The sequence below is a fragment of the Cupriavidus sp. 05T41 genome, assembly GCF_056396525.1.
This window is the reverse complement of the sequence record NZ_JBFTLQ010000064.1, coordinates 1-46026: the sequence shown is the minus strand read 5'-3', so window position 1 is coordinate 46026 and position 46026 is coordinate 1. Positions and strand designations below refer to the sequence as shown.

General features: G+C 67.5%; 43 protein-coding genes and 1 pseudogene. 33 read left to right on the top strand and 11 right to left on the bottom strand.

The genetic code is table 11. The annotated features are described in order from the left end of the window. From AC1DKV_RS29515 to AC1DKV_RS29505, 3 genes are all read left to right on the top strand, one after another. Positions 1 to 374, top strand: a 374-nt coding sequence (locus AC1DKV_RS29515) for an MFS transporter (RefSeq protein WP_477138642.1), incomplete at its 5' end; no start/stop codon positions are given. Positions 375 to 572: 198 nt separating this feature from the next. Then, positions 573 to 2147, top strand: coding sequence for a DUF1800 domain-containing protein (locus tag AC1DKV_RS29510; RefSeq protein WP_477138641.1), 1575 nt, complete (start codon positions 573 to 575; stop codon positions 2145 to 2147). A gap of 31 nt (positions 2148 to 2178) precedes the next feature. Then, positions 2179 to 3528 (top strand): DUF1501 domain-containing protein, encoded by a 1350-nt coding sequence (locus AC1DKV_RS29505; protein WP_477138640.1) that lies wholly within the window; start codon positions 2179 to 2181, stop codon positions 3526 to 3528. 103 nt (positions 3529 to 3631) lie between these two features. On the opposite strand, the gene AC1DKV_RS29500 is transcribed toward AC1DKV_RS29505, so the two are convergent. Continuing rightward, entirely contained in the window at positions 3632 to 4216 is a 585-nt protein-coding gene (locus AC1DKV_RS29500; RefSeq protein WP_441612092.1) for a gamma carbonic anhydrase family protein, read from the bottom strand. Between the two features lie 131 nt (positions 4217 to 4347). On the opposite strand from AC1DKV_RS29500, the gene AC1DKV_RS29495 reads away from it, so the two are divergent. The 12 genes from AC1DKV_RS29495 (at position 4348) to AC1DKV_RS29440 (ending at position 15572) form a co-directional block, all read left to right on the top strand. Continuing rightward, the gene (locus AC1DKV_RS29495) at positions 4348 to 4896 is read left to right on the top strand and encodes a BON domain-containing protein (protein WP_441612093.1); all 549 of its coding nucleotides are present in this window, start codon (positions 4348 to 4350) and stop codon (positions 4894 to 4896) included. Positions 4897 to 4981: 85 nt separating this feature from the next. After that, positions 4982 to 5905, top strand: coding sequence for a hypothetical protein (locus tag AC1DKV_RS29490; RefSeq protein ID WP_477138639.1), 924 nt, complete (start codon positions 4982 to 4984; stop codon positions 5903 to 5905). 84 nt (positions 5906 to 5989) lie between these two features. Beyond that, a complete protein-coding gene (locus AC1DKV_RS29485; protein WP_477138638.1) occupies positions 5990 to 6484 on the top strand; it encodes a MarR family winged helix-turn-helix transcriptional regulator in 495 nt (164 codons plus the stop codon). 281 nt (positions 6485 to 6765) lie between these two features. Then, positions 6766 to 7191, top strand: a complete 426-nt coding sequence (locus AC1DKV_RS29480; RefSeq protein ID WP_441612096.1) for an organic hydroperoxide resistance protein — start codon at positions 6766 to 6768, stop codon at positions 7189 to 7191. Positions 7192 to 7273: 82 nt separating this feature from the next. Beyond that, positions 7274 to 8188, top strand: coding sequence for a LysR substrate-binding domain-containing protein (locus AC1DKV_RS29475; RefSeq protein ID WP_441612097.1), 915 nt, complete (start codon positions 7274 to 7276; stop codon positions 8186 to 8188). A gap of 151 nt (positions 8189 to 8339) precedes the next feature. Continuing rightward, positions 8340 to 8726, top strand: a complete 387-nt coding sequence (locus tag AC1DKV_RS29470; RefSeq protein ID WP_477138637.1) for a CzcE family metal-binding protein — start codon at positions 8340 to 8342, stop codon at positions 8724 to 8726. 363 nt (positions 8727 to 9089) lie between these two features. Then, positions 9090 to 10094, top strand: coding sequence for a tripartite tricarboxylate transporter substrate binding protein (locus AC1DKV_RS29465; protein ID WP_477138636.1), 1005 nt, complete (start codon positions 9090 to 9092; stop codon positions 10092 to 10094). Continuing rightward, complete coding sequence (locus AC1DKV_RS29460) at positions 10091 to 10537, top strand: Zn-ribbon domain-containing OB-fold protein (RefSeq protein WP_441612100.1); 447 nt, start codon at positions 10091 to 10093, stop codon at positions 10535 to 10537. The genes AC1DKV_RS29465 and AC1DKV_RS29460 overlap by 4 nt, the downstream gene beginning before the upstream one ends. Beyond that, positions 10534 to 11706 carry a thiolase gene (locus AC1DKV_RS29455; protein WP_477138635.1) on the top strand — a complete coding sequence of 391 codons (1173 nt, stop codon included), beginning with the start codon at positions 10534 to 10536 and terminating at the stop codon, positions 11704 to 11706. The genes AC1DKV_RS29460 and AC1DKV_RS29455 overlap by 4 nt, the downstream gene beginning before the upstream one ends. A gap of 28 nt (positions 11707 to 11734) precedes the next feature. Further along, the gene (locus AC1DKV_RS29450; RefSeq protein ID WP_477138634.1) at positions 11735 to 13894 is read left to right on the top strand and encodes a 3-hydroxyacyl-CoA dehydrogenase NAD-binding domain-containing protein; all 2160 of its coding nucleotides are present in this window, start codon (positions 11735 to 11737) and stop codon (positions 13892 to 13894) included. A gap of 190 nt (positions 13895 to 14084) precedes the next feature. Next, a complete protein-coding gene (locus tag AC1DKV_RS29445) occupies positions 14085 to 14465 on the top strand; it encodes a DUF1090 domain-containing protein (RefSeq protein ID WP_477138633.1) in 381 nt (126 codons plus the stop codon). A gap of 33 nt (positions 14466 to 14498) precedes the next feature. Beyond that, a complete protein-coding gene (locus AC1DKV_RS29440) occupies positions 14499 to 15572 on the top strand; it encodes an FUSC family protein (RefSeq protein ID WP_441612104.1) in 1074 nt (357 codons plus the stop codon). Between the two features lie 13 nt (positions 15573 to 15585). Here AC1DKV_RS29440 and AC1DKV_RS29435 read toward each other — a convergent pair whose 3' ends face one another. Then, positions 15586 to 16488, bottom strand: a complete 903-nt coding sequence (locus AC1DKV_RS29435) for a LysR family transcriptional regulator (RefSeq protein ID WP_477138632.1) — start codon at positions 16486 to 16488, stop codon at positions 15586 to 15588. 133 nt (positions 16489 to 16621) lie between these two features. Between AC1DKV_RS29435 and AC1DKV_RS29430 the strand changes: the two genes are divergently transcribed. From AC1DKV_RS29430 to AC1DKV_RS29410, 5 genes are all read left to right on the top strand, one after another. Continuing rightward, the gene (locus tag AC1DKV_RS29430) at positions 16622 to 17617 is read left to right on the top strand and encodes a hydroxyacid dehydrogenase (RefSeq protein WP_477138631.1); all 996 of its coding nucleotides are present in this window, start codon (positions 16622 to 16624) and stop codon (positions 17615 to 17617) included. A gap of 49 nt (positions 17618 to 17666) precedes the next feature. Beyond that, the gene (locus AC1DKV_RS29425; protein WP_477138630.1) at positions 17667 to 18371 is read left to right on the top strand and encodes an RraA family protein; all 705 of its coding nucleotides are present in this window, start codon (positions 17667 to 17669) and stop codon (positions 18369 to 18371) included. A gap of 50 nt (positions 18372 to 18421) precedes the next feature. Continuing rightward, the gene (locus AC1DKV_RS29420) at positions 18422 to 19396 is read left to right on the top strand and encodes a Bug family tripartite tricarboxylate transporter substrate binding protein (protein ID WP_477138629.1); all 975 of its coding nucleotides are present in this window, start codon (positions 18422 to 18424) and stop codon (positions 19394 to 19396) included. A gap of 60 nt (positions 19397 to 19456) precedes the next feature. Beyond that, positions 19457 to 20671, top strand: a complete 1215-nt coding sequence (locus AC1DKV_RS29415) for an SMP-30/gluconolactonase/LRE family protein (RefSeq protein WP_477138628.1) — start codon at positions 19457 to 19459, stop codon at positions 20669 to 20671. Positions 20672 to 20802: 131 nt separating this feature from the next. Then, complete coding sequence (locus tag AC1DKV_RS29410) at positions 20803 to 21918, top strand: NAD(P)/FAD-dependent oxidoreductase (protein ID WP_441612110.1); 1116 nt, start codon at positions 20803 to 20805, stop codon at positions 21916 to 21918. Between the two features lie 62 nt (positions 21919 to 21980). On the opposite strand, the pseudogene AC1DKV_RS29405 reads toward AC1DKV_RS29410, so the two are convergent. From AC1DKV_RS29405 to AC1DKV_RS29395, 3 genes and pseudogenes are all read right to left on the bottom strand, one after another. After that, positions 21981 to 22772, bottom strand: a pseudogene (locus tag AC1DKV_RS29405) (enoyl-CoA hydratase); the annotation flags it as partial. Positions 22773 to 22781: 9 nt separating this feature from the next. Then, positions 22782 to 23753, bottom strand: a complete 972-nt coding sequence (locus AC1DKV_RS29400) for a Bug family tripartite tricarboxylate transporter substrate binding protein (RefSeq protein ID WP_477138627.1) — start codon at positions 23751 to 23753, stop codon at positions 22782 to 22784. Positions 23754 to 23833: 80 nt separating this feature from the next. Next, the gene (locus tag AC1DKV_RS29395) at positions 23834 to 24997 is read right to left on the bottom strand and encodes a CaiB/BaiF CoA transferase family protein (protein WP_477138626.1); all 1164 of its coding nucleotides are present in this window, start codon (positions 24995 to 24997) and stop codon (positions 23834 to 23836) included. Between the two features lie 273 nt (positions 24998 to 25270). On the opposite strand from AC1DKV_RS29395, the gene AC1DKV_RS29390 reads away from it, so the two are divergent. Beyond that, positions 25271 to 25690 (top strand): phasin family protein, encoded by a 420-nt coding sequence (locus tag AC1DKV_RS29390; RefSeq protein WP_441612114.1) that lies wholly within the window; start codon positions 25271 to 25273, stop codon positions 25688 to 25690. 291 nt (positions 25691 to 25981) lie between these two features. On the opposite strand, the gene AC1DKV_RS29385 is transcribed toward AC1DKV_RS29390, so the two are convergent. Together AC1DKV_RS29385 and AC1DKV_RS29380 are read right to left on the bottom strand one after the other, a co-directional pair. Continuing rightward, the gene (locus AC1DKV_RS29385; protein ID WP_441612115.1) at positions 25982 to 26416 is read right to left on the bottom strand and encodes an ester cyclase; all 435 of its coding nucleotides are present in this window, start codon (positions 26414 to 26416) and stop codon (positions 25982 to 25984) included. 130 nt (positions 26417 to 26546) lie between these two features. Beyond that, on the bottom strand, positions 26547 to 27326 hold the full coding sequence (locus AC1DKV_RS29380; RefSeq protein ID WP_441612116.1) for an SDR family NAD(P)-dependent oxidoreductase: 780 nt from the start codon (positions 27324 to 27326) through the stop codon (positions 26547 to 26549). Between the two features lie 224 nt (positions 27327 to 27550). Between AC1DKV_RS29380 and AC1DKV_RS29375 the strand changes: the two genes are divergently transcribed. The 7 genes from AC1DKV_RS29375 to AC1DKV_RS29345 all read left to right on the top strand — a co-directional run bounded on the left by AC1DKV_RS29375 (position 27551) and on the right by AC1DKV_RS29345 (position 34718). After that, on the top strand, positions 27551 to 28093 hold the full coding sequence (locus AC1DKV_RS29375) for a VOC family protein (RefSeq protein ID WP_477138625.1): 543 nt from the start codon (positions 27551 to 27553) through the stop codon (positions 28091 to 28093). Positions 28094 to 28400: 307 nt separating this feature from the next. Continuing rightward, positions 28401 to 29435 (top strand): LacI family DNA-binding transcriptional regulator, encoded by a 1035-nt coding sequence (locus tag AC1DKV_RS29370; protein WP_441612118.1) that lies wholly within the window; start codon positions 28401 to 28403, stop codon positions 29433 to 29435. A gap of 170 nt (positions 29436 to 29605) precedes the next feature. Continuing rightward, a complete protein-coding gene (locus AC1DKV_RS29365) occupies positions 29606 to 30583 on the top strand; it encodes a quinone oxidoreductase family protein (RefSeq protein WP_477138624.1) in 978 nt (325 codons plus the stop codon). Between the two features lie 284 nt (positions 30584 to 30867). Further along, positions 30868 to 31836 (top strand): Bug family tripartite tricarboxylate transporter substrate binding protein, encoded by a 969-nt coding sequence (locus tag AC1DKV_RS29360; protein WP_477138623.1) that lies wholly within the window; start codon positions 30868 to 30870, stop codon positions 31834 to 31836. A gap of 89 nt (positions 31837 to 31925) precedes the next feature. Further along, the gene (locus AC1DKV_RS29355; RefSeq protein WP_477138622.1) at positions 31926 to 32432 is read left to right on the top strand and encodes a 2,4'-dihydroxyacetophenone dioxygenase family protein; all 507 of its coding nucleotides are present in this window, start codon (positions 31926 to 31928) and stop codon (positions 32430 to 32432) included. Positions 32433 to 32557: 125 nt separating this feature from the next. Then, the gene (locus tag AC1DKV_RS29350) at positions 32558 to 33529 is read left to right on the top strand and encodes a Bug family tripartite tricarboxylate transporter substrate binding protein (RefSeq protein ID WP_477138621.1); all 972 of its coding nucleotides are present in this window, start codon (positions 32558 to 32560) and stop codon (positions 33527 to 33529) included. Positions 33530 to 33692: 163 nt separating this feature from the next. Further along, complete coding sequence (locus tag AC1DKV_RS29345; RefSeq protein ID WP_477138620.1) at positions 33693 to 34718, top strand: LacI family DNA-binding transcriptional regulator; 1026 nt, start codon at positions 33693 to 33695, stop codon at positions 34716 to 34718. Here the strand turns inward: AC1DKV_RS29345 and AC1DKV_RS29340 are convergent. Both AC1DKV_RS29340 and AC1DKV_RS29335 read right to left on the bottom strand, forming a co-directional pair. Beyond that, positions 34706 to 35506, bottom strand: a complete 801-nt coding sequence (locus AC1DKV_RS29340; RefSeq protein ID WP_477138619.1) for an SDR family NAD(P)-dependent oxidoreductase — start codon at positions 35504 to 35506, stop codon at positions 34706 to 34708. The genes AC1DKV_RS29345 and AC1DKV_RS29340 overlap by 13 nt on opposite strands. Positions 35507 to 35530: 24 nt before the next feature. Continuing rightward, positions 35531 to 36787 carry an MFS transporter gene (locus AC1DKV_RS29335; RefSeq protein WP_477138618.1) on the bottom strand — a complete coding sequence of 419 codons (1257 nt, stop codon included), beginning with the start codon at positions 36785 to 36787 and terminating at the stop codon, positions 35531 to 35533. A 463-nt stretch (positions 36788 to 37250) separates the two neighbouring features. On the opposite strand from AC1DKV_RS29335, the gene AC1DKV_RS29330 reads away from it, so the two are divergent. The 4 genes from AC1DKV_RS29330 to AC1DKV_RS29315 all read left to right on the top strand — a co-directional run bounded on the left by AC1DKV_RS29330 (position 37251) and on the right by AC1DKV_RS29315 (position 41769). Continuing rightward, positions 37251 to 37814 (top strand): VOC family protein, encoded by a 564-nt coding sequence (locus tag AC1DKV_RS29330; RefSeq protein ID WP_477138617.1) that lies wholly within the window; start codon positions 37251 to 37253, stop codon positions 37812 to 37814. A 4-nt stretch (positions 37815 to 37818) separates the two neighbouring features. After that, a complete protein-coding gene (locus tag AC1DKV_RS29325) occupies positions 37819 to 39420 on the top strand; it encodes an AMP-binding protein (protein WP_441612127.1) in 1602 nt (533 codons plus the stop codon). A 98-nt stretch (positions 39421 to 39518) separates the two neighbouring features. Next, complete coding sequence (locus tag AC1DKV_RS29320; RefSeq protein ID WP_477138616.1) at positions 39519 to 40649, top strand: quinone oxidoreductase family protein; 1131 nt, start codon at positions 39519 to 39521, stop codon at positions 40647 to 40649. Then, positions 40531 to 41769 carry a thiolase family protein gene (locus AC1DKV_RS29315; protein WP_441612129.1) on the top strand — a complete coding sequence of 413 codons (1239 nt, stop codon included), beginning with the start codon at positions 40531 to 40533 and terminating at the stop codon, positions 41767 to 41769. The genes AC1DKV_RS29320 and AC1DKV_RS29315 overlap by 119 nt, the downstream gene beginning before the upstream one ends. 172 nt (positions 41770 to 41941) lie before the next feature. Here the strand turns inward: AC1DKV_RS29315 and phaP are convergent, their stop codons facing one another. After that, positions 41942 to 42502, bottom strand: a complete 561-nt coding sequence (gene phaP / locus AC1DKV_RS29310; RefSeq protein ID WP_441612130.1) for a TIGR01841 family phasin — start codon at positions 42500 to 42502, stop codon at positions 41942 to 41944. A gap of 320 nt (positions 42503 to 42822) precedes the next feature. Between phaP and AC1DKV_RS29305 the strand changes: the two genes are divergently transcribed. Continuing rightward, entirely contained in the window at positions 42823 to 44031 is a 1209-nt protein-coding gene (locus AC1DKV_RS29305; RefSeq protein WP_477138615.1) for a GNAT family N-acetyltransferase, read from the top strand. Between the two features lie 37 nt (positions 44032 to 44068). Here AC1DKV_RS29305 and AC1DKV_RS29300 read toward each other — a convergent pair whose 3' ends face one another. Further along, positions 44069 to 45724 carry an AMP-binding protein gene (locus AC1DKV_RS29300; protein ID WP_441612133.1) on the bottom strand — a complete coding sequence of 552 codons (1656 nt, stop codon included), beginning with the start codon at positions 45722 to 45724 and terminating at the stop codon, positions 44069 to 44071. Between the last annotated feature and the right edge of the window lie 302 nt (positions 45725 to 46026).

Sequence of the window (46026 nt, the reverse complement as noted above, 5' to 3'; positions counted from 1 at the left end):
GGCTGGGCCAGCGCACCACCGGCGTGGCGCTGGTGCTGCTGCTGGCATGCTGGCTGCCGCTGGCCTTCGCGCCGCGGTCGCTGTGGCTGCTGGTGGCCGGCGTGATCGTGCTCGACCTGGCCGGGCAGGCCATCCATGTCACCAACCAGAGCCTGGTGTTCCGCGCGCGGCCCGAGGCCCATGGCCGCCTGGTGGGCTGCTATATGCTCTTCTATGCGCTGGGCAGCGGCGCTGGCGCGATCGCCTCGACCCACGCCTACGCACACGCCGGGTGGAGCGGCGTGTGCATGCTGGGCGCGGGCATCAGCGCGGCGGCGCTGGCGTTCTGGCTGCTGACGCTGGCGGCCATGCMGCMCGAAGCCGGCAGGCCCTGACGCAAGCCGGGTGGCGCGCGGGTTGGCGCGGCAATTGGCGGCCGGTGCTTTCGTTTTCCTTGCGGATGCCGGCGCGTTGCCGGCGCGTTGCCGGCATGACTTCGGGTAAATCGCGTATCGGCTGCGTCAACCAAAGTACGCCTCCTTGCGTAAGAGCGGTGTCACCCATGCCCTCGTGCGAGACGAGACAGGACCGCCATGCCCTTTCGCTTTCCACGCCTGACGACAGCCTGGTTCCTGGGCGCGGCCGCCGCGCTGCTGGGCGCCTGCGCGCAAGTCGGCATGCCTGACGGCGGCACCCCCGGCGCCGCGCTCGGGCCCGCCGACCTGCACTGGCTCAACAGCGTCACTTTCGGCGCCGACCAGGCCGGCATCGACCGCTTGCGCAAGCTCGGCCGCGAGCGCTATCTCGACGAACAGCTCAAGGCGCCCGCCGCCGACAGCGGCGAACTCGCCGCCACCATCGGCGCGCTGGGCATTTCCCAGCAAAGCGGCGAGCAGCGCCTGCGCAGCGTGCGTGCCKAGCAGCAGCGCATCAACACGCTCACCKACGAAGACGACAAGCAAAAGGCGCGCGACGCGCTCAACCGCACCGGCAACGAGGTGGTGCTCGACACCGGGCGCCGCCACCTGCTGCGCGCGCTGTACTCGCCGGCGCAATTGCGCGAGCAGATGACGTGGTTCTGGATGAATCACTTCAGCGTGTACTCGGGCAAGGGCGCGGTGCGCTGGGTGCTGGCAGACTACGAGGACAAGGCCATCCKAGCGCGTGCGCTCGGCAGGTTCCGCGACCTGCTGATGGCCACCGTGACCGCGCCGGCCATGCTGGAGTACCTGGACAACGCGCAGAGCGCCGCCGGCCGCATCAACGAGAACTACGCGCGCGAACTGATGGAGCTGCATACGCTGGGCGTGTCCGGCGGGGCCAGCGGTTCGCGCTACACGCAGCAGGACGTGCAGGAACTGGCGCGCGTGCTGACCGGGCTCGGCATCAATGCCACCGGCCAGCCGCCCGGGCTGGCGCCGCAGAGGCAGGCGCAATACCTTGCCGACGGCGTGTTCGAGTTCAATCCCGGCCGGCATGACTTCGGCGCCAAGACCCTGCTCGGCCATCGCATCGAGCCCTCCGGCTTCCACGAGGTGGAGCAGGCCGTGGATATCCTCAGCCGCGAGCCGGCCACGGCGCGCTTCGTCTGCGCCAAGATCGCCGCGCATTTCGTCGGCGACACGCCGGCGCCGGCGCTGGTCGAGCGCATGGCGGCCACCTTCGCGCAACGCGACGGCGATATCGCCGCCGTGCTGCGCACGCTGTTCCTGTCGCCCGAGTTCAACGCCGCGCTGGCGTCCGGCCCGCGCAAGTTCAAGGACCCGATGCAGTTCGTGGCGTCGTCGCTGCGGCTGGCCTACGATGGCCGCATGGTGGCGAACCTGCGCCCGGCCGTCGGCTGGCTCAACCAGCTTGGCGAGCCGCTCTACGGCCGCGTCACGCCGGACGGTTTTCCCGCCGCGCAGGGCGCCTGGGCCAGCTCGGGGCAGATGATCAAGCGCTTCGAGATCGCGCGCGCGATCGGATCCGGCCAGGCCGGCCTGTTCTCGAAGGACGACGGCAAGCCCGCCGGGCGCACCGGTTTCCCCCAACTGGGCAACCGCATCTACTACGACAGCATCGAAGCCACGCTCGGCTCCGCCACGCGCACGGCCATGACGCAGGCGGCGTCGCAGGCGGAATGGAACACCATCCTGCTGTCATCGCCCGAATGGATGCAGCCGTGATATCCGCGAGTGCCTGAACAAGGAGCGTCCCATGCAACGACGTGAATGGCTCAAGCGTGCCGGCATGGCCGGCCTCGCCACGCTGGCCCCCGGCATCGCCTCGCGCGCCTACGCGCTGCCGCAGCAGGCCGAGGCGCGCTTCCTGCTGGTGTTCCTGCGCGGCGGCTACGATGCCACCAATGTGCTGGTGCCGGCCGGCAGCGATTTCTACTATGCCGCGCGGCCCGGCATCGCCATCGCCCGCCCGCCCGGGCAAGGCATGCCGGCCGATCCGCGTGCGGCCTTGTCGCTGGCGGCGGCCTTCGACGGCGGCGGCAGGGGCATCGACACCTGGGCGCTGCATCCCGCGCTCAGGGACAGCATGCTGCCGCTGTGGCAGAGCCAGCAGCTTGCCTTCGTGCCGTTCGCCGGCACCGATGATCTCTCGCGCAGCCACTTCGAAACGCAGGATGGCATGGAGGCGGGCCTGCCGCAGCCCGGCGGCAAGGGCGTGCGTATCGACGCATCGCTGCGCGGCACGGGCTTCCTCAACCGGCTGGCCGTGGCCATGGGCGGGCGCGCCGCGCCGGTGGCTTTCACCGATGGCTTGCCGGTGGTGCTCGGCGGCTCGCTCGGCGTGCCCAATGTCTCGCTCAAAGGCACCGGACGCACGCCCTTCGATGAACGCCAGGCGCGCGTGCTGGCGCAGATGTACCGCGGCACGCGTTTCGAGTCGCTGATCGACGAGGGTTTCGAGCTGCGCCAGACCGTGGCGCAGGAGGCCGAGGCCATGCAGCACCGCGACAGCATGCAGAGCGCCGGCATGGCGGCGCAGGGCGACGCCGACCCAGCCACGGCCGGGCGCATGCAGGAKATGCAGGCCGCCAGCCGCCGCGCGCTCAGCGCCAGGGGCTTCGAGCTGGAAGCGCGCCGCATGGCAGGCCTGATGCGCGAGCGCTTCAACCTGGGCTTCATCGATGTGGGCGGCTGGGATACGCACGTCAACCAGGGCGGCGCGCAAGGGCAGATGGCCAGCCTGCTCGACAACCTCGGACGCGGCATTGCCGGTTTTGCCGGGGAGATGGGCCCGGCATGGAGCAAGACCACGCTGGTGGTGGTATCCGAGTTCGGCCGCACCTTTCGCGAGAACGGCACGCGTGGCACCGACCATGGCCACGGCACGGTGTACTGGGTGGCCGGCGGCACGGTGCGCGGCGGGCGCATTGCGGGCGAGCAGGTGGCGGTGGAGCAGCGCACGCTGAACCAGAACCGGGACTGGCCGGTGCTCAACGAATACCGCGCGGTGCTCGGCGGCATCTTCAGGCGTCTCTACGGGCTGGACGATGCGCGCCTGGCGCAGGTGTTTCCCGGCACGCGCGCGCTGGACATCGGGCTGGTCTAGCGATTGCGGGAGCCGGGGCCCGATCCCCCGCGAACGCGAATCGCCCCCCGGTTCGCACCGCTTGGCCGATCTGGACGCGCTGCGCCGCCGGTACGAGCGGATGTCAGTCGCCTGGCGCCGCCAGTTCCGCCCGCAGCTTTTCCATCTCCCGCGTCACCTCTGCGGTAAATGCCGGACCGTCCCACGCGCGGTAGTTCTGCTGCGCGTAGGCCAGCGCGTTCTTGTAGTACAGGAAGGCGTTGAGGCGGTTGCGCACGTAGTTGTTCTGCGTGCGCGTGACCTTGCCGGGGCTGCCCATCACGATGGAGTTGGGCGGGATCACGGTGCCTTCCTTGAGGAAGGCATGGCCGGCGACGATGCTGTTGTCCCCGATCACGCAGCCGTCCATGATGGTCGCGTTGATGCCGATCAGGCAGTTGTCGCCGATCGTGCAGCCGTGGATGGTGCAGTGATGGGTGATGGAGCAATGGCTGCCGATGATGGTCGGCGTACGGTCGCCGACATGCAGCATGGCGAAGTCCTGGATGTTGGTGTACGCGCCGATCACGATTTCCGTGTGCTCGGCGCGCGCGGCCGCGTTGATCCAGATCGAGGCGTTCTCATGCACCGTGATCTTGCCGTAGAGGTAGGCCGATTCGTGCACGTAAGCGCTCGGGTGCAGGCTCACGTCCGGTCCGATCACTGCCATCGCTGTCTCCTTGGGGTTATGGTTGGCATCGGCCGATTGTAAGCGCCCCGCCTGGCCGCGCGGGCAGCCTTCATCTCGCCCCGCGCAGCGCCTATGCTGGGCGCAGGTCACCGCGATTTCCGGAGCCCGCCATGCCTGAGCCGCTCTTGCCTGCCGCCGCCAATGCCGTGTCGGTCGTGTTCGCCTGCGCCGTGCTTGCGGCCGCGCCTGCCGGCGCCGCCGACGCCAGCGCCGCTGCCGGCCGCTATCAGAACCGCGACAACGATCCGTTCTTCCAGGTCTCCGCGAAGATCGCCAATTGCCCCGAGCCGCTGGGCCCGCGCGTGGACGAGGCCGAATGGCTGCGCGATTCGCACCACCGCATCGAGCACGGCAACCACTGCTGGCTGGAGGGGCGCTGCCGCCTGCCCAGTGCCTACCAGTACGACCGGGAGATTGCCGAAGGCGCGCGGCGGCGCCTGCAGGCGATATCGACCGCCATGCCGGGCTGGCGGGATTCGACGCTGTGGTTCACGGTGCGGCAGCGCTGGCTGCTGGTGCAGGGCTGCGTGGGACGCGGGTTCGCGCGCGAGGACTTCTTCAAGGCGCTGCGCGAGGTGGCTGACGTGGAACGCGTGATCGACCAGACCACGGCGGACCCGGCGCGCGGGGTGCCGTATCCCGTTTTCGGCGGGCCCTAGTTGTGCGGCCCGCGCAGCAGTGCTACCTTGCGTGCAGACCGGCGGCAGGTGCCGCCATAGCCCGCTTGCCCGCTTGCGATACGACATGACTGTTCACCCCCACCGGCCGGCGCCCGCCAGCGGAAGGCCTGGCGCATTGCGACTGGCGTGCCTGTCGGCGCTGCTGCTGTGCGGCACCCCGCAGGCCGCGCAGGCACAGGCGCCCGTGCCGGCCGATGCGGCGGCAATACCCGCCGCCGCAACCCCCGCCGAGCCGCCGCCGCGCGCGCCCGGCACCATCTGCGACACCGACTGGTTCCAGTCCGGCGCGCGCACGCAGATGGAGGCCAGCGGCGACATGCCGATGTCCATCACCATGGTCATCCGGCATCCGGTACGAACCGAGACCGGCTGCAGCGCCTGGCTGTCGATCCACTCGAAATCGGCGCTGGCAGCCATGATGGGCCCGCCCGTGGTGATGGATCAGGTGCACCGCATGAACTTCGACCGCGACGCCAGCGGCACCGGCKGCTCGGTGAGCAGCCAGCGCGCCACCATCAACGCGCAGGCGCGCTATACCAGGCTGTTCGGCGAAGCTTCGTTCCAGGGCCACGGCGTGCTCAGCTATGCCGGGCTGACCGTGCGCGAGGGCATCGTTCTGCCGGGCCAGACGCTCACCTCCAGCCTCGACCTGGAGATCCACAGCCTGGCCACCGGCGAGTTCGTCACCACCATCCGCGCACCGGCGGCCTCTGTGACCATCGGCGAGCGGCGCGTCGGGCGCGCGCGGTCCATCGAGACCATGATGGGCCGCCGCCAGTGCATGCCGATCACTTATCAGAAGCGCAGCGCGCTCGGACCGCTGATGATGGGCGACGACGTGATCCAGACGGAACCCGCCGTCATGGAAATCACCGACTGGTACTGCCCGACGGAGGCGTTCGTGATGCGCACCGAGGTGCGCCAGAAGGGCAAGGTCGAGCGGATCGACACCACTGCGCTCGGCGACCAGGGCGAGGATCCTCCCTGAGGCCTGCGCATGCCGTTGCGGCAACATCTTGTGCCGGTAAAAAATAGCTTGCAATTAAATCGCGCACAATCTAAATTACGGCCCATGGACACGAAACGCACCTCCMGGAACAAGCAGGCAGCGCCCGGCGCCGGCATCGACAGCGCCTCCTCGCTGTTGCTGGACCACCAGTTCTGCTTTTCCGTGTATGCCACTTCGCTGGCCCTGAACAAGCTTTACCGCAAGTTGCTGGCACCGCTGGGCCTGACGTATCCGCAATACCTMGTGATGATGGTGTTGTGGGAGGCCGATGGCCTGACTGTGTCGGATATCGGCGCGCGCCTGCATCTGGATTCGGCCACGCTGACGCCGCTGCTCAAGCGCATGGAGGCCCAGCAACTGCTGCGCCGCGAGCGCGCCGTGGAGGACGAGCGTCAGGTCATCGTCACGCTGACCGCGCAGGGGCGCGCGCTGCGCCAGCAGGCGGAGGCCGTGCCGCGCGCGGTCTTGTGCGCGGCGGATTGCKGCATTGACGAGATCGTGTCGGTCAAGGCGGAACTGGACAAGCTGCGCGGGCGGTTCGCCGACGCGGGCGGCTGAAGCGGAACAAGGCGCGGCCGCACGGGCGGCATGTGCGTGATCCGTGTGATCCGTGTGATCCGTGTGATCCGTGTGATCCGTGTGATCCGTGCGATTCGTGCGATTGGTTCGAGTCGCGGGTCAAATGAATAGTGTGCTATTTAATAGATCGCGATGCAAAATGCAACGCGAGGAGCAGGCAGCAGCAAAGTCGCAAAGCCGGAAACACGCAGTAGGCAGCAACCCCAAAAAGGCTCCATGAGCCGGCATTTCCACTCTCATCACCAAACCGGAGAATCAACATGTCGATCGAACAAGTCCTCTATCGTGCCAGCGCCACCGCCACCGGAGGCCGCGACGGCCGCGCGGTGTCTTCCGACAACGTGCTCGACGTCAAGCTGGCCACCCCGCGCGAGCTGGGCGGCGCAGGCGGTGCCGGCACCAACCCCGAGCAACTCTTCGCCGCCGGCTACTCGGCTTGCTTCATTGGCGCAATGAAGTTTGTCGCCGCGCGCGACAAGATCGCGCTGCCCGCCGATACCAGCATCACCGGCCAGGTCGGCATCGGCCCCATCCCCAATGGCTTCGGCATCGAGGTGGAGCTGACCATCGCGCTGCCCGGCATGGACCGTGCCGCCGCGCAGTCGCTGGTGGACAAGGCCCACATCGTCTGCCCGTACTCGAACGCCACGCGCGGCAATATCGACGTGCGCCTCACGCTGGCCTGAGGCAGGCAGCGGGGTTGTTCTAGAATCGTGGCGCGGCCTTGCCGGATGGCGGGCCGCGCCACGAAAACAGAACGGAGACACCTTGCGCTACGAATTGACCGACCTGCGCCTGTTCCAGGCCATCGCCGAAGCGCAGAACCTGTCCAACGGGGCATCTGCCGTCCATATCACCGCCTCCGCCGCCAGCTATCGCCTGAAGAACCTCGAGCATGCGATGGGCACGCCGCTGTTCGTGCGCAACGCGCGCGGCATGGAGCTCACGCCCGCCGGCGAGACGCTGCTGACCCATGTGCGCGAACTGCTGCAGGGCGTGGAGCGCATGCACGGCGAAGTGGGGCGCTTCTCGGCGGGGTTGAAAGGCCATATCCGGCTGCTGGCCAACAGCAGCTCGCTCAACGGCTTCATCATTCCCAGCGTCAGCCGCTTCCTGGCGGGCAACCCTGACGTCAACATCGATCTCGAAGAGCGCGCCAGCCAGGCCATACCTTCCGCGGTGGCGGCGCAGGAAGCCGACATCGGCATTCTCGCGGGCGACATCGACGCGCGCGGCGTGCGCATCGAACGCTATGCCGTGGACGAGTTGATCCTGGCCGTGCCCGCGGACCATCCGCTCGCCAGGCAGGACGAACTGCGCTTCGGCGCGGCGCTGGATTTCGATTTTGTCTGCATGAGCCGCGCCAGCAGCAACTTCCTGTTCCTGCGCGACATGGCGCAGCGCGCCGGCAAGAGCCCCAACGTGCGCCTGCACGCACACAGCTTCGAGGCCGCGCTATCGCTGGTGGAGGCCGGCGTTGGCGTGGCGCTGGTGCCGCGCAGCGTCGCCGCGCAGGCCTTGCGCGAAGCCCGCGTGGCGGGCGTGCGGCTGGCCGAGCCGTGGGCGCGCCGCGAACTGAACCTGATCGTGCGCGCGGACCGCAAGCTGCCGTCCTTCACTGCCGCCTTCGTGCAGTTCCTGCTCGATGACCCGCGGGTGGCCGCCACGCGCGAGCGTGTTTGAGCCGGGCGCATGGCCGATGCGCCCGTGGCAGCCTGCGGTCATGAAAAAAACGACTTGATATTTAGCTTATATATCATTTTTAGAATGCCATGGGCATGGCTACACTTTCCTCGTGTACCCAGGACGACACGGGTAGGCACAAGGAAAAGCAATGATCACGAAGCAAAAGCTGGCCGCCGCGCTGGCTCTCTCCCTCCTCAGCATGTCGCCGGCGTGGAGCGCCGGCATCCCCGCATCCGCCTCTGCGCCAGCCACCGCGCCCACCGCCATTGCCAGCCGGGTCGCGGCCTTGTTCGGCAGCCCCGCCGAGTTGCGTACCACCACCCGCACCGTGACGCTGACGCCGGGCATGAACTACATCGAGGTCGCCTCGGGCGAGTCGGTGGCCTTCCGCGCCGGCGACAAGACGGTTGGCTGGACCTTCCTGCAGGCGATCGGGGGCACCTSGCTCGACCTCAGCCTGATCGCTCCCGAACTGGYGCAAGCCAGGGGCATCCGCGTGTACGTGGGCGCCAGCGAAATCTTCAAGGGAGGCTGAAGACGGCGGCGCGCCATGCGCCGCAAGCCTGTTCCCCGCCTCGCCCCGGCCCGTCAGGGCCGGGCACCCGCGCCATCCAGCMTGCCCGCAGGCGACCGATGGCCGCCCGCCGATAGCACCCGCCGATAGCCCCCATCGATAGCCCCCATCGATAGCCCGCGACAGCGCCTCGCGATGGCGCGCATTTCCCGCGGCACCAGGGCAGCGTTCCAATTCCGCGAACCGCCGGTTCGAATTTTTCGGATGGCCTGACGCGCGCGGCCAAAAATATACTGGCCCCCAGCCTCAGGCTGTCGGTKGCGGATCCTTCGTCTCGCGACGGTCCTTCGGCGACATACAAAAACGAACGATCCGGAGACCGCCATGAATTCCATCCAGGGCCGCGTGCGCCTGCCCGTCTTGTGTTGCAGTGTCCTTGCTTGCCTCCTGGCCGCCGGCCACGCGCACGCGCAACCGGCCAAGGCCGACGCCTATCCGGCCAAGCCGGTCACCATCGTGGTGGCATTCGCGCCCGGCGGCATGACGGATATCGTGGGGCGGCTGCTGGCGGCGGAATTGTCGCAGGCGTTCAAGCAGAGCTTCGTGGTGGAGAACCGCCCCGGCGCGGCCGGGCAGGTCGCGACCGAGTACGTGGCACGCAGGCCCAATGACGGCTACACGCTGCTGCTCAGCGCCACGGGCCATGTGATCGGGCCGGCGGTGCAGAAGAGCGTGCGCTACCAGCCGGTGAAGGATTTCGAGCCGATCGCCCTGATCGCCAAGGCGCCGAACATGCTGGTCGTGAATCCTTCGGTGCCGGCCAGGACCTTGCCGGAGTTCATCAAGTGGGCCAGGGCGCAGCCGAGCGTGCCGTACGGGTCCGCCGGCGTGGGCGGCTCCACCCACCTGGCCGGCKAACTGTTCCGGCAAGTGGCKGGCGTGCCGCTGGTGCATGTGCCGTACAAGGGCGCATCGCCCTCCACCAACGACGTGGTGGCCGGGCAGATCCCGATGGTGTTCCAGGATTCCATGAGCGTGTCCGCCTTCATTGCCGCCGGCAAGCTGCGGCCCCTTGCGGTCACCAGCGCCGAGCGCAGCAAGCTGTTCCCCGACCTGCCCGCCATCGCCGAAGCGGGCTTCAAGAACTACGACCTCTACACCTGGCTCGGCCTGTACGCGCCTGCCGGCACCGCGCCGGAGATCGTGGCGCGCCTGAACCACGAGGCCAACCGCATCATGGGCTCGCCCGAGATGGCCGCCAAGCTGCGCAAGCAGAGCGCCGAGCCCGGCGGCACGCTGGACCCGGCGGCATTCCGCCAGTACGTGGAGGCCGAAGTGGCCAAGTGGCAGCGCACGGTACAGGTCACGGGCGTGAAGGTGGACGAATGACGCCGGCGGAAAACACCAATCGCGCAGCGAATGCCCTGCGTGACGATCCGAATGGCCCCGGCGCCCCTGCAAGCGAGGCGGCCCAGGGCGCGGACGCCTTCTATTTCGGCAAGCTGGCCCAGGGCAGCTTTGTCATTCCCCGCTGCGAGGACTGCCGCCGCTGGCATTTCTTCCCGCGCGTGCTGTGCCCGCACTGCGGCTCGGACGCGCTGGCCTGGCACGCGCCCGCAGGCAGCGGCACGGTCTATTCCACCACCACGGTGCGCCGGCCGGAAGGCGACTACAACGTCAGCCTGGTCGATCTCGACGAAGGGCCGCGCATGATGAGCCGGGTTGCCGGCGTTGCGCCGGATGCCGTCAGGATCGGCTTGCGCGTGCAGGCGCGCGTCGCGCAGGAGGCGGCCGGGCCGCTGCTGGAGTTCATTCCCATGGAGTCGCAATGACGGGCAGCACACAAGCGAAGCGGCGCGGCGCCATCGCCATTCTCGGCACCGGGCTGGCGGGCATGGGCCACGCCGGCGGCCGCACCGAGCAGGAGATCATCGCGCAGGCGGCGCGCGCGGCGGTGACAGCCAGCGGCCTGCGCATGCGGGATATCGACGGCATCATCACCTCCAGCCTGACATCGCCCTGGTGGGTGATGCGCATGGCCGAGTATCTCGGCATCCGGCCGCGCTTCTCCGACAGCACCATGTTCGGCGGCTCCTCCTTCATCGCCGACCTGAACGTCGCGGCGATGGCCATCGAAGCCGGCCAGTGCGACAACGTGCTGATCTGCTACGGCAGCACGCCGCGCAGCGTGCCGAGCAGCTCGCGCATCAACCAGATGCGCGCCGAGCTGGACCCGCAGCCCTACGAGCATCCGTACAAGCCCTTCAACCCGGCGAGCAGCTACGCGCTGGCGGCGGCGCGCCACATGCACCAGTACGGCACCACGCGCACCCAGCTGGMGGAGGTGGCGGTGGCCGCGCGCAAGTGGGCCCGGCTCAACCCGGATGCCTTCTCGCGCGGGCCGCTGAGCGTGGACGACGTGATCAGCGCCAAAATGATTTCCGACCCGCTCACGGTGCGCGATTGCTGCCTGGTCACCGACGGCGCGGGGGCTTTCGTGGTCGCGCGCGCCGACCGCGCGCGCGGCCTGCATGCCAGCCCGGTCTACGTGCTCGGCTGCGGCCATGCGCACTGGCACCGCCAGATCTCCTGCATKGATGACCTGACCGTGACCCCGGCCGCGGCATCGGGGCGCACCGCCTTCGCCGAAGCCGGGCTGACGCCGGCCGATATCGACGTGGTGGAACTGTACGACGCCTTCACCATCAACCCGATCCTGTTCCTGGAGGACCTCGGCTTCTGCGCCAAGGGCGAGGGAGGCGCCTTCGTTTCCGGCGGGCGCATCGAGCCGGGCGGGGCCTTGCCGATGAACACCAACGGCGGCGGGCTGTCCTGCACGCACCCGGGCATGTACAGCATCTTCCTKGTGATCGAGGCAGTCACGCAACTGCGCCGCGAAGCCGGTGCCCGCCAGGTGCGGGACGCCGAGGTCGCCCTGGTCCATGGCAATGGCGGCGTGCTGTCGAGCCAGGCCACGGCCATTCTTTCCACCGCCCTCTGATCTCTCCCTGGGTCTTTCCGAGCCTGACATGACTTCGCATTCCGCCGGTACCACAGCCCCCGCCGTCCTTGCCCCGAGCCCGGACTTCCTCGCCCTGACCCCCGCCGTGCGCTACGGGCGCCATGGCCGCGTGGCGGTATTGCTGATCGACAACCCGCCGGTCAATGGCCTGGGCGACACCGTGCGGCGCGGGCTGTTCGAGGGCCTCGGCATGGCCGCGCAGGACGAAGCCGTCRCGGCGGTGGTCATCCTCGGGGCCGGCAAGGTCTTCTGCGGCGGCGCCGATATCCGCCAGTTCAACACGCCTGCCGCCGCGGCACGGCCCACACTGCGCGAGGTCATCGCGCGCATCGAGGCGTGCGCCAAGCCGGTGGTGGCGGCCATCCACGGCGTGGCGCTGGGTGGGGGCATGGAGCTTGCCCTCGGCTGCCACTACCGCATCGCCACCGCCGATGCCAGCCTGGGCCTGCCCGAAGTCAACCTCGGCCTGGTGCCGGGCGGCGGCGGCACGCAGCGGCTGCCGCGCCTGATCGGCGTGGCCGCGGCGCTGGCGCTGATCCAGTCCGGCCAGCCGGTGCGCGGCGACAAGGCCGTGGCGCTGGGCATGGCCGACGCACTGATCGCGGGCGAGCCCCTGCCTGCCGCCGTGGCGTTTGCCGGGCGCGTGGCGGGTTTGCCGGGCGCCCATCTCGTGATCTCGCGCAAGCCGTGCGCCGATGCCGCGGGCGTGGACTTTGCCGCGTGCCTGGCGGCGGTGAGCCCCAGGGCGCGCAATGCACGGGCGCAGCGCGCCGCCATCGCCTGCGTGGAGGCGGCGGCGCGCTTGCCGGTGGAAGCGGGGCTGGATGCGGAACGCGCGCATTTCGACGAACTGGTGGCGGGGCAGGAATCGAAGGCGCTGCGCCATCTGTTCTTTGCCGAGCGCACGGCGCCCAAGGTCGCCGCCCTGCCTGCCGGAGTCGCCCCGCGCGTGGTGGCGCGCGTGGGCATCCTGGGGGCCGGCACCATGGGCGCGGGTATCGCCATGGCCTTCGCCAACGCCGGCTTCCCGGTGGTCCTGTGCGAGCAGCAGCAGGCCGCGCTGGAGCGCGGGCTGGCACTGATCCGCCACAACTACGGGGTCAGCGCCGCCAGGGGCAAGCTCACGGAGCAGGAGGTCGCGCAGCGCATGGCGCTGATCACGCCAACGCTCGCCGACACGGACCTGGCGCATGCCGACCTGGTCATCGAKGCCGTGTTCGAGGACATGGCCGTCAAGCAGGCCGTGTTCAGCCGGCTCGATGCCATCTGCAAGCCGGGCGCGATCCTGGCCACCAATACCTCCCGCCTGAAYATCGATGTCATCGCGGTGGCCACCGCGCGCCCGCAGGACGTGATCGGGCTGCACTTCTTCAGCCCGGCCAACGTGATGAAGCTGCTGGAGGTGGTGCAGGGCAAGCGCACCGCGCCAGAGGTGATCGCTGCCTGCATGACGCTGGCCCGGGCGGTCGGGAAGATTCCAGTGCTGGTGGGCGTATGCGAGGGCTTCGTCGGCAACCGCATGCTCACGCCATACTGGCGCGAAGCCGGCTTCCTGCTGGAGGAAGGTGCTTCGCCGCAGCAGGTGGACGGCGCGCTCACGCGCTTCGGCATGGCCATGGGCCCGCTGGCCATGGCGGACCTGGCCGGCATGGATATCAACTGGGCCACGCGCAAGCGGCTGGCGCCCGCGCGGCCCGCGCACTTGCGCTATTCCAGCGTGGCCGACCGCATCTGCGAGATGGGCCGCTTTGGCCAGAAGACCGCTGCCGGCTACTATCGCTACGAACCGGGCAGCCGCGTGCCGCTGCCCGATCCGGTGGTCGACGAGATCATTCGTGGCTGCGCCGCCGAGGCCGGCATCCGGCGCCGCGATATCAGCGACGAGGAGATCGTGGAGCGCTGCATGCTGGCGCTGGTCAACGAAGGCGCGCGCATCCTGGAGGAGGGAATCGCGCGCTGCGCGGCGGATATCGACGTGGTCTACGTGCACGGCTACGGCTTCCCGGCATGGCGCGGTGGCCCGATGTTCCATGCGCAGTCCGCCGGCCTGGCGCCGACGCTGGAGAAGATCCGCGCGCTCGAGGCCGCCCATGGCGCGCACTGGGCGCCGGCACCCTTGCTGGCAAGGCTGGTAGCGCAGGAACAGCGTGCGTTCGACGCCGGCTGACGGCCTGCCGCGGCGATACCGCGCCCATACCGCGCCCATACCGCGCCGCGCCTGGCTGCTGACCGATCCCCGCGGCCGGGAGCGCTGGCGCGTGCGCGGCGCCGGCCTTCGGTGGCCGGGTTGCCTTCCCGCGCAAGGCGCGCGACACTAGCAGGCATCTTGCTGGTTCATCGTCGTCCGGGGAGACACAATGCAGCGCGCCGCCATGACCGTGGTCCTCTGCCTGTTCGCAGGCATCGCCTCAGCGCAGTCCACCGGCGAGTCGTGCCGGGACAAGATGCAGCGCATCAGCCGCCAGATCGACGCCGCGCGGGCGCATGGCAACCAGGAGCAGCTCGCCGGGCTGGAAACGGCGCTGGCGCAGACCAGGAAGCACTGCACCGACGCCGCGCAGGAACACAAGCACMAGCAGAAGATCGCCCGGCTGCGCGCCAAGGTAGGCGAGCGGGAGGCTGACCTGCAGAAGGCCCAGGACAACCACAGCAGCGCATMCAAGATCGCCTCGCGCCAGCGCAAGCTCGACGATGCGCGCGCGGAGCTGGCCCGCGCCGAGGCGCCCGGTGCGCATTGATCCGCGGCGCGCGGGCCGTTGCCGCGTGCCGGCATKACGGCGTCGCCGCTGCACTCGCGCCTGCCGCCGCCGCTGCGCCGGCTGCTGCGCCCCTTGCTCGATCCGGCCAGGCGCTACCGCCATGCCCGCCTGATCCACGCGGTGCGCGTGGCGCTCGGGCTGCTGGCGTCCATCGTGCTGACCACCGGCATGCGCATCCCGCACGGCGAGTGGGCATCGATCACCCTGCTGGTGGTCATCGGTGGCCTGCAGCACCACGGCAATATCCGCCGCAAGGCGGCTGAGCGCGCCCTCGGCACGCTGATCGGCGCGGCCGGGGGGCTGGCGATMATCGTGCAGCAATCCTATTTCCACATGCCGGTGCTCAGCTATGCGCTGATCGTGATCGCCTGCTCCGTCTGCGCGTATCACGCGATCGGCAAGGGCGGCTATGTCGCGCTGCTGTCGGCCATCACCATTTTCATCGTCGCCGGCCACGGCGAGAACGCCGTCGCCGACGGCCTGTGGCGCGCGGGCGATGTGCTGATCGGCATCGCGGTGGCGCTGCTGTTCTCCTTTGCCTTGCCGCTGCATGCCACCTATACCTGGCGCTACCAGCTGGCCGAGGTGCTGCGCAGCTGCGCGCGCATGCATGGCGCCATCGCCACGGATGCATGCCTGGACCAGGCCGCCCTGCAACGTGCGATGGTCCTGCAGGGCGGCTTGCTGGTGCAGCTGCGCTCGCTGATGCCATCGGTGGCCAAGGAGACCAGGATGCCGATGGCACAGCTGGAGTCGATCCAGCATGCGCTGCGGGTGTGCATCAGCCTGCTCGAGGTGCTGGCGGCGGTCCGCCCGCCGCTGGACGGGGGCGCCGATGACGCGGCCGCGGTCCGGCGCCAGCTGCGCGCGCGGGCGCGGCGCATGCAAGCCATGCTGATCGGGATGGCGCGTGCCCTGGCCTACGGGGTGACCGGGCGGCTGGAGGCGCGGGGCAAGGCCGTGCGCGAAGCGCCGGAAGCAGCGGGCCCGTGGGCGGGCTATATGTCGCTGAACTCGCGGCTGGAGCAGGAGTTTGCGTTGCTCAGGGACGCGCTGGCGGCGGACGCGGACAAATGGAATATCTGAGCGCGGCCGGCGCTCAGTCCACCTGGTCKAACAGCAGCTTCCCGTGCTCGTGCAGCAGTCCCACCAGCCGGTCCGCCACCGGAGAGAGCGCGATGTCCTTGCGGTAGGTGATGCCGAAATTGCGCACCAGCGTGGCAGCCCCCAGCCTGACTTCGACGAGGTCGCCGCCGCTGGCGCGCAGGGTGCGCCGGGAGACGAAGGTCAGCAGCTCGGTGTCCGCCACCACGCGCGGAATCAACGGAATCGAGTTGGTTTCGATCTGCACCACGGGCCGCGGCAGGCTGCGCGATTCCAGCGCATGGTCGAGCCAGGCACGGCTTGCCACGGCCCGGTTCGGCAGCGCCCACCGGTAGCCGGTCAGCGACTCGGGCACCGGCTTGCGGATCCGGAAGATCGGATGCCCCTTGACCGCCGCGACCACCACGGTGTCTTCGAGCAAGGTCTCGCAGTGGAACTCGTCTTCCTGTTCGGGAACGAAGCCGAGCACCACGTCGAGCCGGCCTTCGCGCAATTCGTCGCGCAATTCGTAGTTGTTGCGAATGGTCAGTTGCAGCACCACGTCGGGGGCCTGGCCGAGCAGCATCTTGCAGATGCGCGGCAGCAGGTACTCCGCGCCCAGCGGCCCGCTGCCCAGCCTCACCGTGCCGGCCACGCCACGGGCGATGGCGCCCACCTCGTCGCGCAGCAGGTCCGCTTCCTGCAGCAGGGAGGCCGCGCGGGCGCGCAGCGCGATGCCGGCGGCGCTCAGCTTCTGGCCGMGGCCCTCACGCTCGAACAGCGCCGCCMCAAGGGACGATTCGAGCCGGTCGACGGCCTTGGTCAGGGTTGGCTGGCTGCGATGCACCAGCTCGGCGGCGCGGCGGAAATTGCCGGCATTGGCCACGGCAAGAAAGTACTTCAGGTCGCGCAGATCCATCTCGGCACCTCGGTTGCAGCCGCGGGGGCGATACCCCAACTGATTACTTTTATTTAACAAACGACAAAAATTATAAGCTGGACGGCATCGGTCTGCGGGACAAGAATTCAGCATCGATCCAACGTTCGCTGCCATGTCCTACACCATCCTTGTCACCGCAACCCGTCTCGCACCCGCCGGCGTGCGCCTGCTGGAGGCCGCAGATGCCCGCGTGCACTACCTGGCCAATGCCGACGATGCAGGCGAGGTCGAACGCTTGCTCGCCAGTCTTCCCGTCGACGCCGTCATCTCCCGCACCGTCACGCTCGGCAGGGCTGCCATCCGTTCCTGTCCCACGCTCAAGGTGATCTCCAAGCATGGCGTCGGCGTCAGCAATATCGACGTCGATGCCGCCACGGAGCTGGGCATCCCGGTCTATGTCACGCCCGGCGCCAACGCGCAGTCCGTCGCGGAGCTGACGCTTGGCCTGATGTTCGCCGCGGCGCGTCGCCTCGCGTGGATGGACCGCGAGCTGCACGCCGGCCGCTGGTCGCGTGCGCAGGACGGGATGGAGCTGCACGGCCGCACCATCGGCCTGGTCGGGTTTGGCCAGGTCGCGCAGCGGGTCGCCCGCGTGTGCCTGGCGCTCGGCATGCAGGTCGCTACCTTCGATCCGGGCCTGGTCCGGGGCCCGCTTCCTGTCGGCGACGTGGTGCGCTGCGAGGCGCTCGATGCGCTGCTCGACATCAGCGACGTGGTGAGCCTGCACGTTCCCCTGAACCGCCACACGCGCAATATGCTCGGCGCGCCGCAGTTCTCCCGCATGAAGCGCGGCGGCATTCTCATCAATACCGCGCGTGGCGAAGTCGTCGACGAAGCGGCGCTGGTCCACGCGCTGCGCGGCGKCCAGCTCCATGCGGCCGGGCTGGACACCATGGCCGTCGAGCCGTTGCCCGCCGACAGCGCGCTGCTGACGCTCGACAACGTGGTGCTCACGCCCCACGTGGGCGGCTCCACGCCGGCGGCGCTGGCCGCGATGGCCAGTGAAGCGGCGCGCAATGTACTCGGCTTCCTGCAGGGCACCCCGCCGCCGATCCACGCCTGCGTCAACCCGGGCGCGCTCGACCCGCAAGACCTGCTTTCCGCATGAGGCCGCCGCCTCTGCCAATCCCCACGCAATGCATTCCAAGGAGACCCCGATGAACGCCGAACAGAACCCCACGCCGTCATGGCCGGCCGGATACCGCATCAACCCGGTTGCCKATGGCCCCGCGCCCGCGCTCGTCGCGGCCTTCCGCGAGATGCCGGTGGCAGCCATCGGCGATGCCATGAGCCGCCATATCGGCACCATCGGCCTGCGCCCCTATCACCGGCGCCCGGAGACTGTGCTGTGCGGCCCMGCCGTGACCGTGCGCGTGCGCCCCGGCGACAACCTGATGATCCACAAGGCCCTGATGATKGTCCGGCCGGGCGACGTGCTCGTCATCGACGGCGGCGCGGATGTGACGCAGGCGCTGGTCGGCGGCCTGATGCGCACCACCTGCCTGGCAAAGAAGCTCGGCGGACTGGTCATCGACGGCGCGATCCGCGATGTCCTCGAATGGGCAGAGGACGGCATGCCGGTCTTCGCGCGCGGCAACACGCATCGCGGCCCGAGCAAGGACGGCCCCGGCGAAATCAACGTGCCGGTCTCGTGCGCGGGCATGGCGGTCATGCCGGGCGACCTGATCGTGGGCGACGCGGACGGCGTGATTGCCGTGCCGGCGGCGCAGGCCGCCGACATCCTGCTGCGCACGCGTGCCCACCTGGAGAAGGAGGCGAAGATCCGCGCCGGCAATGCCGCCGGTACGTCGGACCCCGAGCGCTTCGACGCCACCTTGCGCGCCAAGGGCTTGCCGGTCTGAAGGCAGTCCGCCCCCGCAGAGGGGCGCATCCAACACAAGCGGAGACACTCATGCAACGCCGTCGATTTCTTCAAGCAGGCGCCGCGGTCGCGCTGGCCGCCGCGGGCCTGGCTCGCGCGCAAGGCCCCTGGCCGCAGAAGCCCCTTCGCCTGGTGGTGCCGTTCCCGCCGGGCGKCGGCACCGATGCCACTTCGCGCCTGATCGCCGAGAAGCTGACCGTGCTGGAGCGCTGGACCCTGGTGGTCGACAACAAGCCCGGCGCCGGCGGCAACATCGGACTGGACGCGGTCGCCAAGGCGGCAGCCGATGGCTACACGATCGGCATGGGCCAGGCGGCCAACCTCGCCATCAATCCGGCGCTCTATCCGAAGATGCCCTTCGACCCGCTCAAGGACTTCACGCCCATCGTCGGCGTGGCGGCGCAGCCCGTGGTMCTGGTGGTGCGCCAGGACTCGCCGCTGCGCACGCTGGCCGATTTCGTCAAGGCCGCGAAGGCGCGCAATGGCGAGATGGGCGTTGCCCAGGCCGGCAACGGCACGGTCGGGCATCTTGCCGGGGAGATGCTGGCACGGCGCGCCGGGGTGCGGGTCCTGCAGGTGCCATACAAGGGGGCGGGCCCCGCCATGACCGACCTGCTCGGCGGGCAGGTGGACGCGTACTTCGGCAATACCGTGTCGGTGATGCCGCAGCTGCTGGCAGGCAAGATCCGCGCGATCGCGGTCACCTCCGCGCAGCGCCTGCCTGCGCTGCCGTCGGCTCCCACGATCGCCGAGCAGGGCTTCGCCGGCTTCGAGGCGACCACATGGCTGGGGCTGGTCGGCCCCTCGGGCCTGCCGGCCGAAATCACCGCAAGGCTTTCCGCGTCGACCATCAAGGTGCTGGCACGCCCCGATGTGCAGCAGAAGCTGGCGCAGGAGGGCAGCATCGCCACGCCCACCACGTCGTCGCAGTTCGCCGCCCATATCCGCGCGGAACACGCCAAATGGGGCGCGCTGATCCGCGAGGCACAGATCAAGCTCACCTGAAGCGGATGCCGGCGACACGGCACCACAAGGCAATTGAAGAAGCCAGAAAGGAGACAGACCATGCAACGCACACACGCCAACGCACCGACGCCGCAGCGCCACGCGCCTGCCCGCATCGGCGCCGCCCTGCGCCGGTTCTTGCTGGGCGCGATGCTCGCCGGTCCGGTATTCKGCGCCGCGGCCGCGACGGATCCGATGCCCACCGCGCAGGACCCGCGGCTGGTCGAGGTGGCCAGCTCGGACCGCGTCGTCAACGCCGTGGCGACCACGCCGGATGGCCGCCTGTTCGTGTCGATGCCGCAGGTGGAGGGACCCGGCGCGCAGGTCGCGGAGCTGAAGGACGGCAAGTTCCTGCCCTACCCGAACCTGGAATGGAGCCTGTGGAAGGACGCCGCGGATCCCCGCACTACGCTGCTGCACGTCAACACGGTGCGCATCGGCCCCGACGGCGACCTGTGGGTGGTGGACGCCGGCGGCCCGCGCGTAGGCGGCAAGGCCGTGCCCGGGGCCGCGAAGATCGTGCAGATCGACGTCGGGACCAACCGCATCCGCCGCATCTACCAGGCCGACCCCGCCGTGGTCCGCGAATACAGCTACTTCAACGACATCCGCTTCAACGGCAACACGGCTTATATCAGCGATGCCGCCGCCATCCATCCCGCCGTCGTCGTGCTGGACCTGGCCAGCGGCAAAATGCACCGCACGCTGGAAGATCATCCGTCCACCGTGGCCGCGCACGCGATGATCGCGGACGGCGGGCGCGTGATCACGCTGAAGGACCCGATCCCGGACAGCACCGGCAAGCCTACCAGCAGCAAGTACGTCAACATCGACCAGCTCGAAGTCAGCCCCGACGGCAAGTGGCTGTACTTCCAGCCGATCGGMGGCCCGCTGGCACGGGTGCCGACCGCGCTGCTCGACGATCCGGGCGCGCCCAAGGCGGCCGTTGYCGCGGCCGTGGAAAAGGTGGCCGACACATKGATGGCGGCGGGCAGCGCGATCGATGCCGCCGGCAACATCTATATGTCGAAGGTCACCAACCGCAGCGTGATGAAGATCGCGCCGGACGGCACGGTTTCCACGCTGGTCGCGGACCCGCGGCTGACCTGGATCGATGCCATGTGGGTTTCCAACGACGGTGACCTCTACATGCCGGCGGCCCAGCTCGACCGCACCTCGGCGAACCTGGCGGGCGCCCCGGCGCAGATCACGTATCCGGTGAAGATCTACCGCCTGGCCATCCGGCAGAAGCCGGCCGGCAACGACCACAAATAGCAAGCCGCCGGACTRCGGACTGCAGATTGCAGACAGCAGATTGCAGGCAGCGGCATGGCGGCCCGGCGCGAGATGCACCATGCGCGCGCCGGGCCGAAGCACCGAAGCACCGAAGCAGGAGATCCCTATCCATGGACAGAATCGATTGCGCCGTCATCGGCGCCGGCGTGGCGGGCCTCGCCATCGCCAGGGCCCTGGCGGCCGCGGGGCGTGAGGTCGTCATCCTCGAAGCGGAGGCGGCCTTTGGCACCCACACCAGCGCGCGCAACTCGGAAGTCATTCACGCYGGCATCTCGTATGCGCCCGGATCGCTCAAGGGGCGGCTCTGCGTGGCCGGCAAGGCCGCGCTCTACGCGTATTGCCGCGAGCGCGGCATCGGGCATCGGCAGATCGGCAAGCTGATCGTCGCGGTGGAGCCGCAGGACCTGGGCGAACTGCCGAAGTACGTGGAGCTCGGCCGCGCGCAAGGCGTGACCGACCTGCGCATCATCGGGGCCAGCGAGGCGCGCGACCTKGAAGCGGAAGTCCGCTGCGCCGGCGCATTGCTGTCACCCTCGACCGGCATTGTCGACAGCCATGGGCTGATGCTCTCGTACCTGGGCGATGCGCAGGGCGACGGCGCCGCGCTGGCGCTCAACAGCCCCGTGCAGGGCGGCGAAAGCACGCGCGACGGCATCGTGTTGCGGGTGGGCGGCGCCGAGCCGATGGAGGTGCTGTGCAGCACGGTGATCAATGCCGCCGGGCTCGGCGCCCAGCGCGTTGCCGCCGCCATCGCGCAGATGCCTGCGGAGCGGATTCCCCGCCTGTACTACGCCATCGGTCATTACTTCACGCTGGCGGGCAGGTCGCCGTTCCGGCGCCTGGTCTATCCCACGGGCAGGGAGGGCGCGCTGCGCGCCCATGTCACGCTCGACCTGGGCGGCCAGTGCAAGTTCGGYCCTGACCTCGACTGGCGCGACGGGGTGGACTACCGCTTCGACGAGAGCCGCAAGCCGCGCTTCCTGGAGGCCGTGCGCCACTACTACCCGGGCCTGCGCGACGAGGACCTGCAGCCCGGCTACACGGGCATCCGTGCGCGCCTGGCAGGGCCCGGCTCGTCCATGCACAACACCGCGACGGACTTCGTCATCCAGGACGCATCGGCGCACGGCGTCCGCGGGCTGGTCAACCTGTTCGGCATCGAGTCCCCCGGGCTGACCGCCTCGCTGGCGCTMGGCGACCATGTCCGGGAGCTGGCGGGCGCGTGACGGGGGCCTGGCCACCGTGGTGCCGGCAGGCCGGCCCCGCGCGCATATGTTGGCGCTGCCYACCGCTTGCGCTGCAGGAATTCGTTMATGAAGCGCTGCGGCTCCCCGGTATCGAAGGCGCTGCCGAACTCGCCCACGCTGTCGTTGATGGAGACATCCAGCGGGGCGTCTTCCCATGCGCGCAGCAGGCGCTTCTGCTGGCGCACCGCGGTCGGACCGAAGCTGGCAAGCAGCGAGGCGACGCGCTGCACTTCAGCATCCAGCTCCGCCAGCGGCACGACCTTGCTGACCAGGCCCCAGGCCAGGGCTTCCTTCGCATCCKATATCTCGCCGGTCAGCAGCATCCATGCGGCGCGCGCGTTGCCGATCAGGCGCGGCATGAGGGCGGCGTGGATCACCGAGGGGATGCCCACCTTGACCTCGGGCATGCCGAGCTGGGCGTTGTCCGCGGCGATGCGGATATCGCAGGCCAGCGCCAGCTCCAGGCCGCCGCCCAGGCACCAGCCCGGCATGCGGGCGATCACGGGCGCGGGAAAGTGCCGCAGCGCGTCGCACAGGCCGCGCAGGCCGCTGATGAAGGCCTCGCCGCTGGCGCGCGTCAGGCTGGCCATTTCCTTGATGTCGGCGCCGCCGATAAAGCCTTTTTCTCCCGCGCCCTGCACGATCAGCACGCGGATATCGGCGCGGCCGGCGAGCGTGCCGACGGCTTGCGTGAGCGCCGCGATCACCGGCGTGCCGAGGATGTTCAGCGAGCCGGCTTCGCGGATGGTGAGGGTGGCGATGCCGCGCTCGTCGACCTCGACGCCGGCGTGCTTGCCGGTGGTCTTGTCYTGGGTGGTGTCTGTCTGTGTCATGGGTCCGGCTTACTGGAGTTTGGTGAAATGGATCTCTTCGACGACCTTTTTCCAGTGCGCGTTCTGGCCGCGGATCAGGTCGCCGAAGGCCTTGCGGGTCATCGGGCTGGGGATGGCGCCCTGTTTTTCGATGGCGGTGACGACTTCCGGATCGGCCAGCACGCGGCGCACCGCGTCGTTAAGCTGGTCCAGGATCGGCGCGGGCGTGCCCGCGGGCGCGCCGAGGCCGAACCACGACGGGTTGTTCATCGCCGGCAGCCCGGCCTCGGCATAGGTCGGCACATTGGGCAGCGCCTTGAGGCGCTGCTTTGCCGCCACCGCCAGCGGGCGCAGGCGGCCGCCCTGGATCAGGCTGGAAGAGGAAGGGATGTTGTCGAACACCACCTGGATCTGTCCCGCCACCGCATCGTTGAGCGCGGGGCCCAGGCCCTTGTAGGGCACGTGGAGCATCGTGGTGCCGGTCTCGTTCATGAACAGCTCGCCGTTCATGTGGCTCAGGCCGCCGTTGCCGGAGGAGCCGAACGAGTATTTGCCCGGGTTGGCCTTGAGCAGCCTGACGAAGGCGKGCAGGTCGGCGGCCGGGAAGGCGGGATTGACCACCAGCACGTTGGGCACGTCGGCCAGGTTGCTGATGGGGTCGAAGTCCCTGACCGGATCGTAGGCGTTCTTCGCGTACACATTGGGATTGACCGCGTGCGAGCTTTCCACCTCCATCACCAGGGTATAGCCGTCCGCCGCTTGCTTGGCGGCGTAGGCGCTGCCTACCGCGCCGCCTGCGCCGGGACGGTTTTCCACCACCACGGGCTGCCTGAGCACGGCGCCGAGGCGGGTGCCGACGATGCGCGCGATGATGTCGGTGGTGCCGCCGGCGGCGTAGGGCACGATCAGCTTGACGGGCTTGTCGGGATACGTGGAGGCGCCGGCGCCGCTGGCGAGGGCAAGGCCGCCGACCAGGGTGGCGGCGAGGATATGTGTGTTCAAGCGTTGTCTCCGGATAAGGGTGTGTCTTGGTGTTGTGGCGCCGGTGTCCGGCGTTGCCCGCTGCCGCGCGGTGTCGCGCATCATGCGTGGGCCGGCATGTCGTGCTCGCCGAGCAGGGGAGGTGCCGCGCGCGCAGGTGCGCCGTCACTGGCCAGCATGGGATTGCGGATCATCGGCACGGGCCCGAGCGTGGGGTGCTCGGCGGTCTGCACCAGCCGGCGGTGCACTACCTGCGGATGGGCGAAGACCTCCTCCATCGAGTTGATCGGTCCCCACGGCACGCCGGCGGCGTCGAACGCATCGGTCCAGGCCTGGCGTTCGCGCGTCGGGAAGACATCGGTGAGGACCTGGCGCAGCGCGGGCAGGTTGGCGATGCGCGCGGAGTTGGTGGCGTAGCGATCGTCCGTCGCCAGCGCGCCGAGCCCGGCCACTTCGCAGAAGCGGGCGAACTKGGCATCGTTGCCGATGGCCAGGATGAGATAGCCGTCGGCGCAGCGGAACACTTCGTACGGTGCGCAGTTGGGGTGGGAATTGCCGCTGCGCCGCGGTGCGCGACCCGACACCAGGTAGTTCGAAGCCTGGTTGGCATTGAGCGCCACGGCGACATCCAGTAGCGCGATGTCCAGGTATTCGCCCGCGCCGGTGGCGTGCCGGCGAAACAGCGCCGCCAGCACGGCCGAGGTGGCGTACATGCCGGTGGTCAGGTCCACYACCGCCACGCCGGTGCGCAGCGGGCCGGCGCCGGGCTGGCCGTCGGGGTGGCCGGTATAGCTCATCAGGCCGCCCATGCCCTGGAAGACGTAGTCGTAGCCGGGCTTGTCGGCCATCGGGCCACTCTGGCCGAAACCGGTGATCGACAGGTACACCAGGCGCGGATTGAGTGCCCTGAGCGTTTCGTAGTCCAGCCCGTAGCGGCGCAGCGTGCCGACCTTGTAGTTCTCCACCAGCACGTCCGCTTCCAGCGCGAGCTGGCGGATCTGCGCGGCGCCCTCGGGCGTGGTGTAGTCGATGGCAACGGAGCGCTTGCCGCGGTTGCAGCAGATGAAGTAAGCGGAGAGGCTGTCGTCGCCGGCGGGATCCTGCAGGTAGGGCGGCCCCCAGCCGCGCGTGTCGTCGCCGTGGCCGGGGCGTTCCACCTTGGTGACTTCTGCGCCGAGGTCGGCGAGGTTCTGCGTGCACCAGGGGCCGGCCAGTATCCGKGACAAATCCAGCACCTTGATGCCGGCCAAAGCCTGATGAAGCATGGGTTCTCCGCAAGACTGATGGTGATGATGCGGGCKAGTGTAGCGACGGCCCCGCGGGCGGGCCAGTTCATAGTTTTGAAAGAAGCGTTCGCGGAATTCGAAGGAAGGCGCGCCTGCAACCGGGCACAGCCGGGCGCCCCGGACGCATTCATTTCCTAGCCTTGTGCGGCACGCGCTACACTTGAGCTGCCGCGCCCGCGATCTGGGTGCGGCAAGCCTGCGCCTGGCGCGGCTCATTTCCCGACCTCACCCCCCCTTGCGAGGAGATGCACCATGGCTACGACCTCAAATCCGTTTACCGATTTCAGCAAGTTGCTAGAGCAGTTCAAGCTTCCCGGCGTCGACATGACCTCGGTGATCGAAGCCCGGCGCAAGGATATCGATGCGCTGACGGAAGCGAACAAGGTTGCCTACCAGGGCATGCAGGCGCTGGTGCAGAAACAGACGGAGATCCTGAGCAAGACCATGCAGGAGATCCAGACGGCCGCGCAGCATATGTCCACGGGCGGCAATCCGGCGGAAGCCATGGCCAAGCAGGGCGAGTTCGTGCAGCAGGGACTGCAGAAGGCCTTCAACAATATGCGCGAGCTGGCCGAGATGGCGCAGAAGTCGCAGGCCGAAGCGCTGGCGGTGATCACCAAGCGCGCCGAGCAGAATATCGAAGAAGCCAAGAACCTGATGAAGGGCAAGTAAGCACGGGCGGATGCCGGCGGGCGCGAACCAGGTTCCCGCCCGGCGCCTGCCGCCGTGTCCCGCGCACGGCCTTCCCGGCGCGGATCGCGCCGGCCCCGGCGGGCCGGTCCGCGTGCTCAAGGAAAGGCAAGCCACATGCTCGCGATTACTGGTGCCGACCCCCGATGGKGCTGGGCGCTGGCATCCTGATCACGCCGCGATTGCCGGGCTACACCGTGGCGGTCTGCCTGAGCGTGACCGGTCTGCCGGGTTTGTCCGGCGGCCGCGGGCCAGGGCAGTCGAAGCAATTCCTCAGACCAGGCCAAGAGCGCGCAGCTTTGCGTCCGCCGCCGAGTAGGGCCGTTCGCAGATGATCTTGTCCGAGTTCGCGGCAAACTCGAACGTCGCCGCCATTCGCACGCGGAACTTCCGGCCGGTTGGCTCGAAGACCTTGCCGTTCGCCTTCAGCGGGCCGAGGTGCGTGCCAGATAGCCAGAATTCAACGAGAACAGTGTCATCGTCCGCGGCGATGGCGATGATCTCATTGGCAAGGTCGGGGAAGGGGATGCGCGAGGAATCGAAGTAACCCCGGACCTGCTCCTCGCCGTCAAACACGACCCCCGTAGCGTGCATTTCATACCGGGGGTGCTGGAATGTGTTGATCACGGCGTCCCACTCGTGGGTGCATTCCAGTGCCATGTGGTCGCGCACGGTCTGAATGCGCGCGGCGCTCAAAGTATCGGTCATCCTTGTTCTCCGTCGGATATGTCTAGGGTAATGATGGGCGGCTCGAGTCGGGCCGCCGCGAGAATTGGTGCTGAACTGCCCGGGCGTTGCCTGTCGGCCGATCGCGCGACGGCATGGCCCTGTCCGGCTTTTAGCGAAGCAGACGCCACCCGCCATCCACGGTGAACTCCCCGCCGGTGATATAGCCTGCTTCGTCCGATGCCAGGAATGCGATCAGATTGGCGACATCCTCGGCCCGTCCCTGGTCGCCGAGCGGAATCTGGCGTCCGTTCGGCCTGGGGTCTGCGCCGCCCGCGGCCTGGCGTTGCTGGTATTGGGTGAAGATGCTCTCAAGCATCGGCGTGGACGTCTTCCCGGGATGCACTGAGTTGCAGCGGATCTTGTTGCCGTTTTCCGCGCCGGCCAGGGCAACCGTCTTGGTCAGCTGTGTGACCGCCCCTTTGCTGGCGCCGTACGCGACACTTTGCGTTGTCGGGTAGTAGGCACCCACTGAAGCCAGGTTGATGATMGAGCCTGCACCGGTCTGCCGCATCGCGGCCATCGCCTCGCGGCATCCCAGGAAGGTCCCGTCGAGGTTGACCGAAAGCACGCGGCGCCAGTCGTCGAGCGTGGTCTTGGCCAAGGTGCCATTGACGACGTCGCCAACGATGCCTGCCGCGTTGACCAGCACATCAAGCCTGCCATGCCGGTGCAGAATGGCTTGGACGGTGTGCGCCCAGCTCGATTCGCTGGTCACGTCGAGCGGCACGAACTCGCCGCCAATTTCCGCGGCGACCTTTGCACCGTTGCTGCTGGCCAGGTCGGCAATCACCACTGTTGCCGCGCGCTGGGCCAGCAAGCGCGCCGTGGCGGCTCCGATGCCGGACGCGCCACCAGTGATCAGGGCTACTTTCTCCGCGAACTGCGCCATTTTCCTGTCTCCTGTTTGTTGTTCTGCAGTCTCTTTCCAGTTTGCGAGCCTCGTTTTCGTCAAACTGAAGAAACGTTTCCACAGATGGATTGCATTGTTGTTCCGGGTTTAAATCGCAACAATCATGGTAAACACTAGCCTTGTTGGCGGGCCTGTTGATGATATATTGTAAAAACGTTTCTGCAAGGGCAKGGCAGACTTTTCAAGATCACTAGGAGACACCGATGAGTTATCTGTTTGGCGCGGTTCGGCAGCTTGGTTACGTCGTGAACGACATTGAGAAAGCAATGGCGCACTGGACGGAGAAGCTCGGTGTCGGGCCCTGGTTCTACAAGGAAGACGTTGGTACGACCGAGTTTCGCTACTACGGCAAGAATTCGACGCCGCCMAAGCTCTCCATCGCCCTGGCAAACTCGGGGGATCTGCAGATCGAACTGATCCAGCAGCGAGATGACGCGCCCTCGCTCTACCTGGACTCATTGAAGCGAAGCGGCGAGGGCGCGCAGCACATCGCGTACTKGACGGAAGACCGCTTCGACGAGATCGTCGGCCGGCTTCTGGACGCCGGCTACGTGGAGGGGCATGGCGGCCGCATGGGGTCGCGGGGTCGCTTTGCCTATTTCGTCAACCCCGACCTGCCTAGCGGGATGTTCGAGATCTCGGAAATGGCCGGCGGCAAGGCCGAATATTTTGMCGAGGTGAGGCGTGCCGGCCTCGCCTGGGACGGCAAGGGCGAGGCCATCMGGCTGATCGGCGCCCCGCGATAGTTGCCATCCGGGGCTGGAGCGTTCCGCGAGGGGCGCTCTGACCTCGGGGCGGGACGATCTCTGCCTCCACGAGTGCGCGTCATCCGGTGAGCTAGAATGCTCGGCATTCATATAAGACGTTACTCAGCCTGAACCCGCTGCCTCGCGGCGCACGTTGGGGCAAAAGGAGAGAATCGATGTTGCAGTCCCGTGCACTGCCTGAACATGTGTGGCGCAGCGTGTCGCACCAGACTGTGTCGGGTGTTTGGTCGAGCATGCGCGTGGCCCCGGGCGCTTTGGCCAGCCAGCGCACAACGATGCACGCCAAATGAAGCCGCGCATCACGATCCGGGAGGTGGCAAAGGAAGCGGGCGTCTCCATTGGCACGGCTTCGCGCGCGCTCAATCGTGCAGGGCGGGTGAGCGAAGCCGCCATTGCCGCTGTCACCAAGGCCGCGACCCGCCTGGGGTATGAGCCGGACGCCATTGCCCAGAGCATGCGCACGCGCTCGTCGGGAGCCATCGGCATCCTGGTCTCCGATCTGTCGAACCCGCTTTACGCACGCATCATCATCTCCATCGAGGCGTCCCTGCAGGCCGCGGGCTACGCGCTGCTGATCGCGAGTACGCATAACGATGGCAAGCGCGAGAAGAACCTGATMGACCTCTTTCGCCGGCGACGGGTGGACGGGCTGATCCTTGCCCCTTGCGATGCAGAGAATCCAAGGATGCTGGAGCAGCTTTCGCAGGAAATGCCGGTCATCGCCCTTGACCGGGACCTTTCCGTGGTCGGAACCGGTGTTCATGTCGATCACTATGGCGGTGCCATGCAGGCGACCCGCTATCTGCTGAACCTGGGGCATACGCGCATCGCGTTATTGACGCCTGGGAGTGCGCTTCGACCCGGGCGGGAGCGGATTGCCGGATTCACGGATGCGTACAAGGAGCGCGGGCTCAAGCCCGCGCCCAAGCTCATCCGTTCGGAGAAATCGGCGATGGAATTCGCTTTCAGCGAAGCGCTGTCGCTATTGTCCGGTCCGGATGCCCCCACCGCATTCCTGTGTCTCGGGACGCGGATCCTGTCGGGCGTGCTCCAGGCGCTGCGGCACACCGGCAGGGTTGTGCCGGATGACGTGAGCGTGATCAGTATCGGCGATACCGATCTCTCGCAACTGTTCAGCCCATCGATCACCTCGTTGACCTGGGACCTCGACGTAGTCGGCACGGTCCTCTCCCAGATCATGCTCAAGCGCCTGGAGAAGGATGCGGAGGTCGAGCCGGAGACGATCGCCATCACGACCCAGCTCGTTCTCAGAGAGTCTTGCGGGCCCGTTGCCGCCAGCCGCAAGAAGACCACGGCATAGACATTCCCGACCCCGACGGAACCCGGACAGCGCCGCTTCGAACTGAAGCGGTTTTTTTGTCCTGCATCCACTTGCCCAAACGGTAGAAACGTTTCTACAATGATCATGCCAACGGCGTCGTAGCCTTCGGACACGAGGTCGCGCCAGAACTATTTCGACAGGAGACATGCATGAAAGCTGCGATTCGCAACGAGACCGKACTGGTCATTGCAGATATCGAGATCCCTCGCCCCAAAGCCACCGAAATCCTTGTGAAGGTGCGGGCGAGTTCCCTGAATCGCGCAGACCTGTCGCTCGTCGATGGCAAGTCGCACGGCTCCGTCGGGGGCCCCGGCACGGTCCTGGGTCTTGAGTGGTCTGGTGACGTGGTCGAAGTGGGAGAGGCGGTCACCGCATACAAAGCCGGCGACAAGGTCATGTGCTCCGGCATCGGCGGGTTCGCCGAGTATGCCGTCACGGACTGGCGTCGCGCTTTCCMGTKTCCGGCGGCCGACATGGACTATGAAACCGCCGCCTGTCTCTGTGTCGCGCTGCGAACGACGCACACGGCGATGCGGCAGACCGCGCAACTGGAAGCGGGCCAGTCGGTCATGGTGCTGGGGGCATCGTCCGGCGTCGGCCTGATGAGTCTCCAGGTGGCCAGGCACTTCGGCGCGAGCCTGGTGATCGGCACCTCGACCAAAGCGGACMGGCGTGATCGGCTGGCCGGGTTCGGTGCCGATGTCGCGCTCGACAGCAACGATCCGGGCTGGGTGAAAAAGGTGCTCGAGCTCACGGACGGCCGCGGCGTCGACCTTCTCGTCGACTTCCTGGCGGGGCCGCTGATCAACGACAGCATGCGCGCCGTGGCCATAGGAGGGCGGATCGTCAATATCGGCCGGATGGCGGGAGAGAGCGGAACCTTCGATTTCGATCTTCACTCGATGCGCCGGATCCAGTATCTCGGCATGACGTTCAGGACCCGCTCGGTCGAAGACGTGGGGGCGATCGCAGAGCGCGTGCGCAAGGACTTCTGGCCCGCACTCGCGCGTGGGGAGCTGCGCCTTCCCATCGATGTGCGGCTGCCGCTCGATCGCGTGGCGCAGGCGTGCGAAATGATGCGCGAGAACACACATTTCGGGAAGATCGTCCTCACCCAGGATTCCTGAGCGACCTGGCTGGCAGACGTCCCGAATGCCGGTCCGCCGCCKATAGTCTCCGGACCCAGGCCGGGCGGGGATACCGGATCTCCCTGGCCGCCTGCACCGGAGTGCCTTTGCGCACCCGGCATCAAATTCCCCGCGGGTTTACCACCATTTGATCGTAAAGGCTGTCACCGCAAAATATGTGGAAACGTTTTACMTTGTTCCATCGACATGATAAGTGCCACGATCAGAAGTCTGATCAGAAATCTGAAAAGAGTGGTGCACCGCCCCACAAGTTGGAGACAGAAATGAAGAAGCTCAGCGCCCTCACCTTGCTCACTGCGATCACCCTGTCCGTTGCGGCTCAAGCACAGGGCGAAGTGGCGTATCCCAGCAAGCCGATCCGCCTGATTGTTCCCACGGCGCCAGGCGGCGGTGGCGATGTGTTTGCCCGCATCCTGGCGGACCAGGTCGGCCGTCGCCTGAAGCAGCCACTGGTGGTCGAGAACAATGCCGGMGCCGGCGGCACGATCGCCATCGGGCAACTGGCGCGCGCCACCCCGGATGGCTACACGATCGGCCTTGGCACGATGACCACGACCACGCTCGCGCCCGCCGTGTACCAGGCCTTGCCATACGACCCGGTCAAGGACCTGACCACGATCGCTCGCGTTGGCACATCGCCAATCATCCTGGTCGCCACCAAGGACTTTCCCGCCAACAACCTGAGGGAATTCGTGGCGGTAGCGAAAAAGAGCCCGACACCCATCCAGTTCGGCACGTGGGGGCCCGGCTCCACCGGGCACTTCTGTGCCGAGGTCCTTGCCCAGAAGACTGGCATCAAGCTCGACCATATTCCGTTCAAGGGGACCTCCCCGGTGGTTACCGCAATGCTCGGCGGCATCGTGAAGGTGGGCTGGCTGGACATTGGCAGCGGCACTTCCGYGGTCAGGTCCGGGAAKATCAAGGCGCTGGCCATGTGCACCCGCCGCAGCGCGAATTTCCCCAACGTCGYGACGTACAAGGAGCAGGGCGTCGATTTCGACCAATGGACCGGCTGGGCCATGTTTGCTCCGGCGGGCCTGCCCAGGGCGATCGCAGACAAGCTTGCCGCAGYGGTTCAGCAAGCGCTGAAGGATCCGGCCGTGACCAGCAAGATGGCCGATCTCGGCATTACGCCGGACTTCGTGCCAGGCAGCGAGCAAGCCGCGATCAACGCCCGCGATATCGAGGTCTGGAAGCGGATCGCGCGCGAAGCAAATATCACGCTGGAGTAGGCAGGCGCCGGATGCGGTGGCCGGGCCGCCGGGTGGCTGGCCACCGCCATGTGCTGCACCAGCAGGCGATCATTCCATAGGAGGTTGAGATGGCACTACSGAAGGTTGTTACGCATCAGGACCGTTTGCTGACGGTMAATATCCATGAGTCGCAAGAGTTCCCGGGATCCGAACCGGGCTCCACKATCATCCCCTTGTTTCTCGACCGCGAKAACGGCGTCTGGGTGCTGTATGGCAAGTTCGAGCCGGGCACGACGCTGCCGCCGCACTTCCACACCGGCACCGTGCATTTCTTTACGACCAAGGGGCAGTGGAACTATGTAGAGTACCCGGCCGACCCGCAAACCGCGGGTAGCTACCTTTACGAGCCCGGTGGCTCGGCGCATACGTTTTCAGTGCCGGCCGATGCCAAGGAGCCGGCCGAGGGCTTCATGGTGGTGTACGGCGCCAACGTCATCTTCTCCGACGGGGAATACCAGAGTGTCCGGGATGCCGGAGCCATCGAAGAAGGCATTCTTGCCGCGGCCCGGCAGGCAGGCCTCCCCGTGCCCCGCTATATCCGGCCCAAGGGCGGCGCGGAGTTTTCGCGGGACTGACTCTCGATAGTTCGAAATGCGCTTCCCCATGCGTGCCCTGGGACAGGGCATGCGCGGTCGGCGCACGCTGCGCAAGGCGTGGTCGATCGATCCTCACCGATAAGAAAACAACGGAGACAAGTGTCATGAAGAAGTCCCTCTGCTTGGGTCTCTTGGCCTTATGCGCGGCGTTCGCTGGCACTGCCATGGCCGAAACCCCCGATGAATACCCGGCGCGTCCCGTCAAGCTGATCGTGCCGTCGGCGGCGGGCGGCGGCGCGGATGCGTTCGGTCGGCTGCTCGGCGAGCAGCTCGGCAAGCGACTCAGGCAGTCGTTCGTGGTGGAGAACATCGCAGGGGCCGCAGGCACGATCGCGATCGCGCAGCTCGCTCATGCCAAGCCGGATGGCTACACGATTGCGCTGGGGACGATGACCACTACCACGCTAGCGCCCGCGGTCTATCATCAGCTGCCCTACGATCCCGTMAAGAGCCTCACCACGCTGGCGCGGGTTGGCACGTCGCCGATCATTCTCGTGGCGACAAATGATCTGCCTGCAAACAACCTCAAGGAGTTCATCGAGCTGGCCAGGAAGAGTCCCAGGCCCATTCAGTTCGGTACCTGGGGTGCGGGCTCGACCGGCCATTTCTGCGCGGAGGTGCTTGCGCAAAAGACCGGCATCAAGCTCGATCACATTCCGTTCAAKGGCGGCGCCGCCGTCATGACGGCGATGATGGGCGATGTCGTGAAGGTGGGCTGGCTCGATATCGGCTCGGGAACCGCGGCAGTGAAGACCGGCAAGATCAAGGCGCTTGCCATGTGCACCCGGCGTACGTCGAACTTCCCGAACGTGGCGACGTACAAGGAGCAGGGGGTTGATTTCGACCAGTGGACCGGCTGGGCCATGTACGCCCCCGCAGGCGTCCCGAAGCCGTTCGTCGAAAAGCTCTCGGCTGCGCTCAGGGATGCGCTGCAGGACCCCGCCGTCAAGGCCAGGATGCTTGACTGGGGCATTACCCCGGACTACCTGGCCGGCGAAGAGCAGGCAGCCGTCAATGCCCGCGAGATCGAAGTCTGGAAGCGGGTTGCCAGGGAAGCGAATATCACGCTCGATTGATCGACATCGGCAGGCGCAAGTCAGGCCGGAAATCAGGCCGGAAATCAGGGCGAAAATCAGGTCGAAGACGCCGGATCGACCACAAGCGGGCCGCAGCTCTCCGGGGGTGCGGCCCTATGCTTTGCGGCGCGTTCCAGTCAGTGCGCTGGGGTATACTTTCGGCATGAAGCGACCTGTCAAAATCCGCGATGTGGCCAAGCTAGCCGGGGTATCGGCGAGCAGCGTGTCGCGCGCCCTGAATCGTGACCGCTACGCCAGCGAAGAACTCCGCGCCCGGGTTGCGGACGCCGTGGCAACGCTGGGGTACGAGCCGAATTCGCTGGCCCAGAGCCTGCGCAACCAGTCCAGTCGTACCATCGCATGCATGGTTTCCGACGTGACCAATCCAATGTACGCGGAGATCGTCGGCGCGGCGGAGCTTCGGTTCCAGGAAGCCGGATACCTGATGATCGTGGCGAATTCGCGCAATGGCACGAAGGAACTCGAACTCCTGAACATGTTCAGGCGCCGGCGCATGGATGGCCTGCTGCTGACCGTGGATGACGATACGCGTGAGGATGTGCTCGATGMCATGCGGGGTGCGGAAGCGCCCCTTGTGCTGCTGGATCGCGACAGTCCCCTGTCTTGCGATCGCGTCACGGTGGATCATCGGCAAGGCGCGCGTTCAGCGATCGCGTTTCTTCTCAGCCTCGGGCACCGGCATATCCTGCTGGAGACGCCGCCGGCGAGTGTCCGGCCGGGCCGCGAGCGCATCGCGGGCGCGCAAGAGGCAGTTCAGGCGGCCGGCCTGCCGTTGTCGGTACTCACGGTCATCGAGCATGCCGACCCTTCGCAGACGCGCGTATTCAGCGACGTTCTGCACGAGTTGTCGAAGCCAGCGCGGCCGACCGCCATCGTTTCGCTCGGCACGGAGATGCTCGCGGGTGCCCTGGCGGCAGTGGAAGCGAGTCGCCTCAGGATTCCGGAGGATATCTCGGTCATCAGTATCGGCGACACCGTCCTGGCACAGTTTGCCGCGCCCGGCATCACCGCGCTGCGCTGGGACTTGAAGCAGTTCGGCCGCACGGCGGCGGAACTGCTGCTGGATCGCATCGAGGGCCGCGGCGGCGACAGCAGGACGGTGATGTTMCCGACCGAACTCCTGCTGCGACGCTCGTGCATGCCGCCGCCGGAAGCTCAGCGCATATAGGCGCCCCCGTTCACATCGAGCGTGCTGCCGGTCATGTACGACGACAGGTCCGAGGCAAGGAACAGGCACGCGCCCGCGATCTCGCCGGCGCTCCCGGCGCGGCCGAGCGGCCAGCTCCCCGCCGCGGCATGCAGGACATCCTCCGGCGTATTGGTGCGAGAGAAGTCGGTGACGATCAGCCCAGGCGTGATCGCATTCGCGCGGATGCCGTCGGGACCCAGTTCCCGGGCGAGTGCACGGATGTAGCCGAGCACGCCGGCCTTCGCCGCGMAGTAGTGCGCGCCGCCAAATACCCCGCCGCCTTGCTGCGCCGACATTGACGACACGGCGATGATCGAGCTGGCCTTCTGGCTCCGCATGGCCGGGATCGCCGCCTGGGAGAGCTGCATGGTGCCTCTGAGCACAACGTCGGTGACCCGCAGGTAGTCCTGCAGCGTGATGTCGGCCGCGCAGACCTTCTGCGTGAGGCCGGCGTTGTTGATCAGGACATCGATGTGCCCGCCCGAAGCACCCCATTCCCGCACCTCGCTGATAGCGGCGAGGCAGGATTCCATGCTCGTAACGTCGCAACGAACCCCCAGGGCCACCGGCTCGCCCCGGGCGACATCGCGCGCGGCCTCCCTGACCTCGTCCTCGTCGAGGTCGAGCAGCGCCACCCGCGCGCCGTGTTCGATGAAGAGCCTGGCAGTTGCCCGTCCGATTCCCTTGGCGCGGCCCGCGCCGGAGATCACGGCGGTCTTCMCGGCAAGCAGTTTCCCGGTCATGGTTCTGGTTTCAATGCGGTTCATGCTGGTCTCTGGCTGTTCAAATACTTAGCGGTGGCCGGCGGGGACGCCCATGGAGGCGGCGATCCGTTTCGACGGCCACAGGATGATCTGCATCACGACGCACGCCAGGAGCAGGGTGCAGGACAAGATGACGAGGCTCCATCCGAATCCGCCCGTGGCCTGGCGGATGGTCGCCACCAGCAGCGGTCCGACCAGGCCGGAGCAGTTCGAGCAGGTGGTGATCAGCGCGATGGAAGCCGCGAGCCCCTCGCGCKGCAGCACTTCCCCGACGCTCGCCCATACCAGCGTGAGTGCGCTTGCCAGGCCGGCACCTGCAAACACCAGGCCCACCATGGCGATGAACAGGTGCTGTTGCATCAGCGCCGCCGTCGTCAGGCCCGCCGCGCCCACCAGCGCCGCAACCGCGAAATGTCCGCGGCGCTCGCGCGTTTTGTCGGAGTGGGAGGCCATCCAGAACGAGGCTGTCGCGCCGGCGATGGCGGGCAGCGACGACAGCAGGCCGATTTCCATCAATGACAAGCCCATGCTTTTCAGCAGCGTCGGCTGCCAGAAGGCAAGGGCATAGATGCCCAGGACGGTCAGGAAGCAGACCAGGCCGAAGCCCCAGGCCCTCGGCTGCCGCAGTGCGGTGCCAAGGTGGCCGGCGGCCCGGCCTTCGTTGCCGGAGCGCGCCAATGCCTGCACGCGCGACTTCTCCTCCGGCGCAAGCCAGTGCGCGCGGCCGGGATGGTCGTCAAAGCGCAGCAGGGTGACCGTGGCGAGGGCGAACGCCGGGAGGCTTTCCAGCGCGAACAGCCACTGCCACCCTTCGAGCCCGCCTTTGCCGTGCAGCCAGGTCATGACGCCGCCGGCAATCGGCCCGGAAAGGATCGGCGCAAAGCCGGCGCCCATCAGGAAGATGGCGTTGGCGCGGCCCCTGCGTTCCGGCGGATACCAGAGCGTCAGGTAGTAGAGCGCGCCCGGCACGAGCCCGGCCTCGAACATGCCGAGGAAGAATCGCGCCACGTAGAACTGGGTGGGTGTGGTGACGAACGCCGTCGCCGCGGACGCCACCCCCCACAGGACCATGATCCGGACCAGCGTGCGCTTTGCCCCGATACGCGTCAGCAGCAAGTTGCTGGGAATCTCGAACAGCACGTAGCCGAGAAAGAGCACGGTCGCGCCCAGCCCGAAGACGGTGTCCGCGAACCTGAGCGTTTCCTGCATCTGCAGTTGCGCGTACCCGATGTTCGTGCGGTCCAGGTAGTTGATGAAGTACGCCAGGAACAGCAGCGGCAGCAATCGCCAGGATATGCGCCGGAAGAGCGCGTCGTCTGCGGATGGCGTCGAAGCGCTTGCCGCTTCGCTGGGGCCGGCGCCCGATGTTGAGTGCATGAATTGTCTCCTCGTTTTGGTACCAGCCCGCACTGTCGGGGGCTTGTCCGAGGCAAGTGTAGTTCTACTGGAATCGATTGCACATAGGGATAACCATGGGCGCGCATCGGACGAACCGATCTGCGGTCGCCGGATGCGTGCTCATGTCTCGATGGCGGCCAAAACCCACAAAAATGCGGCGTATTTCGCAATCGCTGCACTATCCGTTCGCCAGCGAGAGGAATGCCGGTCTCTCATCCTAGGGTTATCCCTATTGGGAATCGATTCCAGAAACGAACTAAACTCGCCTCACTTCGAGCGGCAACGGCGGGCGGTCAGGGCCGGCCGGTGCGTGCCGGGGGCGAATCAACGAGGATCGAGGAGACAAGGAATGAGTCAGAAATTCGGCGGCGTCCGCCAGGTCGGGTACGTCGTGCGCGACATCAAGGCCGCGATGGCGCATTGGGTCAACCTGGGGATCGGGCCCTGGTTCTACATGGACGACGTCGGCACCAGGGAGTTTCGCTACTTCGGCGAGAACTCCCGCTTGCCGAAACTCTCGATCGCGCTGGCGAACTCGGGCGACCTGCAGATCGAACTGATCCAGCAAAGGGACGATGCGCCGTCGCTGTATAACGATTCCCTGAAGCGCAACGGGGAAATCGCGCAGCACGTCGCCTACTGGACGGAGGACCGCTACGACGAGATCGTCGCAACCTTGCTCGGACTTGGCTATGTGGAGGGGCATGGCGGTCGCATGGGTGGCGCCGGCCGCTTTGCGTACTTCGTGCACCCGGACTTTCCGAGCKGGATGTTCGAGATCTCGGAGATGGCGGGCGGGAAGGCGCAGTACTTCGAGGCGATCAGGCAGGCCGGGCTGGCGTGGGACGGATCCGATCCGGTGCGCATCGTCGAGGTTCCGCCGGCAGCGGCGCAGACCGGTGCGGGGGACTGATCCCGTGGATGCGCTCTCACTCAAGAACGAGCAACGGACGCTGGGCGCGTGCCTCGCCATGCAGGCGGCACTGCGCCCCGACAAGGTATTCCTTGTCTTCGAAGACCGGACCTATACCTACGGCGAGTTCGATGCCTGGGTGACCCGCCTGGCGCGCGGACTGACCGGGCTCGGCCTGCGCAAGGGGGACAAGCTCGCGATCATGCTGCCCAACTGCGCCGAGTTCATGGGCTTGTGGTTCGCGTGCGCGCGTCTCGGGCTGCTGGAGGTGACCGTCAACACGGCCTACCGTGGCCCGCTGCTGCGGCACGTGATCGAGCACTCGGATGCGCGCATGGCCGTGGTCTCGAAAGCGTTTGTCGAACGCTTCCAGGATGCGCACGTCGGCTTCGGCAAGCTCGAGGCCATGATCGTGCCGCGGGCGGACGGCGAAGCGCTCCCGGACTTGCCGATCCCGGGCGTCCGCTTCGAAACGCTGGAATCGTCCGGCGTGCCCCTGCCCGATGTGCACGTCTCGAACCGGGACCCGCTGGCAATCATGTACTCGTCGGGGACGACAGGGCCATCGAAGGGCATCCAGCTCTGCCACAACTACTTCTGGTGGCATGGCAGCAAGACCGCCGACGGGCGGCACATCGGCGACGATGACCGCCTCTACACCTGCCTGCCGCTGTTCCACGCCAATGCCCAGCTGGTGACGGTCACGCCGGCGCTGATGGCCGGCGCCACGCTGATCGTGGACGATCGCTTCAGCGCGTCGAATTTCTGGGAGCGTCTCAAGGGCTTCGGCGCAACGCAGATCAACTACATCGGCGGCATGATCCCGATCCTGATGAAGCAGCCCGACAGCCCCGCCGATCGCGACCACGCCGTCAGGTTTGCCTCGGGCGGCGGTGCGCCCAGGGACCTGTGGGAAGCATTCGAGCAGCGCTTCGGCCTGAAGCTCTACGAGGGGTATGGCCAGACCGAGAACTGTGTCGCGCTCGCAAGCCCCATCGACGCGCCGCGCGTGGGTTCGGTGGGATTGCCGATCTGCGGCTATGACGTCGATCTTGTCGACGGCAACGACGAGCCGGTTGGCGTGGATGCGATCGGCGAGCTCGTGTTCCGGCCCCAGGAGCCGTACATCATGATGGACGGCTACTACAAGAATCCCGAGGCGACGCTGGCGCAGAGCCAGAACCTGTGGTTCCACACCGGCGACCTGATGAAGCGGGACAGCGACGGCTACTTCTACTTCGTCGACCGCAAGAAGGATGCGATCCGCCGTCGCGGCGAGAACATCTCCGCATTCGAGGTCGAGATGGTCGTCAACGCGCACCCGGCGGTTCTCGAGTCCGCTGCCATTGCCGTGCCATCCGAGGTTGGCGAGGACGAGGTCATGGTTTGCGTGGTGCGCAAGGAGGGCTCGGCGCTATCCGCGCTCGAGCTGATCCAGCACTGCGAGAAGCTCATGCCGTATTTCTCGGTGCCTCGTTTTGTCGACTTCCGCAGCGACTTTCCCAAGACGCCGACGCATCGCGTTGAAAAGTATCGCTTGCGCGAAGAAGGKATCACGCCTTCGACCTGGGACCGGGAAAAGGCGGGCTATACGCTGCGCCGCTAGCCGGCGCGGGCCGGCCCGGATCGTGTGGATTGCCGGCATGGCCATGCGCGGCATAGCCCGGGCCAAGGCAATCGGAACTTCATGTCACAAGGAAAACCATGCGTGCATTTTTATCTGACGGCGACAGTGTCGTCCCGGCCGACGTGCCTCGCCCTTCGCCGGCCGACGGGCAAGTGCTCGTCAAGGTCCGCGCCAGCGCGTTGAATCGTATCGACCTGACGATGGCCAAGGGCAAACGGCATGGCGCGGCGGGTGGCCAGGGCGTGCCTCTGGGTGTCGAATGGGCCGGCGAAGTCGTCGCTGTCGGCAGCCAGGTCAAGGCCTGGCAAATCGGTGACCGGGTGATGGGCGCCGGCATCGGCGCATTCGCGGAGTACACGCTGGCCCATCCGGCCATGATGTACGCCATCCCGCAGGGCATGCCCTTCGAAGAGGCCGCGGCATTGCCCGTAGCCATGCAGACCATGCACGACGCCATCTCGACGCACGGCGCCATGCAGGCCGGCCAGTCGGTCCTGATCCAGGGGGCGAGTTCAGGGATGGGGCTGATGGGGATGCAGATTGCCAGGCTGCTTGGCGCGGGCCTGGTGCTGGGCTCCTCGACCTCCGCGGCGCGCCGGCAAAGGCTGCGCGACTACGGTGCGAACCTGCCGGTCGACACCGGCAGGAGCGACTGGGTCCAGGAGGTGACCAAGGCCACCGCAGGGATGGGCGTCGACCTGCTGGTCGATCTGATCGGTGGGCCGTTCGTGAATGGCGGGATGTCCGCAACCCGCGTGGGCGGCCGCATGGTGAATGTCGGGCGGGTCGCCGGCGAGAGCGGCGACTTCGACTTCGACCTGCATTCGATGCGCAGGATCACCTACATCGGCGTGAGCTTCCGCACCCGGACCCCGGCCGAGGTGGCCGCCGTCGTGGCGCGCGCCAGGCACGACCTGGAGCCGGCATTGAAGCTGGGCAAGATCAGCATGCCGGTGGACAAKGTGTATCCGCTCGCCGACCTCGCCGGCGCGCCGGCGCGCTGGAGCACATKGCGCAGAACGGGCATTTCGGAAAGATTGTCGTCACCGCCGGCTAGCGCGGTGACCGGGACGAGAAACAGGAGACAACATGGAAAACGTATATGTCATTGGCGTCGGGATGACGCCATTCGGCCGCTTGCTGGATCTGAGCATCAAGCAGATGGCAAGCGCAGCCGTCGACGCGGCGCTCAAGGATGCCGGCGTTGAAAAGGAAAGACTGCAGGCGGCATTCTTTGCGAATTGCGTGCAGGGCCATATGGAAGGGCAGCATATGATCCGCGGCCCCGTGGCACTGCGCCATATGGGTATCGGTGGCATCCCGGTCACCAGCGTCGAGAATGCCTGTGCCAGCGGCAGTACCGCGCTGAACCTGGCGTACAACTTCGTCAGGTCGGGGGAGGGGGATATCGCGCTCGCCGTCGGCGCCGAGAAGATGTATTCGCAGGACCGGGAGCGCATGTTCTCTGCGTTCGACAGCGGCTGGGACATCGCAGAGGTCGAGGCCGCCAGGGAGCGGCTGCTCAAGCTCGGCCGGGGCGTCGAAGTCCCGCCGGGCAGCACCTCTGCAAAGCCGTACAGTGTGTTCATGGACATCTATGCGGCTTCGGCACGCGAGCACATGAAGCGCTACGGCACCACCCAGCGCCAGATCGCAGCCGTCGCGTCCAAGAACCACAAGCACTCGCAGTACAACCCGCTCTCCCAGTACCGGAACCCGTACTCCGTCGAGGAGATCCTGGCGGCGCCCCCGATCGTCTATCCGCTGACCGCGCCGATGTGCTCGCCCGTGTCGGACGGTGCGGCCGCGGCGATCGTCTGCAGCGAGAGCGTCTTGCGAAGGCTCGGCCTGAGCCGCTCCCGGGCGGTGCGCATCGCCGCGTCGGTCGTACGCACCGGGGCCGATCGGGATGTGAACGATGTCGAGAACGCCTGCACCGCGATCGCGGCCAGGCTAGCTTACGAAAAGGCCGGCATCGCTCCGTCGGACGTATCGGTGGCCGAAGTTCACGACGCCACCGCGATGGGCGAGATTGTCCAGACCGAGAACCTTGGCCTCTGCGCGTTCGGCGAGGGCGGGGCGCTGGCGGAGCGCGGCGACACGGCGCTCGGCGGACGGATCCCTGTGAATCCCTCCGGCGGACTGGAGTCCAAAGGGCACCCCATTGGCGCGACAGGCCTGGCACAGATACACGAACTGGTGCTCCAGCTTCGTGGCGAGGCGCAGGGGCGGCAGGTTGAACATGCCGCGGTGGGCATTGCCGAGAATGGTGGCGGACTGATCGGCGTGGAAGAGGCAGTTGCCTGCGTGACGATTCTTTCGCGCTGAGTCCGAAGGGCTCTTCTTCTTTCTCGTCCAGGAGAAGGATGACAACAGGAACGCTGCGCGTTCCTGTTGTTCCCGGCAGGACGATCAGGCGGGTCGCGGCGTCGTCGCGCGACGCCTGCCACCTGAGCGTCTGCTGCCGCGCGGCACGAGAGCTGTGCCGCGCGATGCGCCGTCAGGCTACCTTGACGGCGCGGCGGGCGCCTTGCTGCACGGCGCCGGAGGCTACMGCGGTCGAGGCCTCGAAGTTCGACTTGACCGTCTCGGCGGCTTGCTTGGTTGCCTTCTGCACCGATTCATAGGTGTTGTTGGCGGCCGCGACCGTCGACTGCAGGAGCGCGGTGAGGGCTTCCGAGCCGGCCGGCGCGTTCTTCACGAAGGTGTCGACGAAAGCCTGCACGCGGCGGGTGTGTTGTTCGTACTGCGCTTCCACGGCCTTGGCGAGTTCGGTCTGCGTGTCGGAGGCGATCTCGTACACGTGTTGCACGTACGACAGCGCCTTGTCGGCCGCCGGTTGCGCCAGCGTGCCTCGCGTGGTGAAGACGTCGCGCAGGTCGCGGCCCGACAGGGCGGCCTGGATATTATCCTGGCTTTCGGCGATCGACGATTTGACTGCCTGCAGGTTCAGCTCGGCCAGTTTCTGGAAACCGTCGAAGGCCGTATTCGTCAGCGCGAACAGGTTGGCGAAATGGGCTTTCTGGGCTTCTGCGAACTGGTCGGACGAAAAAACGAACATGCGTGCTCTCCTGTGAATCGCCCGGCCGCTTGGCCGACTCAGGGCCGGCATGCACTGGATGTGGATGCCGTGCGGATCGGGTCGAGGGTCTGGTTCGGAAGGGATGGGCGTCACCGGTTTGCGCAGTGCACCATCCAAGGGCAGATTCTAGAGGGGGCTATTTGGATAGCCCCTAGGGACATACCCGGACATCTGGCGCTTATCGCTGTTGCTGTGCAGCATGGTCGACATCAAGCGCACCCCCGTGACGTGGGGAGCGGTTTCAACCGGCGGGCTTATGTTGGCTACCGCACGTCGCGCTGGYGGAATCGGCGGCTACCATGCCGCTGTTCTTCCCGACGCACGGACCTGCCATGCGCCACTGCGCCGTCCAGCACGAAGTGATCAGCGATACCCAGGCCTTTCACGCGCTCGCGCCGGAATGGGATGCGCTGTGGCAGAGGGCCAATGGCGCGCATTTCCAGTCGTTTGCCTATTGCGCAAGCAGCCTAGGGGTGGCCGCCACCATGGCGGGCCGCAAGCTGCAGTGCCTGGCCGGACGCTCGCAGGGCCGGCTCGTGGTGCTATGGCCGCTGGTCGTCTACCGCAGGGCGGGCTGGCGTTTCATGCAGCCGCTGGGGCCCGGCTACAACCCGCCTCACGACATCCTGGTCGAACCCGGCGCCGATGCCGCGGCGATCGTGTCTGCCGCCTGGCACGCCATGCTCGCCAGTGCCAGGCCGGACCTCGTCTACCTGCCGCGCGTGCGCAGCAGCTCGCTGCTGCACCGCTGCGCAAGCGAAAGCGGCCGGGTTGCCTATCGCCTGGACGAGATCACCCCCGTGGCGCGGATGCGCGAGCAGGCCGGGTGGACCGCATTCTGCCGTTCGCGCACCGGCCGCTCGCGCAATCCGCCGGACTACCTGCTGCGGCGATTCGAGGGGCAGGGCAAGGCCGAGGTCCTGATCGTCGATMACAACGACAGCCGGGCCGCCTTCTTCGTCGACTGGTTGCTGCTGCACAAGCGGCGCTGGGCCGAGCGCGGCGAGATAGAAAGCGCGTGGCTGTTCTCCGACGACAGCCACGCGTTCCTGATGCGCCTGATGGCGGTCGGCGACATGCATGCCAGCCGGCATGCCCAGCCCTTCCGCTTCTTTGTGCTGACGCTCSACGGCGTGCCGGTAGCGCTCAACCTGCTCGCCATCCAGAACCATTGCGTCGACCTCGTCATCAACACCTACGACGCCGCGTACGCGAAGTTGTCGCCGGGCACGGTGCTGATCGACTGGTGCGTGAAATGGGCCTTCGACCATCGCTTCGATTTCGACTTCGGCTCCGGACGGCAGCACTACAAGCAGTTCTGGAGCAATGGTGTCGCTTACGCCACGGCCAGCCTCCATGTCGCGCATACGCAATGGGGGCTGGCGGGCTACAGGCTGCTGCAGGGCGCGCGCTGGGCGCGCGGGCGCATCGCCCGGCTGCGCGGGCATGCAGAGGATGAGGACGGCCGCGACGGCAGCGCGTCCGCTCGCGCCACCCGGTCCGCGTGAGCCCTCTTGCAGATGGACGGCGCGGGCCGGTGCGCTGCTAGGCGTGCGTTCCGGCTTCGCGCAGCTTGGCCACTTCCTGGTTGCGCAGGATGAAGCGCTGGACCTTGCCGCTCGGCGTCTTGGGCAGTTCGGCTACGAACTCGATCTCGCGCGGATAGGCGTGGGCCGCCAGGCGGTTGCGCACATGCAGGCGCAGTTGCTCGGCCAGTTCGGGTCCCGCGCGGTATTGCGGGTCCAGCACGACGAAGGCCTTGATCAGCTCCGTGCGTTCCGGATCGGGTTTGCCGATCACCGCGGTCTCGATCACGGCCGGGTGCTCGATCAGCGCGCTCTCCACGTCGAAGGGGCCGACGCGGTAGCCCGAGGTGGTGATGACATCGTCGTTGCGGCCGATGAAGCTGATGCTGTTGTCCTCGTTCAGCTCCGCCGTGTCGCCGGTCAGGTAGTACTTGCCGACGAAGGCGCTGGTGTGCGTTTCGTGATAGCCGCCGAACCAGCACATCGGCGACTGCGCCAGGTCCAGCGCCAGCGTGCCTGGCTGGCCCGCCGGCAGTTCGCGCGCTTCGTCGTCGAGCACGACCACGCGATGGCCGGGGCTGGCGAAGCCGGCCGCGCCCAGGTGGACCGGATGACGCAAGGCGTGGTGATTGCATAGCACCATGCCAAGCTCGGTCTGGCCGTAGTGGTCGTGGATGGTGACGCCGAGCTGGTCGGCGAACCAGCGGATGACCTCGGGGTTGAGCGGCTCGCCGGCGCTGCTGACCGCGCGCAGCTTGCCGCGCAACGGACCGGACACCGCCTGCCCGGCGGCGATCAGCAGCCGGTATGCGGTGGGCGAGCCGGCGAGGTTGGTGATGCCGTATTTGTTGATGACGCGGCAGGTGCTTTCGATGCTGAACGGGCCGTCGTAGAAGGTGGTCGGATGGCCCAGGGCCAGCGGGCCGGTGACCGCGTAGTACAGGCCGTATGCCCAGCCGGGATCGGCCAGGTTCCAGAACGCGTCATCGGGGCGCAGGTCCACCGCGTCGCGCATATAGCCGGCGAATGCGGCCACGGCCTTGAGCGGCACCAGCAAGGGCTTGGCGGGGCCGGTGGTGCCGGAGGTGAACATCATCAGGAAAGGGTCGCTGCCCTTGCGCATGACCGGCGCGAAGTCCGCCGGCTGGCGGTCCAGCTCGGCCCAGAAGCTGAAGTCCCCGCGCACCAGGCCGCGGCCCTTGGCGCCGGCCACGGTGAGCACCGCGGGGCAGCCCTGCACGTCGTCGAGCTTGCCGCGGTTGGCGCCGTCGGTGACGACCAGGCGCGCTCCCGATGCCTGCAGGCGGTGCTCGATGGCTTTTGGCCCGAAGGCGGTAAACAGCGGCTGGTAGACCGCGCCTGCGCGCCACGTGCCGAGGATGGTGGCCAGCAGCTCCGGCGTGCGCGGCAGCAGCCCCGCGACCCGGTCTCCGGGGCCGATGCCCTGCGCCTTGAGGAACCCGGCGAACTGCGCCGAGAGCTTTTGCAACTGGGCGAAGGTGTAGGTTTCGCTGCTACCGTCGCGGCCTTCCCAGAACAGCGCGATGCGTCCKGGCAGCGCATGGCGGTCGCAACATTCGACGCAGGCGTTGAGGGCGTCCGGCGTGCCGCTCAGGCGCTCCGCCAGCGATGCCTCATAGGAAAAGCCTGCGATGGCCTCGGCGTAATCGCGCATGGTGGTCTCCTTGGTGTCTCTCGTGATTGGCGGGCGTGCGTGCGGACCGCGTCTGGCGAAATTCTGGGCCAGGCCCGCGTGCGCGGCAATGGCCWCGCCGCGCACGCTGACTGAACCCGTTTGCCAGTGCGCGTTTGCCGCGCCGCCGTCGGACGAGACTAGTGGCTGCCGCCGTGACCGTTGCCGTGGCCGTTGCCGTGGCCACCGCCGCCACCGCCGCCACCGCCGCCACCGCCGCCACCGCCGCCACCGCCGCCACCGCCGCCACCGCCGCCACCGTGGCCGCCACCACCTCCGTTGCC

Excerpts from the sequence above, each read along its gene's own strand:
- AC1DKV_RS29500 (WP_441612092.1), bottom strand. The coding sequence starts at position 4,216 with ATGGCAGTGATCGGACCGGACGTGAGCCTGCACCCGAGCGCTTACGTG.
- AC1DKV_RS29495 (WP_441612093.1), top strand. The coding sequence starts at position 4,348 with ATGCCTGAGCCGCTCTTGCCTGCCGCCGCCAATGCCGTGTCGGTCGTG.
- AC1DKV_RS29480 (WP_441612096.1), top strand. The coding sequence starts at position 6,766 with ATGTCGATCGAACAAGTCCTCTATCGTGCCAGCGCCACCGCCACCGGA.
- AC1DKV_RS29460 (WP_441612100.1), top strand. The coding sequence starts at position 10,091 with ATGACGCCGGCGGAAAACACCAATCGCGCAGCGAATGCCCTGCGTGAC.
- AC1DKV_RS29390 (WP_441612114.1), top strand. The coding sequence starts at position 25,271 with ATGGCTACGACCTCAAATCCGTTTACCGATTTCAGCAAGTTGCTAGAG.
- AC1DKV_RS29385 (WP_441612115.1), bottom strand. The coding sequence starts at position 26,416 with ATGACCGATACTTTGAGCGCCGCGCGCATTCAGACCGTGCGCGACCAC.
- AC1DKV_RS29315 (WP_441612129.1), top strand. The coding sequence starts at position 40,531 with ATGGAAAACGTATATGTCATTGGCGTCGGGATGACGCCATTCGGCCGC.